Annotated in this window: 50 protein-coding genes (2 of these 50 only partly in view); 19 read left to right on the forward strand and 31 right to left on the reverse strand. The window is 71.7% G+C overall.

The annotated features are described in order from the left end of the window. From ACZ607_RS10765 to ACZ607_RS10780, 4 genes are all read left to right on the forward strand, one after another. On the forward strand, positions 1-539 hold the final stretch of the coding sequence (locus ACZ607_RS10765; protein ID WP_469733899.1) for a purine-cytosine permease family protein. 997 nt of this gene lie to the left of the window's left edge; only the last 539 of its 1,536 coding nucleotides appear in the window; its start codon lies beyond the left edge, outside the window; it ends in the stop codon at positions 537-539. Between the two features lie 104 nt (positions 540-643). After that, complete coding sequence (locus tag ACZ607_RS10770) at positions 644-2,068, forward strand: gamma-aminobutyraldehyde dehydrogenase (protein WP_469733901.1); 1,425 nt, start codon at positions 644-646, stop codon at positions 2,066-2,068. Positions 2,069-2,371: 303 nt separating this feature from the next. Beyond that, positions 2,372-3,028, forward strand: coding sequence for a maleylpyruvate isomerase N-terminal domain-containing protein (locus ACZ607_RS10775; protein ID WP_469733903.1), 657 nt, complete (start codon positions 2,372-2,374; stop codon positions 3,026-3,028). Positions 3,029-3,216: 188 nt separating this feature from the next. Next, positions 3,217-3,735 (forward strand): hypothetical protein, encoded by a 519-nt coding sequence (locus tag ACZ607_RS10780; protein ID WP_469733905.1) that lies wholly within the window; start codon positions 3,217-3,219, stop codon positions 3,733-3,735. Between the two features lie 32 nt (positions 3,736-3,767). Here the strand turns inward: ACZ607_RS10780 and ACZ607_RS10785 are convergent, their stop codons facing one another. Together ACZ607_RS10785 and malX are read right to left on the reverse strand one after the other, a co-directional pair. Further along, on the reverse strand, positions 3,768-5,009 hold the full coding sequence (locus tag ACZ607_RS10785) for a MalY/PatB family protein (protein ID WP_469733907.1): 1,242 nt from the start codon (positions 5,007-5,009) through the stop codon (positions 3,768-3,770). A gap of 2 nt (positions 5,010-5,011) precedes the next feature. After that, the gene (gene malX / locus ACZ607_RS10790; RefSeq protein WP_469733909.1) at positions 5,012-6,610 is read right to left on the reverse strand and encodes a maltose/glucose-specific PTS transporter subunit IIBC; all 1,599 of its coding nucleotides are present in this window, start codon (positions 6,608-6,610) and stop codon (positions 5,012-5,014) included. Between the two features lie 402 nt (positions 6,611-7,012). On the opposite strand from malX, the gene ACZ607_RS10795 reads away from it, so the two are divergent. Then, a complete protein-coding gene (locus tag ACZ607_RS10795; RefSeq protein WP_370443954.1) occupies positions 7,013-7,090 on the forward strand; it encodes a 50S ribosomal protein bL37 in 78 nt (25 codons plus the stop codon). 99 nt (positions 7,091-7,189) lie between these two features. Here ACZ607_RS10795 and ACZ607_RS10800 read toward each other — a convergent pair whose 3' ends face one another. From ACZ607_RS10800 to rpmG, 5 genes are all read right to left on the reverse strand, one after another. After that, a complete protein-coding gene (locus ACZ607_RS10800) occupies positions 7,190-7,897 on the reverse strand; it encodes a DUF2470 domain-containing protein (RefSeq protein WP_469733911.1) in 708 nt (235 codons plus the stop codon). Between the two features lie 233 nt (positions 7,898-8,130). After that, a complete protein-coding gene (gene rpsR, locus ACZ607_RS10805; RefSeq protein WP_469733913.1) occupies positions 8,131-8,373 on the reverse strand; it encodes a 30S ribosomal protein S18 in 243 nt (80 codons plus the stop codon). A gap of 28 nt (positions 8,374-8,401) precedes the next feature. Further along, positions 8,402-9,559 carry a CobW family GTP-binding protein gene (locus ACZ607_RS10810; RefSeq protein WP_469733915.1) on the reverse strand — a complete coding sequence of 386 codons (1,158 nt, stop codon included), beginning with the start codon at positions 9,557-9,559 and terminating at the stop codon, positions 8,402-8,404. Then, complete coding sequence (locus ACZ607_RS10815) at positions 9,556-9,810, reverse strand: type B 50S ribosomal protein L31 (RefSeq protein WP_319654062.1); 255 nt, start codon at positions 9,808-9,810, stop codon at positions 9,556-9,558. The genes ACZ607_RS10810 and ACZ607_RS10815 overlap by 4 nt, the downstream gene beginning before the upstream one ends. 43 nt (positions 9,811-9,853) lie before the next feature. Then, positions 9,854-10,018 (reverse strand): 50S ribosomal protein L33, encoded by a 165-nt coding sequence (rpmG, locus tag ACZ607_RS10820; protein ID WP_104790754.1) that lies wholly within the window; start codon positions 10,016-10,018, stop codon positions 9,854-9,856. A 72-nt stretch (positions 10,019-10,090) separates the two neighbouring features. On the opposite strand from rpmG, the gene rpmB reads away from it, so the two are divergent. The 3 genes from rpmB to ACZ607_RS10835 all read left to right on the forward strand — a co-directional run bounded on the left by rpmB (position 10,091) and on the right by ACZ607_RS10835 (position 11,476). Beyond that, positions 10,091-10,327: a 50S ribosomal protein L28 gene (gene rpmB, locus ACZ607_RS10825; protein WP_469733918.1), complete on the forward strand. Its 237-nt coding sequence runs from the start codon at positions 10,091-10,093 to the stop codon at positions 10,325-10,327. Continuing rightward, the gene (rpsN, locus tag ACZ607_RS10830; RefSeq protein WP_469733920.1) at positions 10,327-10,632 is read left to right on the forward strand and encodes a 30S ribosomal protein S14; all 306 of its coding nucleotides are present in this window, start codon (positions 10,327-10,329) and stop codon (positions 10,630-10,632) included. Before rpmB ends, rpsN begins: the two co-directional genes overlap by 1 nt. 106 nt (positions 10,633-10,738) lie before the next feature. Next, complete coding sequence (locus tag ACZ607_RS10835) at positions 10,739-11,476, forward strand: class I SAM-dependent methyltransferase (RefSeq protein WP_469733921.1); 738 nt, start codon at positions 10,739-10,741, stop codon at positions 11,474-11,476. A 16-nt stretch (positions 11,477-11,492) separates the two neighbouring features. Here ACZ607_RS10835 and ACZ607_RS10840 read toward each other — a convergent pair whose 3' ends face one another. Continuing rightward, on the reverse strand, positions 11,493-11,864 hold the full coding sequence (locus ACZ607_RS10840) for a winged helix-turn-helix transcriptional regulator (RefSeq protein ID WP_469733923.1): 372 nt from the start codon (positions 11,862-11,864) through the stop codon (positions 11,493-11,495). Between the two features lie 83 nt (positions 11,865-11,947). Between ACZ607_RS10840 and ACZ607_RS10845 the strand changes: the two genes are divergently transcribed. Together ACZ607_RS10845 and ACZ607_RS10850 are read left to right on the forward strand one after the other, a co-directional pair. Further along, on the forward strand, positions 11,948-12,853 hold the full coding sequence (locus ACZ607_RS10845; RefSeq protein WP_469733925.1) for an NAD(P)-dependent oxidoreductase: 906 nt from the start codon (positions 11,948-11,950) through the stop codon (positions 12,851-12,853). A 187-nt stretch (positions 12,854-13,040) separates the two neighbouring features. Beyond that, positions 13,041-13,172, forward strand: a complete 132-nt coding sequence (locus tag ACZ607_RS10850; protein ID WP_469733927.1) for a hypothetical protein — start codon at positions 13,041-13,043, stop codon at positions 13,170-13,172. Positions 13,173-13,206: 34 nt separating this feature from the next. On the opposite strand, the gene ACZ607_RS10855 is transcribed toward ACZ607_RS10850, so the two are convergent. The 5 genes from ACZ607_RS10855 to ACZ607_RS10875 form a co-directional block, all read right to left on the reverse strand. Further along, on the reverse strand, positions 13,207-13,818 hold the full coding sequence (locus ACZ607_RS10855) for a dihydrofolate reductase family protein (RefSeq protein WP_469733929.1): 612 nt from the start codon (positions 13,816-13,818) through the stop codon (positions 13,207-13,209). A 94-nt stretch (positions 13,819-13,912) separates the two neighbouring features. Further along, positions 13,913-15,862: an amylo-alpha-1,6-glucosidase gene (locus tag ACZ607_RS10860; protein ID WP_469733931.1), complete on the reverse strand. Its 1,950-nt coding sequence runs from the start codon at positions 15,860-15,862 to the stop codon at positions 13,913-13,915. Beyond that, on the reverse strand, positions 15,859-17,247 hold the full coding sequence (locus tag ACZ607_RS10865) for an MGH1-like glycoside hydrolase domain-containing protein (RefSeq protein WP_469733933.1): 1,389 nt from the start codon (positions 17,245-17,247) through the stop codon (positions 15,859-15,861). The genes ACZ607_RS10860 and ACZ607_RS10865 overlap by 4 nt, the downstream gene beginning before the upstream one ends. Further along, positions 17,244-18,044, reverse strand: coding sequence for a TIM barrel protein (locus ACZ607_RS10870; protein ID WP_469733935.1), 801 nt, complete (start codon positions 18,042-18,044; stop codon positions 17,244-17,246). Before ACZ607_RS10870 ends, ACZ607_RS10865 begins: the two co-directional genes overlap by 4 nt. Positions 18,045-18,112: 68 nt before the next feature. Beyond that, positions 18,113-19,159: a zinc-dependent alcohol dehydrogenase gene (locus tag ACZ607_RS10875; RefSeq protein WP_469733936.1), complete on the reverse strand. Its 1,047-nt coding sequence runs from the start codon at positions 19,157-19,159 to the stop codon at positions 18,113-18,115. 135 nt (positions 19,160-19,294) lie between these two features. On the opposite strand from ACZ607_RS10875, the gene ACZ607_RS10880 reads away from it, so the two are divergent. The 5 genes from ACZ607_RS10880 to ACZ607_RS10900 are packed head-to-tail and all read left to right on the forward strand — an operon-like array spanning position 19,295 to position 24,819. Beyond that, complete coding sequence (locus ACZ607_RS10880) at positions 19,295-20,698, forward strand: ABC transporter substrate-binding protein (RefSeq protein ID WP_469733938.1); 1,404 nt, start codon at positions 19,295-19,297, stop codon at positions 20,696-20,698. Between the two features lie 33 nt (positions 20,699-20,731). Beyond that, on the forward strand, positions 20,732-21,712 hold the full coding sequence (locus ACZ607_RS10885; protein WP_469733939.1) for a carbohydrate ABC transporter permease: 981 nt from the start codon (positions 20,732-20,734) through the stop codon (positions 21,710-21,712). A 14-nt stretch (positions 21,713-21,726) separates the two neighbouring features. Next, positions 21,727-22,653: a carbohydrate ABC transporter permease gene (locus ACZ607_RS10890; protein ID WP_469734911.1), complete on the forward strand. Its 927-nt coding sequence runs from the start codon at positions 21,727-21,729 to the stop codon at positions 22,651-22,653. 17 nt (positions 22,654-22,670) lie between these two features. Then, complete coding sequence (locus tag ACZ607_RS10895; protein WP_469733941.1) at positions 22,671-23,879, forward strand: ROK family transcriptional regulator; 1,209 nt, start codon at positions 22,671-22,673, stop codon at positions 23,877-23,879. Positions 23,880-23,913: 34 nt separating this feature from the next. After that, positions 23,914-24,819, forward strand: coding sequence for a Gfo/Idh/MocA family protein (locus tag ACZ607_RS10900; protein WP_469733943.1), 906 nt, complete (start codon positions 23,914-23,916; stop codon positions 24,817-24,819). A gap of 44 nt (positions 24,820-24,863) precedes the next feature. Here ACZ607_RS10900 and ACZ607_RS10905 read toward each other — a convergent pair whose 3' ends face one another. Then, positions 24,864-25,319 carry a VOC family protein gene (locus ACZ607_RS10905; protein ID WP_469733944.1) on the reverse strand — a complete coding sequence of 152 codons (456 nt, stop codon included), beginning with the start codon at positions 25,317-25,319 and terminating at the stop codon, positions 24,864-24,866. Positions 25,320-25,365: 46 nt separating this feature from the next. Further along, positions 25,366-26,538: an epoxide hydrolase family protein gene (locus ACZ607_RS10910; RefSeq protein ID WP_469733946.1), complete on the reverse strand. Its 1,173-nt coding sequence runs from the start codon at positions 26,536-26,538 to the stop codon at positions 25,366-25,368. 101 nt (positions 26,539-26,639) lie between these two features. On the opposite strand from ACZ607_RS10910, the gene ACZ607_RS10915 reads away from it, so the two are divergent. Further along, entirely contained in the window at positions 26,640-27,215 is a 576-nt protein-coding gene (locus ACZ607_RS10915; protein WP_469733947.1) for a CGNR zinc finger domain-containing protein, read from the forward strand. A 40-nt stretch (positions 27,216-27,255) separates the two neighbouring features. Here the strand turns inward: ACZ607_RS10915 and ACZ607_RS10920 are convergent, their stop codons facing one another. The 4 genes from ACZ607_RS10920 to ACZ607_RS10935 form a co-directional block, all read right to left on the reverse strand. Further along, positions 27,256-28,359 carry a serine hydrolase domain-containing protein gene (locus tag ACZ607_RS10920; protein ID WP_469733949.1) on the reverse strand — a complete coding sequence of 368 codons (1,104 nt, stop codon included), beginning with the start codon at positions 28,357-28,359 and terminating at the stop codon, positions 27,256-27,258. A 150-nt stretch (positions 28,360-28,509) separates the two neighbouring features. Then, the gene (locus ACZ607_RS10925) at positions 28,510-30,333 is read right to left on the reverse strand and encodes a SpoIIE family protein phosphatase (RefSeq protein WP_469733950.1); all 1,824 of its coding nucleotides are present in this window, start codon (positions 30,331-30,333) and stop codon (positions 28,510-28,512) included. 185 nt (positions 30,334-30,518) lie between these two features. Continuing rightward, positions 30,519-31,169: a CoA transferase subunit B gene (locus tag ACZ607_RS10930; protein ID WP_469733952.1), complete on the reverse strand. Its 651-nt coding sequence runs from the start codon at positions 31,167-31,169 to the stop codon at positions 30,519-30,521. Further along, positions 31,169-31,939, reverse strand: a complete 771-nt coding sequence (locus tag ACZ607_RS10935; RefSeq protein WP_469733954.1) for a CoA transferase subunit A — start codon at positions 31,937-31,939, stop codon at positions 31,169-31,171. Before ACZ607_RS10935 ends, ACZ607_RS10930 begins: the two co-directional genes overlap by 1 nt. A gap of 118 nt (positions 31,940-32,057) precedes the next feature. On the opposite strand from ACZ607_RS10935, the gene ACZ607_RS10940 reads away from it, so the two are divergent. Continuing rightward, positions 32,058-33,722, forward strand: coding sequence for an IclR family transcriptional regulator domain-containing protein (locus tag ACZ607_RS10940; protein WP_469733956.1), 1,665 nt, complete (start codon positions 32,058-32,060; stop codon positions 33,720-33,722). Positions 33,723-33,807: 85 nt separating this feature from the next. Here ACZ607_RS10940 and ACZ607_RS10945 read toward each other — a convergent pair whose 3' ends face one another. Further along, a complete protein-coding gene (locus ACZ607_RS10945; protein WP_469733957.1) occupies positions 33,808-34,947 on the reverse strand; it encodes an FAD-dependent oxidoreductase in 1,140 nt (379 codons plus the stop codon). 40 nt (positions 34,948-34,987) lie between these two features. Further along, complete coding sequence (locus ACZ607_RS10950) at positions 34,988-35,671, reverse strand: TetR/AcrR family transcriptional regulator (protein WP_469733958.1); 684 nt, start codon at positions 35,669-35,671, stop codon at positions 34,988-34,990. 287 nt (positions 35,672-35,958) lie between these two features. Here ACZ607_RS10950 and tkt point away from each other — a divergent pair, with 287 nt between their 5' ends. Continuing rightward, positions 35,959-38,139, forward strand: a complete 2,181-nt coding sequence (gene tkt, locus ACZ607_RS10955; protein ID WP_469733960.1) for a transketolase — start codon at positions 35,959-35,961, stop codon at positions 38,137-38,139. 73 nt (positions 38,140-38,212) lie between these two features. Here tkt and ACZ607_RS10960 read toward each other — a convergent pair whose 3' ends face one another. From ACZ607_RS10960 to ACZ607_RS10975, 4 genes are all read right to left on the reverse strand, one after another. Next, on the reverse strand, positions 38,213-41,071 hold the full coding sequence (locus ACZ607_RS10960) for an NHLP bacteriocin export ABC transporter permease/ATPase subunit (protein ID WP_469733962.1): 2,859 nt from the start codon (positions 41,069-41,071) through the stop codon (positions 38,213-38,215). Between the two features lies 1 nt (position 41,072). Then, positions 41,073-43,346, reverse strand: coding sequence for an NHLP family bacteriocin export ABC transporter peptidase/permease/ATPase subunit (locus ACZ607_RS10965; RefSeq protein ID WP_469733964.1), 2,274 nt, complete (start codon positions 43,344-43,346; stop codon positions 41,073-41,075). Continuing rightward, positions 43,343-44,149: a hypothetical protein gene (locus ACZ607_RS10970; protein WP_469733965.1), complete on the reverse strand. Its 807-nt coding sequence runs from the start codon at positions 44,147-44,149 to the stop codon at positions 43,343-43,345. The genes ACZ607_RS10965 and ACZ607_RS10970 overlap by 4 nt, the downstream gene beginning before the upstream one ends. An 83-nt stretch (positions 44,150-44,232) precedes the next feature. Beyond that, the gene (locus ACZ607_RS10975; protein WP_469733966.1) at positions 44,233-44,460 is read right to left on the reverse strand and encodes a type A2 lantipeptide; all 228 of its coding nucleotides are present in this window, start codon (positions 44,458-44,460) and stop codon (positions 44,233-44,235) included. 766 nt (positions 44,461-45,226) lie between these two features. On the opposite strand from ACZ607_RS10975, the gene ACZ607_RS10980 reads away from it, so the two are divergent. Beyond that, positions 45,227-47,941, forward strand: coding sequence for a cellulose binding domain-containing protein (locus tag ACZ607_RS10980; RefSeq protein WP_469733967.1), 2,715 nt, complete (start codon positions 45,227-45,229; stop codon positions 47,939-47,941). Between the two features lie 111 nt (positions 47,942-48,052). Here the strand turns inward: ACZ607_RS10980 and ACZ607_RS10985 are convergent, their stop codons facing one another. The 6 genes from ACZ607_RS10985 to ACZ607_RS11010 form a co-directional block, all read right to left on the reverse strand. Beyond that, positions 48,053-50,233 (reverse strand): discoidin domain-containing protein, encoded by a 2,181-nt coding sequence (locus ACZ607_RS10985; RefSeq protein ID WP_469733968.1) that lies wholly within the window; start codon positions 50,231-50,233, stop codon positions 48,053-48,055. 244 nt (positions 50,234-50,477) lie between these two features. Further along, positions 50,478-52,847 (reverse strand): glycoside hydrolase family 43 protein, encoded by a 2,370-nt coding sequence (locus tag ACZ607_RS10990; protein ID WP_469733970.1) that lies wholly within the window; start codon positions 52,845-52,847, stop codon positions 50,478-50,480. After that, positions 52,844-54,355, reverse strand: coding sequence for a sulfatase-like hydrolase/transferase (locus ACZ607_RS10995; protein WP_469733971.1), 1,512 nt, complete (start codon positions 54,353-54,355; stop codon positions 52,844-52,846). Before ACZ607_RS10995 ends, ACZ607_RS10990 begins: the two co-directional genes overlap by 4 nt. After that, positions 54,352-55,335, reverse strand: coding sequence for an aliphatic sulfonate ABC transporter substrate-binding protein (locus tag ACZ607_RS11000; RefSeq protein ID WP_469733972.1), 984 nt, complete (start codon positions 55,333-55,335; stop codon positions 54,352-54,354). Before ACZ607_RS11000 ends, ACZ607_RS10995 begins: the two co-directional genes overlap by 4 nt. A 51-nt stretch (positions 55,336-55,386) precedes the next feature. Further along, a complete protein-coding gene (locus ACZ607_RS11005; protein WP_469733974.1) occupies positions 55,387-56,169 on the reverse strand; it encodes an ABC transporter ATP-binding protein in 783 nt (260 codons plus the stop codon). Continuing rightward, a protein-coding gene (locus ACZ607_RS11010; protein ID WP_469733975.1) for an ABC transporter permease crosses the window boundary here: on the reverse strand, positions 56,166-56,847 show its 3' portion. It continues 152 nt past the right edge of the window; the window shows 682 of its 834 coding nt (coding positions 153-834); its start codon lies beyond the right edge, outside the window; the stop codon is at positions 56,166-56,168. Before ACZ607_RS11010 ends, ACZ607_RS11005 begins: the two co-directional genes overlap by 4 nt.

The following is a 56,847-nucleotide window of genomic DNA, read 5'->3' on the forward strand; positions in this document are numbered from 1 at the left end:
GCGTCCAGGCCACCTTCTTCATCGGCGTCCTGTCCATCGCGTTCATCTTCGTCGGCCGCTTCGCGCTCAACCTCGCGCAGTCCATCTCCACCTTCGCGACGCTGATCATCACCTGCACCGCGCCCTGGATGATCGTGATGGCGCTCGGCTACGTCACCCGGCGCGGCTGGTACGACGCGGAGGCCCTCCAGGTCTTCAACCGCCGGCAGCGCGGTGGCCGTTACTGGTTCACCCACGGCTGGAACTGGCGGGGCATGTCCACCTGGTCCGTCTCGGCCGTCGTGGCGCTGCTCTTCACCAACCTCCCCGGCCAGTTCGTGGGCCCGCTCGGCGGCCTCGCCAAGGGCGCGGACATCTCCCTGCCGGTGGGCCTCGTCCTCGCGACCGTTCTCCACCTCGCCCTGCTCACCCTCTTCCCCGAGCCGCGTGCCGTGTACGGCCCCGACGGCCCCCGCTTCGTCCGGGCCTCGGACGCCCCGGTGCCCCCGATCACGGGTGGCGACGGGGAGACCGTCGCGGAGCCCGCGGTCGCCCACTGACACCTCGCCGGCCGTTCACCGGACCGCCGTCCACGAGCACCCGTTCCCGCCGCACCATCGCCGTACCACCGCTGCACCGATCGCCTGACCAGGAGAGACGTTCCATGAGCACCACCTTCCGCAACTACATCGACGGTGCGTTCACCGACGCCTCGGACGGCCGTACGCTCGACGTGGTGGACCCCACCACGGGAGAGGTCTACGCGACCTCGCCGCTCTCCGGCCCGGCCGACGTCGACGCGGCGATGGCGGCGGCCGCCGCCGCCTTCCCGGGCTGGCGCGACACCACACCGTCCGAGCGCCAGCGTGCGCTGCTCAAGGTCGCCGACGCGATGGAGGCACGGGCGGACGAGCTCGTCGCCGCCGAGAGCCGTGACACCGGCAAGCCGCTCCACCTCCTCCGCAGCGACGAACTCGCCCCCGCCATCGACCAGGTGCGCTTCTTCGCGGGCGCGGCGCGGATGCTCGAAGGGCGCTCGGCCGGCGAGTACATGGAAGGGCTGACCTCCATCATCCGCCGGGAGCCGGTCGGTGTGTGCGCCCAGGTCGCGCCGTGGAACTACCCCCTGCTGATGGCGGTGTGGAAGTTCGCGCCCGCGCTCGCGGCGGGCAACGCCGTCGTCCTCAAGCCCTCGGACACCACACCGGCGTCCACGGTGCTCCTCGCCGAGATCATCGGGGAGATCGTGCCCAAGGGCGTCTTCAACGTCGTCTGCGGCGACCGGGAGACCGGCCGCGCGATGGTCGAGCACCCGGTCCCGGCGATGGCCTCCATCACCGGTTCGGTACGGGCCGGCATGCAGGTCGCCGAGTCCGCGGCCAAGGACGTCAAGCGGGTCCACCTGGAGCTCGGCGGCAAGGCCCCCGCGGTGGTCTTCGAGGACGCCGACCTCACGAAGGCGGTCGAGGACCTGGTGGTCGGCGGCTACTTCAACGCCGGGCAGGACTGCACGGCCGCGACCCGCGTCCTGGTCCACGAGTCGATCCACGACGCGTTCGTCTCCGCGCTCGCCGAGGCGGCGGCGGACACGAGGACCGGCCTCCCGGACGACGAGGACGTCCTCTACGGCCCGCTCAACAACGCCGGCCAGCTGAAGCAGGTCAGCGGCTTCATCGAGCGCCTCCCCGCGCACGCCACGGTGGAGGCGGGAGGCCACCGGGTGGGTGACAAGGGCTACTTCTACGCCCCGACCGTCGTCTCCGGACTCCGCCAGGACGACGAGATCATCCAGAACGAGGTCTTCGGGCCCGTCATCACCGTCCAGTCGTTCACCGACGAGGCCCAGGCCGTGGAGTACGCCAACGGCGTCGAGTACGCCCTGGCCTCCTCGGTGTGGACCAAGGACCACGCGCGGGCGATGCGGATGTCCAAGAAGCTCGACTTCGGCTGCGTGTGGATCAACACCCACATGGCACTCGTCGCCGAGATGCCGCACGGCGGGTTCAAGAAGTCCGGCTACGGCAAGGACCTCTCCGCGTACGGCTTCGAGGACTACACCCGGATCAAGCACGTCATGACGTCGCTCTGAGCCCGGCACCGTCACCCGGCCCGGTACACCCCGGCCGGGTGACGGACCCGCCACCCGGACCCGACGCCGCCGCACCCGCCATCTCCCGTACCCCGGCGGCGATATGGACCTACGATCCGGACCATGACGGCTCCCGACTGTTATGTGTGCGGCAGAGAAGCCCGGTTGGTCGAAGGGGACAGGGCGTATTCGGTCCGCTCGGCCGTCCGGAGGCCGAGCGGGTCACGGCCGGCCGCGCGGATCAGCTGGCACAGTCTCTCCGAGTCCACCTCGATGAGGGCCCGTTGCACTAGCGTTGCCGGTGTGGACCTCTTCTCACGCTCGTGGACGGCGTTGCGCACAGCCGTCGCCGAACTCCCGGACGCGGACTTCGCGAAGCCGTCCGGCTGCGCCGGATGGCTCGTACAGGACCTCGTGTGCCATCTGGTCATCGACGCCCAGGACGTCCTGATCACCCTCGCGACGCCCGCGGCGTCGGAGCCCACCTGCGACGCGGCGACCTACTGGGACGTCACCCGGACACCGCCGAGCGGTGACGACCCCCTCGACGCGCTGACGGTCCGGCTCGCCGCCGCGTATCAGGAGCCCGGCCTGCTGAAGTTCCACCTGGACGACGTGGGGTCCGCCGCGGGCCGCGCCGCCGCCCTCGCCGCACCGGACCTCCGGGTCGGCACCCGCGACGAGGTCCTGACCGTGGCCGACTACCTCACCGCGTACGTCCTGGAGTGGACGCTGCACCACCTCGACCTGATCGCCTGCCTCCCCGACGCCCCGGCACCTCCCGAGGAGACGCTCGCCCGGTCCCGCCGGCTGCTGGAGGAGATCGCCGGGACCGCGTTCCCCGCCTCGCTCCCCGACACGGACGTGCTCCTGGTCGGCACGGGACGGCGTCCCCCGACCGGCGCGGAGCGGGCCGAACTCGGCGAGCTGGCCGCGCGACTTCCGTACGTCCTCGGCTGACCCCGCCGGACGGTTCCGAGGGGCTCCGCAGGGTGACACCGGTGGCCGGCGGCCCCGTGGTTCAGGATTTCGGCCCCTCGGGAAGGCATGCTGGTGGCCGTGGACGGGGCGCTCTCCGTGGGCTCGCCGCGGCGCCCGGACCAGGGGCGAGCGACGTCCGCCGTCCCGTCACGGGCGAAGGGAACCAGATGGCGGACGACCGGCGGCCGGGGCCGCCGTCCGAAGCGGCCACGGGCACGCTGGCGGACCGGCTCAAGGAGCGTATCTACGCCACGATCACGATGATCGCCGTGGTGGTCGGCCTCTCCCTGAGCGAGGCCGGCACCACAGGCGCCCTGGCCACGGTCCTGACGACCGCGCTGGGACTGTGGCTCGCGGCACTGGTCGCCGACCAGCAGGCGCACCGCACGGTCCACGGCCACCTCGCCACCGGCCACGACCTGCGCCGCATGCTCTACGTCAGCAGTCCGCTGCTGTCCTGCGCGCTGGGCCCCGGCGTGATGATCGCCCTCGCCGCCCTGGACGTCCTGTCCCTGTCCACCGCCCTGACCACGGCGGCGTGCGTGGGTATCGCCTCGCTCTTCGTCTGGGGCTGCGCGGGAGGACTCCGCATGGGAGGCGGTGTCCTCCTCGCGGTGCTGGCCGGTCTCACCGACGCCGTGATCGGCGTCGCGGTCGCCCTGGTGAAGGCGGCCGCCGGACACTGACGCACGGCGGTCCCGGCGCCGACCCCGAGCGGTCAGGCGCCGCCCGTGCGACCACCCGGCCCGTGCCCTTCCCCCGTGAGCCGGCGCAGCGCGCGTACCAGCGCCTCGACGCCCGTCACCGCCTTGGACCGGGGGCACCCGACGTTGAGCCGGACCCGCCCCGGGGAGCCGTACGCCGCACCCGGCATGATGGCCACCTTCTCCACCTCGACGAGCTCGCGCTGCAACGCCTCGTCGTCGACGCCCAGCGGCCGCAGGTCGATCCAGGCGAGGTACCCCGCCTGCGGAGGTTCCCAGCCGAGCTCGGGGAACTCCTCGCGCAGCCGGCCGGCGACCATCGCGAGATTGGCCGCGAGGTACGTACGCAGGGCGTCCAGCCACGGCGCACCCTCCCGGTACGCCGCGATGTGCCCGACCAGCGACAGCACGGCGGGGGAGGAGAGACCGTCGGCCTCCTTGAGCTGCCTCAGATAGGCGTCCCGCGACGCGGGGTCACCGATGATCCCGTAACTGCCTGTGAGCGCGGGGATGTTGAACGACTTGGACGCCGAGGTGATCACCGCCCACCGCCCCTCGCCGCCGTGCAGGGCCCAAGGGCGGTGGACGTACGGGGCATGGGCCAGGTCCGAGTGGATCTCGTCGCTGATGACGGCCACCCGGTGTTTGGCGCAGAGCCGCGCCATCCGGTCCAGCCCGTCACCGGACCAGACCCTGCCCGTCGGGTTGTGCGGCGAGCACAGCAGCAGCACGGCGGTGTCGGGCAGCGCCAGGAGCCGCTCCAGCTCCGCCCAGTCGTCGAGCGGGCACTCCAGGAGCCTGCGCCCGTGGGCGGCCACGGTCTTCGGGAACGCGTCGTACATGGGGGTGTGGGCGACGACACCGTCGCCGGGCGCCGACCACAGCCGGAGCAGTTGCGACAACTGGTAGATCACGGACGGCGCGTAGACGACCGACCCGGGATCGACGGCCGTCGCGTGCCGGGTCGCGTACCAGTGGACGACCGCGGAGAGGAAGTCGTCCTGCCGCCACCGCGAGTAGCCGAGCACACCGTGGTCCAGCCGGCCTCGGAGCGCCGCGACGACCTCCGGGGCGGTCTCGAAGTCCATGTCGGAGATCGTGAACGGCAGCAGATCCGGCACGCCGAAGCGGTCCTCGACGTAGTCCCACTGCGTGCACCAGGTGCCGCGCCGGTCCACCACGGTGCCGAAGCCGTACGGATCCGGCGCCGCCGCCCCGGAGGCCCCGGGAACAGGGCCGGAGGAGAGGGGAGCCATGGTCAGCCCACCGGGATCATGGTGGCGATGGCGTCCTTCACCGACTGGACCTGCGGCCCGATGATGACCTGCACGGTGTGGCCGTCGAGCTTGATCACGCCCACGGCGCCGAGCTTCTTCAGCCGCGTCTCGTCCACCCGCGCCGCGTCCTCCACCGTCAGGCGCAGACGGGTGATGCAGTTGTCCAGGGTCCGGATGTTGTCCGCACCGCCGATCGCGTCGAGGATCGCGACGGCGTCGTACTTGCCCGCGACCAGCTCACGCGCGGGCTCCGCCGGGTCAGGGGCGGGGGACGCGTCGTCCGCCCCGTCCGGCTCCTCGTCGCGGCCCGGGGTCCTGAGGTCGAAGCGGGTGATCGCCCAGCGGAACAGGAAGTAGTACACCGCGAACCACACCGCGGCGATCACCGGCACCAGGTACCACTTGGTCGTCGACCCCTGGAGGACGCCGAAGACCAGCCAGTCGATGACGTTGCCGTCCGTGTTCCCGATGAAGACGCCGAGCACCGCCGCCGTCAGGAAGCCGAGCCCCACCAGGACCGCGTGGATGGCGTACAGCCACGGAGCGACGAAGAGGAACAGGAACTCCAGCGGCTCCGTGATGCCGCCGACCACGCAGGCCACGACACCGGAGACCAGCAGGGCCTTGATCTCGGGGCGCATCTCCCGCTTCGCGCAGTGGTACATCGCGAGGGCCGCGCCCGGCAGACCGCCCAGGTAGGACGCCATCTTGCCCTGGGACAGGAAGTGCGTCGCCCCGGTGACCTCGCCGTTCGGGGCGCCGGCGCAGTCCAGGTGCGCGTAGAACAGGTTCAGGGCGCCGGAGACATGGTCGCCGCACACGGCGCCCGAACCGCCGACGTCGGTGAACCGGAACATCGCCACCAGGATGTGGTGCAGCCCGATCGGCCGCAGCAGCACCTCTCCCATGCCGAAGAAGAACGGCCCGAAGACACCGGTGTGCCCGATGCCCCGGCCCACGGAGGTGATCCAGCCGTTGAAGGTCGGCCACACCAGCGGGATGAGCAGACCGAGCACGCTCAGGACGAGGGCGGAGATGATCGGGACGAAGCGGAGGCCCCCGAAGAACGCCAGCGCATCAGGCATCCGCTGGGTACGAAAGCGCTGGTGGAGCAGGCTGACAACGATGCCAACGGCCACGGCTCCGAGGAGTCCCGTATCGATGGACTGCACACCGAGCACGTCGGCTATGCCGTAATGCTCGATCGCGGCCTCGTCCTCGAGGTCCACGCCCTTCGCGGTGAGGAAGAAGTTGACCGCGAGGTTCATGGCGGCGAAGCCGACGAAACCCGAGAAGGCGGCCACCCCCTTGTCCTCGCGGGCGAGACCGAGCGGAATCGCCATCGCGAAGAGGACGGGCAGGAAGGTGAAGGCCACCAGCCCCGTGTTGGCCATCCAGGTGAAGACGAGGTGGAAGCCCTCGGCCTTCAGGAAGGGCAGGTTGTCGGTGACGGCCTCGCTGGAGAGCGACGAGCCGATGCCCAGCATGATGCCGCAGAACGCGAGCAGGGCCACCGGGAGCATGAACGTCTTGCCGAGCCCCTGGAGGAACTCCCAGAGTGCGGCTTTGGTCTTCTGCATGTGTACGGAACTTTCGAGCCTGGGGGGACGGACCCGGGCGCTCGCCGTGGCGATGCGGGGACCCACGGGTGATCGAGCGGCGGACGTACGACGCGGGGGCCGGGGCCGTCCTCGCGCGACGCACCCGGGGATCGCCCGGTGAGCAGCGCCAGGTGCGGCCGTTCCGCCGAACGGATCACATCACAGCAGGTCGACGACTGTCCATGGAGGCCCGGGCGCCGGCCCGTTCCGGGGGAGGGGTGGGCGCGCGGAGTGAAACGGCTGTCGCACGCTGTGACGTACGCCACCCTTCCTGGGTCCCGGGGGGTGTTTGCCGACGCCACGGTGGGTAAGGGGCTCTGTGGCCGCCGGGGCCGACAATCCGGTGGATAGTGTGCGAGAACTACCGACTCAGGAGGTTCGATGTCCTCGAAGCGACGTCGCAAGAAGAAGGCCCGCCGCAAGAACGGCGCGAACCACGGTAGCCGTCCGCAGAGCTGAGGGCGCACGCCGACAGGACCGGGGGACGGCACGTGTGCCGTCCCCCGGTCCTGTTTCCGGTACCGCCTTCCGCACCGTGGGCAGGGGCGGCCCCGCGCGTCAGGTGAGCAGGTGGTTGCGGTGGGAGGCGCGCCGGGCGGCGGCCAGCAGCGCGTGGATCTGGGGGCCGGCCTGGTCGAGCCGGGCCACGGGCTTCGCGAACGGCAGCCGCACATCGCGGTGGGCGCGGGGGTACTCCAGGCGCAGGGTCACCCCGTAGCGGTCCATCGCCAGCGGGAGGACGCGGGTCACGCCCTTCTCCGGCTGCGGGTGCACGAGGCGCAGCAGCAGCGGGACGAGCTCGCCGTGGTCGTCCACGAGATGGGTCAGCATCGACGCCTCGCTGGTGGCGATCGGGTCGGGGACGGTGTCCTGCAGCGTGTCCAGCGTGACGAACGCGCGGCCCCTGTGGTCCTCGAAGACCGCCTGGCCGAACTCCATGCAGGTGCTCTCGGCCGCGTCCGTGCTGTACGGCGCCGACAGCAGGCCCGTCACCGTGACGCGGGCGCGCGTACGGTCCCGTACGGGCGTGGGGGCGATGTCGGTGAACTCCAGCCGGACGGGGATGCGCGGTCCCGGCTGGGGCGAGCCGGCCTCGGACGGTTCGTGCAGGTGGATGTGGCCCATCGCGGCCGTGCCGTCGAGGCGGTGGACCTCGACCGGGTCGAGCCCATCGCTCACCACAGTCATCGAATGGGCTGCGGTCAGGATGGACAGCACGCGTTCGGCGGGGGTGGGCTGTGTGACGCGGGAGTGGAAAGGACGCATCCAAGTTCTCCAGAGGAGCGGGCGGGGAGACCTCATTGCAGTTACTTAGGTATGCCTAACCTAACCCATGCGGCGGAGATCGGGTAGCTCCGCGCACTCCCGACGGGCGTTCGAGTGCGCGGCAGGGGGAGTGAATCGGCCACCCGGGGGCGTGGACGCCCCCGGGCCGGTCCGCCCCCGAAGAGGTGGGCGCGCCGGACCGGGGGCCTCCCTGAGGAGCTTTCAGCAGGGCGTCACTTGCCTGAACCTGAGTACGGGAGCAACGCCATCTCCCGTGCGTTCTTCACCGCCGCGGCGACCTGGCGCTGCTGCCGCGCCGTGATGCGGGTGACCCGTCGGCTGCGGATCTTCCCGCGGTCGGAGATGAACTGCCGCAGCAGATCGGTGTCCTTGTAGTCGACGTACGTGATCCCCGCGGCGTCCAGCGGGTTCGGGCGGGGCTTCTGCGGTTTCCGGACTTCCTGGCGGCGTGCCATCGGTTCTCCTCCGAAGTCGTGGGGGTGGTCAGTGGATCGGGTCGAGGAGGGGCCCGAACGCGGCGGGCAGCCTCTTCCACGCCTCGCGGCCGGCCTCGTACTCGGCGGCGGTGAGCAGGCAGGACTCCAGCAGCGCGGTGAGGCCGTCGCGGTCCAGGCCGGGGGAGACGAACACCAGGTGCTGGCAGCGGTCGCCGACGTCGGGGTGCCAGTCGAGCGCGGCGGCGGCGCGGCGGAACGCGGGCACCAGGTCCCAGGCGGCATCCGGCAGGGACGCCAGCCAGGGGCCGCTGTTCTCGACGCAGAGCGCACCGCCCGCCGCGTCCCAGGACAGCAAGGTGTCGGGCCGGTCCGCGAGCCAGAAGCGGCCGCGGCTGCGGGCGGCCGCGCAGCTCAGGTCCTCCAGTGCCTCGAAGAGGCGCTCGGGGTGGAACGGGCGGTGCGCGTGCCACACCAGGGTGCTGACGCCGGCCTCCTCCGCCTCCTGCGGGAGGAGGGCGCATGCCGGGTGCTGGGCCGCGCCCGCCGCCTCCACGTCGAAGCCGGCGAGGGCGGACGCCACCAGGGCGTCCGACGCGGCGGGGACCTGGGGCGCCGTCGGGTGCAACTGCCCGATGAGAGCCCGGTCCTGGGCGTCCGCGTCCTGGCTGTCGACCAGGGCGATGACGGACGCGTACTCCAGCTGCCGGGCCCAGGTGTCGCCGACCGTGCGCTGATCGGCCGGCGCCGCCGCCAGCCCCGCCTCGGCCAGGTCGTCGCCGTCGGTCAGGCAGGGCAGGACGAGGGCGGGGTCGACCGCCGTGATCACGCCGGTCACCTCGGCCCACTCCCGCCCGTGCGCCGCGATGACCTCCGCCATCGTCCTCGGCTCGACGGAGTCCCATAGTTCGACGACGGCGAGCCCGGTGAGACCGAGGGAGGCCAGCCGCTCCAGCTCCGGGAGCAGGTCCTCCCTCAGGGCGCAGCAGGCGCAGTCGTTGACGAGGGGTGCCTCACCGTGCGACAGCTCGCCGGAGGCGTCGCGCACCGTCCGGAGGACCGAGCCGTTCCCCGCGCCGCTCAGGTCGTGGTGCAGGGCGACGCTGCGGGGCACCCGGCGGAGCAGCTCGTCCACCACCTCGCGCCGGGCGTCGGAATGCAGCCCGCCGACGAGGGCCACGGGCAGCTTCCGGCCGTCGCCCCTCACCGGTCCTCCCGTCGGCCGTACCGGCGTTCGAACCGCTCGACCCGTCCCGCCGTGTCCAGGACGCGCGCGGTGCCGGTGTAGAAGGGGTGGCTCGCCGAGGAGATCTCGACGTCCACCACCGGGTAGGTGTGGCCGTCCTCCCACTCGACGGTGCGCTCGCTGGTCAGGGTGGAGCGGGTGAGGAAGGCGTAGTCGGCCGCCTTGTCGCGGAACACGACGGGGCCGTACGCGGGGTGGATGCCCGGCTTCATGATGCGGTCCTCCGGATCGGGGTGGCGTGGGTGAGGTGTGCGGTCAGCGGTCTTCGCGGAAGTCGACATGCCGGCGTACGACCGGATCGAACTTGCGCAGCACCAGGCGGTCGGGGTCGTTCCGCCGGTTCTTGCGGGTGACGTAGGTGTAGCCCGTTCCCGCGGTGGAGCGGAGCTTGATGATCGGGCGTAGTTCGTTGCGAGCCATGGCGCTACTATATGGCAATGGTTTCCATTTTCAATATGGGGGCCCACGTCCACACGAGAGGCAGGTAGACCCATGTCCGCCCACTGCCAACTGACCGGCTCCCGGCCGGGGTTCGGCAACACCATCTCCCACTCGCACCGGCGCACCTCGCGCCGGTTCGACCCGAATGTCCAGCGCAAGCGGTACTGGCTGCCGAGCGAGGGCCGTCATGTGCGGCTGACGCTCAGCGCGAAGGCGATCCGGACGATCGACACCATCGGCATCGAGGCCGCGGTGGCCCGCATCAGGGCGCGGGGGGTGAAGGTCTGATGGCCAGGAAGAGCAAGATCGCCCAGAACGAGAAGCGCAAGGCGACCGTCGAGCGCTACGCGGCCCGCCGGGCCGAGCTGAAGGAGATCATCCGCGTCTCGGAACCGCGGGACCCGGCCCGCCGGGCGGCCGTCGAGGAACTGCGACGCCAGCCGCGCGACGCCAGCGCCACACGCGTCCGCAACAGGGACAGCGTGGACGGGCGCCCCCGGGGGCATCTGCGGAAGTTCGGGCTGTCCCGCGTACGGATGAGGGAGCAGGCCCACGCGGGCTTCCTCCCGGGGGTGACCAAGTCGTCCTGGTGACGCACTTCTTGGTCCGGGGCGGGCGTCACCCAGCAGGCCACGTGACGGCTGCCCCGTCCTGCCCGGGAACGGCGCGCTCGCGGCCGGTACTTGATGGACTGGCCGCATGAAGATGATGTCTCCCCGCGTTCTGCGTGCGCTCGAACGGTTCAACGCCACCTATCCGTGGGACCACAACGCCCACTACCACCGCTGGATCCTCCGGCAGCTGCCCGGCCGCTTCGGCAGTGCCCTGGACGTCGGCTCCGGAAGCGGTGAGCTGGCGAGGCTCCTCGCGGCTCGCGCGGCAGCCGTCACGGCCGTCGACTCCGATCCGGTGATCACCGCCCGGGCCCAGGAGCTGACTCCCGCCGCGCTTCCGGTGGCCTTCACCGTTGCGGACGTGCCGGCCGGGCTGCCTGACGGTTCGTACGACGTCATCACCTGCGTCGCCGCGATCCATCATCTGCCCTTCACCCAGGCGCTCGTCTCCCTCCGCCGACATCTGGCGCCCGGGGGCACCCTGGTGGTCCTCGGTCTGTTCCGCGCCCGGACCCCGGTGGACCATCTGCTCGGCTTCCTCGCCGTTCCTGCCAACGCGGCCATGGGCTGGCTCAGGAACAGAGGCCGCCCCTCGCGGCGGCCCGTCTCGATGACGGCCCGCACCCGCCCCGCCGGCATGACCTTCGACGAGATCGTCAGGGAGGCCGGGGGAATCCTCCCCGGCGTGCGGCTGCGGCGACGGCTGTTCTGGCGCTACTCGCTCGTGTGGCATCAGCCCCGGGCGGAACCGGCCAGGTGCGGCCCGGGTGACTCCGGCCGTTCGGGCGTATCGGGGAACGGGCGCCGTGGGGAGGGTCGTTGACCGGGTGGGCGGGCGCTCACGCGTGTGGGGTCTCCACGGCCTCGGTCCTCTCCGAGCCTTCGCGGCGCATGCGGTCGATCCCCCAGGCGCCGAGCGGTTCGAGCGCCTTGTTGAGCGTGCGCCCGTGCTCGGTGAGGGAGTACTCCACGCGGGGCGGCACCTCGGCGTAGACCTTCCGGTGCACGAGGCCGTCCGCCTCCATCTCGCGCAGGTGCTGGGTGAGCATCTTCTCGCTCACTCCCGGCAGCCCGCGGCGGAGTTCGGCGAACCGGCGTACGCCATGGGCGTCGAGCTCCCAGAGGATCAGCCCCTTCCACTTGCCGCTCACCACGTCGAACGCGGCGTCGATGCCGCAGATGTAGGGCCCGCGTCTCGGTGCCTTGGCCATCGATGGATCCCTTACTTGAAGGTAAGTACCGCAGTAAACAGTGGGTACTTCCGAGATTAGTGGTGCTCTCCCACGATGAAGGGGTGAACGAACAGACCCGTAGCAACGCGCAGGACGACGCTGTCACCGTGATCGGGCTCGGCCCGATGGGCCGGGCGATGACACGCACCCTTCTCACCGCAGGCCGCCCCGTCACCGTCTGGAACCGCACCGCCGCCCGTGCCGACGGCGTCGTCGCCGAGGGGGCGACGCGTGCGGCGACACCGCGCGAGGCCGTGGAGGCGAGTGGCCTCGTGATCCTCAGCCTCACGGACTACCGGGCGATGTACGACGTCCTCGACGGCGCCACCGGTTCGCTGGCCGGCCGGACGCTGGTGAACCTGAGCTCCGACACCCCCGACCGCACACGCGAGGCTGCCGCCTGGGCGGCGGACCACGGGGCCGCCTTCCTCGCCGGCGGGATCATGGTCCCGGCACCGATGGTCGGCACGGAGGCGTCCTACGTCTACTACAGCGGCCCCGGCGCGGTGATGGAGAGCCGGCGAGCGGCGCTGGCGCCGCTCGGGACGCCGAGGTACCTGGGCGAGGATCCGGGCCTCGCCCAGATGATGTACCAGGCCCAGCTCGCGGTGTTCCTCACCACCCTCTCCGCGTTGATGCACGCCACAGCGATGCTGGGTACCGCCGGGATGAAGGCCCGGGAGACGCTCCCGGAGCTGCTGGCCTCCGCCGACACGATCAGCGACATCCTGAGGGCCGGCGACGAGCGGCCCGGCGCCGCGCTCGATGCCGGCGAGCATCCCGGCGATCTCAGCACGGTCACCATGATGGGCGCGACGGCCGACCACATCGTCGAGACCAGCGCCTCACTCGGACTCGATCTCGCGCTCCCGCTGGCCGTGCAGGCCCACTACCGGCACGCGATCGAGGACGGGCACGGCAGCGACAACTGGACGCGCATCATCGACAGGATCCGGGCGCCACGCTGAGCTCACGCCCGCGCCGTTCCGCCTGTTCGCCGAGAGGTGACCTTCCGCACTTGCATTCGGTTTCGATCGGCGGGAAAAATTGGGGCAAGGTGGACGGGTATTGACTCTTCGGGGCCACCCGGCCGGCCGGGCGGACAAGGACCTGTCGAGCACAGGTCCGGCGGCACCGAGGTCGTGAGGTGATCTCATGGGCAGGATGGTCTCCGCGCTCCAGCAGCTGCGCGGGCGGAAGATGGAAGCGGACGGCAAGGCCCTGCAGGACCAGCGCCTGCGGGACGAGGGCCGACGCCTCCAGGACCAGGGGCGCGGGCAGCGGTAGCGGCCCGCCCCTCTTCCCTTTCACCCGGCCGGGTTCAGGCCCCGGCCCCGTACACGCCCTGTTCCGGCAGTCCCGTCGGTTCGAAGGTGTGGACCGAGAGCCCGCGTGCGGTCGTACGGTGGCCGACGAGCCGCAGGCCGGCGGGGGCGCCGCCGTCCGGGAAGAGCCTGCGGCCCCGGCCCACCACGACCGGGGCGATCACCAGGCGCAGCTCGTCGACCAGGCCCGCGGCCAGCAAGGAGCCGGCGAGCCGGGCGCTGCCGTGGATCTGCAGTTCCCGGCCGGGGCGGCTCTTCACCTCGGCGACCTGGGAGGGGACGTCCCCGTTCAGGACGGTCGTCGGATTCCAGGTGCCCGTGGTCAGGCTGTGGGAGGCGACGTACTTGGGCAGGCCGTTCATGACGGGCGCGAAAGGATGGTCGGTCATCGTCGGCCAGTCCCGGGCGAAGTTCTCATAGGTGCGGCGGCCGAACAGCAACGCGTCCGCCGCTCCGAGCCAGCCGGCGGCCATCTCCTCGAACTCCTCGTCCAGGTGGGGTACGAACCAGCCGCCCCCGTCGAAACCGTCGCTCCGGTCCTCGTCCGGGGACCCGGGGCCCTGGGAGACACCGTCCAGTGACAGGAACTCCTGTACGACCAGCCTCATCACGCACCACTCTCTTCCGCCGTCCGCCACGGTCCCCCCGGCCCATCGGACACGACTGTGCCACCCCTGGGGCACCGCGGCAGGTGAAGACGCGTCAACCGGCCTCGCCCAGCGCCGTGAGCACGGCCAAGGGGGTCGCCGCCGCCCAGGCCTGCGGGGAGCAGGAGTGGGGGTACGGTACCGGGCGCGGGTGCTGGTCGCGGGAGTAGCCCGCCATCACCTCGGGCAGCCGGTGACCGTGGTGGGCCGACGCCTCCAGCAGACCGAGGGCGACCCTTCGCGCCTCCTCCCGCAGACCGCACCGCGCCAGGCCGAGCAGGATCACCGCGTTGTCGTGCGGCCACGACGTGCCCCGGTGGTACGAGAGCGGGTGGTACCCGGGCCGGCCGGACGCCAGCGTGCGGATCGCCCAGCCCGAGAAGAAGTCGGGCTCCAGCAGGCGCCGGCCCACCCGTGCGGCGTGCCGGGCGTCGAGGATGCCGGACCACAGCAGATGTCCGGCGTCCGAGGCCAGCGAGTCGACCTGCCTGCCCCGGCCGTCCAGGGCGAGCGCCGGGAAGTCGGGGCCCGGCATCCAGAAGTCCCGCAGGAACCGCTCCCGCAGATCTGCGGCGGCGCCGTCGAGCCGGTCGGCGTACGCGGGGTCGTCCCACAGCGAGCGGGCCAGCCGCGCGGTGCGCACCAGCGCGTCGTAGGCGTACCCCTGGGCCTCCACGACGGCGATCGGGCCCTCGGCCTGGGAGCCGTCGAGGAAGCAGATGGCGCCCTCGGAGTCCTTCCAGTTCTGGTTCACCAGGCCCTGCGGGTCGGGCGAGTAGACCAGGTAGCCGCTGTCGTCCAGACCGCCGTCCCGGAACATCCACGCCACGGCGGCCCGCGCGTGGTGTTCGAGGCGGGTGGCGAGCGCGCGGTCACCGGTGGCCTCGGTGTAGCTCTCCAGGAGGACCAGGAAGAGCGGGGTGGCGTCCACCGAGCCGTAGTAGCGGCCGTACGGGACCTGGCGGAAGTGAGCCAGTTCGCCGTGCCGTATCTCGTGGACGATCCGCCCCGGCTGTTCGCCCCGGCCGGCGTCGTACTCCGTGCCCTGGGTCGCGGCGAGGGCGCGCAGGGTGCCGTCGGCCAGCTCGGGCCGGTACGGCAGCGCGAAGAGCGACGTGAACAGGGAGTCCCGGCCGAAGAGGGTGAGGAACCAGGGGATCCCCGCCGCCGGTACGCGGACGTGCTCGCCGTCCGGGCCGGTGGCCGGAACCCGCAGCGCCGCCAGGTCGCCCAGCCCCCGGGCGCACGCGGCGGCCAGACCCTCGGGCGCCTCCGGCGGCACGGGCAGCGGCGCGTCCGTGAAGGCCGAGGTGTCCGCCGCGCGCCCGGCCACGGCCTCGGCGGGCGTGCCGACGAGGGCCGGCGCGGGGGCGCCGTGCGCGTACGCGGTGGCCGTGAGCAGGAGTTCGGCGGTGCCGTGGGCGGGCAGCTCCAGGTGCCACTCCAGCCGGTGCGCCGTGTCCTGCGGGTCCACGGGCCGTACGGCGCCCGGGGCGGGGGAGGCGCACACCGCCGTACGGGACAGCCAGGCGCCGCGCTCGTAGGTGAAGGTGACGCCCTCCGTGTGGATGCTCGCCGTGCGCAGGGCACCGGGCTTCTCGTACCGGCGCTTGTCGGAGCGCAGTTCGAACTGGTCCGCGAAGTCGGCGTCCACGGTGAGCGAGAGGACGGCGGTGACCGGCGCGGGGCGGTTGTTGACCAGTCGCAGACACTCGGTCAGGACACCGGCGTCGACGGCCTGTTCGCGGAAGACGGTGTAGGCGGCGGGCTCGTCCCTCGTGCCCGGGGGCGTGAGGACGCACAGGGCTGACTCCTCGCCGTCCGACGGCACCAGCACGGCCGGCTCGGTGCCGTCGACGGTCAGGGTCCACCGGCTCAGGTGCCGGGCGTCGCGGTGGAAGAGACCGTCGGGGGAGGTGCCGCGCCGTCCGCTCACACCGCCGTCGGCCCCGAGGACGGCGAAGGTGCCCGCGCGGACCAGGGTGGTGTCCGCCGTGCCGTTCATGTACGTACTCCGATCGACGCGTCGGTGGTGCCGTCGTCGTCCGCGGGCCGGGACGCCGCCAGCAGGTCGAGGGTGAGGGCCGCCGTCCATCCGAAGGCGCCGGTCCCCCGGGCCTGCGCCGTGAACGGGTCCACGTACTCGGCGAAGGAACTGGCGCCCGCCGCGTCGAGCATCGCCGTGCGCAGGCCGTCGGCCGCACCGTCCTGCCCGTAGGCGCGCAGACCGCGTTCCAGCAGCCAGTTGGTGTTGAACCAGGCGGGACCGCGCCAGTAGCGGGAGGGGTCGAAGGCGTGCCCGGTGGTGTCGTACGACGGTGCCATGGGGACCTCGCCGAGGCGGAAACCGGGGCCGGTCACCGTGCCGAGCAGGGCGTCCACGACGTCCCGGGGGAGCCCGGGCACGACGAGCGGAACGAGCCCGGCGACGCTGCGCTCGGGGATCAGCTCGCCGCCGACCAGGTCACGGCTGAGGAACATGCCGTCGGCGGGCGACCAGAGCCGCTCCACCAGGGCCGAGGTGAGGCGTGCGGCCCGCGCCTCGTGGGGGGCGGGATCGGCGCCCGTCTCGGCGGCGATCCGGGCCAGCGCGTGCTCCGAGACGATCAGCAGCGCGTTGACACAGGGATCCTCGACCGCGAAGGCGTGCCCGCCCCGGACGTCCGCGTAGCCGCTGTCCCGGTAGTCGGCGGCGAGCCGCACATAACGGCCGTAGTCCAGGTCGGTCGGGCGTTCCGCGGCCTGCCCGTGGTCGAGGTCGGCGCGCCGGTACGAACCGGGGGCGGCCGGCTCGACACGCGCCAACGGGCCGTCCCAGCAAGGGCTGTTGTCCATGCCGGGCTCCCACGGGTGCACCATGGCCGCCAGCCCGCCGCCGCCGAGGTCGCGGGGGCCCGTGAGGTAGTCGTGCCAGGCCACCAGCCGGTCGTACACCCGGGGCAGGAAGCCGCGCTCGCGCGATGTCTCCGGGTCCGCCCGGTGGACGAGCCAGGCGGCGAGCGCGTGGACCGGGGGCTGCACGATGCCGGAGGTCTCGGTGCCCGCCGGGGCGCCCGCGGGGGCGCCGGCCGTGGAGGAGCGCCAGAAGTCGGGGCTGGGGAAGTACGCGTCGAGCGGCACCGAGGGGCTGAACACGATGTGGGGGACGCGCCCGTCGGCCCACTGCGCGCCCAGCAGGCTCTCCAGCTCGCGCTGTGCCCGGCGCACCGACAGATGGCGCAGCCCGATCGCGATGAAGGCCGAGTCCCAGCTCCACTGATGCGGATACAGGCCGTGCGACGGGACGGTGGAGAAACCGGTCCAGTTGGTGAGGAGTACCCGTGCCGCGCCGCGCCGAAGGGTCAGGTGATCGGCGGCGGCGGGCACGGGGGTCGTGAGCAGCGACGTCACGCGCCGGACCTCCGGAGGAACGCGGGGACGGAGCGCACGGCGGTGACGGGGTCGCCGGTCAGCCGGCATTCGGCGGCCAGGTAGCCGTCGTAGCCGATGCTGTGCAGCGCGCCGATCCAGGCCGGCCAGTCGAGGTGGCCGGCCCCCGGCTGGAACCGGTTGGAGTCGCTGACCTGGGCGTGGCCGATGTAGGGCGCCGCCGCGAGGATCGAGGCCGAGGGGTCGGCCTCCTCGATGTTCATGTGGTAGCTGTCGATGCCGATACGGACCGAGTCCAGGCCCACCGTGCGGATCAGGTCGACGGCCTGCTCCAGCCGGTTGACCATGTGGTCCTCGTACCGGTTGAGCGGCTCCAGGTAGAGGGTGACGCCCTCGGCGCGCGCGTGCTCGCCCAGTTCGGAGAGGCCGGACAGCAGCACCTCGCGGTCCTGCTCCTCGGTGCGCGGCGGCTCGAACGGGGGGAGCCTGCGCGAGAACATCCCGTACGACGCCGGGGTCTGCACGCCGAGCGCCCCGATCTCGGCGGCGACCGAGAGCTGCGACTTCATCTGCTCCAGCGCGTCACGGCGCAGGCCGTCGTCGAACGCGGCGAAGAAGTGCAGCATGTCGACGCAGACGGTCGGCATGACCACACCGTCGGCCACGGCCTGCTTGAGCTCCGGCAGACGGTCGCGGAAGTGGAAGTCGCCCTTGGACCGCAGCTCCACGGCGTCGTAGCCGGCGTCCTGGGCGAAGGCCCATTTCTCCTGGAGCGTGTCGCCGGGGAGGAGCTGTTCCTGGCAGGCGGTTTTCAGCATGGGGTGCCTTTCGGCGCCGGGGTACGGCGCTCGGGAGTTCTGGGGGTGGTCGGGCCGGGTCGCGGAGGTCAGAACTCCAGGACGACCTGGAGGGCGTCGGCGGGCGTCTCGTCGAGCAGCACATAGGCGTCGGCGGCCTCCGCCACCGGCACGACATGGCTGACCAGCGACTTCACGTCGACCTGGCCCTCGGCGACCAGGGAGAGGAAGGTCTGCTGGAGGCGTTCGACGGTCCAGCGTCCCGCCAGCTGCGGGGGCACCCCGCCGATCTGGGAGCAGATCAGCTGCACCCGGTTGTGGTGGAACTCGTCGCCCAGGCGGAGGCCCGCGCCGTCGCCCTGGTAGAAGCCGGACGCCACGACCCGGCCGCCGACGGTGACCGAGCGGACGGCCTCGTGCAGGGCCGGGTAGACCCCGCTGATCTCGATCGCGACATCGGCGCCGGCCCCCGCGGTGGCCTCCCGGATGCGTTCGGCGACGCTGTCCGTACGCGCGTTGAGGGTGTGCCGCGCCCCGTACTCACGGGCCGTCGCGAGCCGGCCGTCGAGGGCGTCGACCGCCGTGACACGGGCGCCGTTGAGCTGGGCGAGGCGGGTGGTGAGCAGGCCGATGACGCCCTGGCCGAAGACGGCGACGTCCTCGCCCAGGTGGATGTCGGCGGCCAGGATCGCGTTGTACGCGATGGCGCCGACCCGGGCGAAGGCCCCCGCGAGCGGTTCGAGACCGGCGGGCAGGGTGTGGCCGACCATGCGCTCCGCCGGGACGATGCCCTCGCTGCGGTGGCCCCAGATGCCCCAGACCAGATCGCCCGGGACGGGCATGCCGGGCGTGCCGACGAGCTCGGGGGAGACCTCGGTGACCTCGCCGACCTCGGAGTAGCCCCAGCCGGCCACCGGGTACTCGATCCCGGCCGCCCCGTCACGGAAGATCCGGGCCTCGGCGTCCCAGGTGCGCGTGAGGTACGGGTTCGTACCCCGGTAGGCGGTGAGTTCAGTTCCTGCCGAAATGCCCGAGTAGCGGGTCCGGACCCGCAGATGTCCGGCGGGCAGCGGAGCGCTCTCGTGCTCGGCGACTTCGACCTGACGGGGGCCGGTGAACTGGACGACGCGTTCCACGGGAGCTCCGGTAGCGCTTGAAGGGGTGTTGCTCGCTGACTTCAGTCGAAGATATCTCAGAGTTATGTCTTGTCAACAAGCAAAAGTGATGCTGAGATGCATCAGGAAAATGCGTAAGTGGCGTGAGGACGGAGCATGGTGATGAAGACCCGACGGTCGAGGGCGACCCTGTTCGGGCTCGCCGCGACCCTGGCCGGGGGCCTGCTGACCGGCTGCTCCGGCAGCCCGGACGCGGAGCGGCACGACAACAGGATCACGGTGTGGTCGCAGGAGAACCTGCCGCCGCGGATGGCGGCGACCGAGAAGGTCATCAGCCGCTTCGAGAAGGAGAGCGGGGTCAAGGTCGACCTCGTCGGCGTGGACGAGGCCCAGCTGCCGCAGCTGATCATGTCCGCGGCGGCGGCCGGCAAGCTCCCGGATGTGATCGGGGCGGTCCCGATGGGCCAGGTCTGGCAGATGTACGGCAACGGCCTGCTCGACACCGAGGTCGCCGAGCGCATCGTGAAGGACCTGGAGCCGGGCACGTTCAACAGCAACGCACTGGCGCTCACCTCCGACGGCGGCACCAGGCTCGGCGTCCCCTCCGACGCCTGGCTCCAGATCCTCGTCTACCGCAAGGACCTGTTCGCCAAGGCCGGACTCGACGCACCCGACGACTACCCGAGCGCCCTGAAGGCCGCCGCCGCGCTCGACAAGGGCGGCCGGGACGGCATCTCGCTGGCCACCGATCCCTCGGACGTCTTCACCCAGCAGAGCTTCGAGGACCTGGCGCTGGCCAACGGCTGCCAGCTCGTCGACGAGGCGGGCGAGCCGGCCCTCGACTCCCCGGCTTGCCGCACCGCCTTCAAGGCGTACGACACCCTCGCCCGCGAACACGGCGCGCCCGGCACCCAGAGCGTGGACACCACCCGCGCCACCTACTTCGCCGGCAAGTCGTCGATGATGGTCTGGTCGTCCTTCCTGCTGGACGAGCTGGCGGGCCTGCGCTCGGACGCGCTGCCCAGCTGCCCGGAGTGCAAGAAGGACCGCAAGTTCCTCGCCCGTAACACCGGTGTCGTCACCTCCCTGAAGGGCCCCGACGGCAAGGAACCCGCCCAGTTCGGCGAGATCACCTCCTGGGCCGTCACCAGGACCGCCGAGACGGACGCCTCCCGGAAGTTCATCGAATACATGATGGGCAAGGGGTACGCCGACTGGTTCGGCATGGCTCCGGAAGGCAAGATCCCCGTCCGCACCGGTACGGCGCAGAAGCCCGGCTCCTTCGAGCAGGAGTGGCGCGCCAGCGTCATGGGCGTCGACCACCGGGAGTCCATGCAGAGGGCGTATCCGTCCGGGCTCCTGGACCAGCTCGTCACCGGGGTCGGTGGCATGCAGCGATGGGGCCTCACCCAGGGGCAGGGCGCCCTCGTCGGCGCCACCAACGGCGAACTCCCCGTCGCCAAGGCCATCGGGGCGATGACCAGCGGCCAGCTCTCGCCCGACGAGGCCGCGAAGGAGGCCGACGACGAAGTCACCGCCCTCCAGAAGTCCCTCCAGTAGCCGCCCGCCGCCCCCTCACGAGGTATCCGACCGATGAGCACAATCACGAGCGGCGCGAAGAAGCGCCGCGTCCCACCGCAGAGTTCGAGCAGGCGGGAGAACCGCGCAGGGCTCGCCTTCGTGACCCCCACCTTCCTCGTGGTCCTGGTCGTGGTGATCCTGCCGATCCTGTGGACCGTCCTGCTCGCCTTCCAGAACGCCAAGCTGGTCGACATCCAGGAGAACGGCCTCTTCGGCCGCTGGACCGTGGACAACTTCTCCCAGGTGTTCGGCTCACCCGGCTTCTGGAGCAGCCTCGGCACCACGCTCCTCTACACCGTCGGCGCCACCGCCGGCTCCGTCGTCCTCGGACTGGTCGCCGCCCTCGCGCTGCGTAAGCCCTTCCGCGGCCGGGGCGCCCTGCGCGCCGCCATGCTGCTGCCGTACGTCGCCCCCGTGGTCGCCGTCTCCTTCGTCTGGGAGGTCGCGCTCAGCCCGCAGTACGGCATCGTCAACGAATGGGGACGCAAGCTCTTCGGGTGGGACGACCCCATCGCCTTCCTCTCCACCCGCTCCTACGAAGTCGGCCTGTTCGGCGTCCACTTCGACATCCCGCTGGCTCTGCTCACCGTCATCGCCTTCGAGACCTGGCGCTACTTCCCGTTCGCCTTCCTCTTCATGCTCGCCCGTCTCCAGGCGGTACCGGCCGGCCTGGAGGAGGCCGCCGAGGTCGACGGAGCCACGCTGTCCCAGCGTTTCCGGCACATCCTGCTGCCCCAGCTGATGCCGGTCATCGCCCTGCTGTCCGTCCTGCGCTTCATCATGACGTTCAACAAGTTCGACGACATCTATCTGCTCACCGGCGGCGGTTCCGGCACCGACGTGGTGGCCGTCCGCGTCTACGACTTCCTCACCTCGCGCTTCGACGTCGGGGCCGCCTCCGCCCAGGCGCTCGTCCTCGCCGTCGTACTCATGGCCCTCCTGGGCGTCTACTTCAAGTTCTTCGGCAGGAAGATGCAGGAGGAGTCGGCATGACCGCCACCCCGACGATGACCCGCGAACAGGCGGAGCGCACCGCCCGCCCGCTGCCGGCGCCCCGGCGGCCCCGGCTCACCCGCGCCCAGTTCGAGGAGCGGTTCTTCGGCGTCCTGCGCTGGGTGGTGATCGCCTTCCTCGCGGCGATCACGATCGTGCCCTTCTACTACATGCTGATGCTGTCGGTGAAGCCCATCGACTCCCTGCTCCTCGACCCGGGCAACCTCTGGGTCTCGGCGAAGGAGTTCACCCTCGGCACCTACGAGAGCGTCCTCAAGTCCTCCGAGGACGGCGGCCAGGGCTTCCTCGGCATGCTGCTCAACTCGGCGCTCGTCGCCGTCGCCACGGTCCTGCTCACCCTGGCCGCCGCGGTACCGGGTGCCTACGCCGTCAGCCGGCTGAAGTTCTTCGGCAACCGCCAGGTCAGCGCCCTCTTCCTGGCCGTCTACCTCTTCCCGGCCACCCTGCTGGCCGTGCCGCTCTTCGTCATGTTCGCGAAGATGGGGCTCTCGGGAAGTCTCGTCGGGCTCGCCATCGTCTACATCGCGCAGACCGTGCCCGTCTCCATCTACATGCTGAAGAACTACTTCGTCACCATCCCGTTCAGCATCGAGGAGGCCGCCGCGATCGACGGGGCGTCACGGCTCCAGACCGTACGCAGGATCATCCTGCCGCTCGCCCTGCCGACCCTCATGGCCACCGGGCTGTACGTGTTCATGATCGCCTGGAACGAGTTCCTGTTCGCCCTGCTCTTCCTGGCCGCCGACCCCGAACGGTGGACGGTCTCCCTGGGACTCCAGCAACTGGCCAACGGCATCGAGGTGTCCAAGACGGTGCTGATGGCCGGTTCGGTCGTGCTCACCATCCCTGTGGTACTCCTGTTCTTCTCCGCCGAACGGCTCCTCACCGAGGGCCTGACCAGCGGTGCGGACAAGGGCTGAGGGCGAGGACGGCGGGGATGGCAGGAAACCAGGCCAGCGCGGGGCATCTGCTGCGGCTCATCCGCAGCGGGGAGGCCACCACGCGTGGCGAGCTCCAGCAGGCGACCGGGCTCTCCCGCTCCACGGTGGGACACCGGCTCGACCAGCTCTTCGGGGCGGGCTGGCTGCGCGACGTCAGCGGCACCTCCACCGGCGGACGCCCCTCAGCCCGGCTGGAGTTCGACCCCGCGCACGCCGTGGTGCTCGTCGCGGACCTGGAGACCCGGCATGCCCGCGTCGCCGCGCTCGACCTCTCCGGCACCGTCCTCGCGGAACACACCGGCACCCTCGTCATCGCCGACGGCCCCGACCGCGCCCTGGACCAACTGGCGCGCTGGTTCGGGCCGCTGCTCGCCGAGGCGGGGGTGGGGGCCGAGCGGGTCTGCGGCATCGGCCTCTCCGTACCGGGGCCGGTGGACTGGGAGTCGGCCCGGATCGTGCAGCCGCCGATCATGCCCGGCTGGGACCGCTTCCCCGTACGGGAACGACTCCGCGAGGCCTGGACCGAGCACATCGGCCCCATGCCGGCAGCGGGGCCCCTGCCCGTGTTCGTCGACAACGACGCCAATCTGATGGCCCTGGCGGAACAGCGGGCCGGCCACCCGGACTGCAGCGCCTTCGTCCTGGTCAAGGCGTCCACGGGGATCGGCGCCGGCGTCGTCGTCGGCGGCGAGGTCTACCGGGGCATCGACGGAGGGGCGGGCGACATCGGCCACATCCGCCTGCACGACCGCCCCGACGCCCTGTGCATGTGCGGGTCCTACGGATGCCTCGCCGCCGTCGCCAGCGGCCGGTCCATCGCGGGCCAGCTCACCGCGGCCGGTGTGCCCACCGCGTCGGGATCCGACGTACGCGAGCACCTCGCCGCCGGCCAGCCGGACGCCGTGCGTCTCGCCCGTGAGGCGGGTCAGCGTGTCGGCGAGGTCCTGGTCACGGTCGTCACCCTGCTCAACCCCGGTGTCCTGATGCTGAGCGGCGACCTCGCGGGCACCCCCTTCCTCACCGGGGTCCGCGAACTCATCTACCAGCGCGCCATGCCCCGGACCACCGCCCACCTCCAGGTCGTCACCTCCGCCCTGGGCGACCGCGCGGCCCTGGCCGGCGCCGCCCGCATGGTCGTCGACCACCTGTACGCACCCGAACGCGCCGACGCCCGCCTCGCGGCCCTGGCCCGCACCGGCGCCTGAGCGCACCGCCCCCAGCAGAACGACGGAGAGCACCATGTCCACCGCCCCCCTCCCGGAAACCCGGCCCCACGAACCGGTCCGCGTCGGCCTCGTGGGCGCGGGCCCGTGGGCCCGCGCCATGCACGCCCGCATGCTCGCGGCCGGGCCCGAGACCTCACTGACCGCGGTCTGGGCACGCCGCCCGGAGGCCGCGGCCGAGGTCGCCGACGCCTACGGGGCCCCGGTCGCCGCCTCCTTCGAGGAACTCCTCGACCGGTGCGAGGCGGTCGCCTTCGCCGTGCCGCCCGCCGTGCAGGCCGCCCTCGCCCCACGTGCCGCGGCCGCCGGGCGCGCCCTCCTGCTGGAGAAGCCGCTCGGCTCAGGCCTCGACGAGGCGCGCGCCGTCGCCGACGCCGTCGCCGAACACGGGGTGGTCTCCCAGCTCGTCCTGACGAAGCGCTACCATCCGGCCACCCGCGCCTTCCTCGCCGAGGCGGCCGGCCGCGAGGTCACCGGAGCCCGCTCCTGCTATCTGCACGGGGCGTTCCTGGGCGGGGAGTTCGCCACGTCCTGGCGGCTGGAACACGGCGCCCTGCTCGACCTCGGCCCGCACCTCCTGGACATCCTGGACACCGCGGTCGCCCCCATCGTCTCCGTACGGGCGACCGGGGACCCGCGCCGCTGGACCGAGCTGACCTGCGAGCACGAGAACGGCGCGGTCAGCCAGGCGTCCCTCTCGGGCTGCGTCCAGCTCCCCAGGGCCAGGACCCGGGTGGAACTGTTCGGTCCCGGCGAGGAGTTGGTGTACGACACGGCGGGCATCGACCACGAGGAGTGCTGGCCGGTCCTCCGCCGCGAGTTCGCCGCCGCGGTCCGTACGGGGAAGGGCACCGGCATCGACGCCGCCCACGGCCTGCGCCTGCAGCGGCTGCTGGACATGGCCGCACGCACGGCCGGCTGAGCCGCCACTCGTCCACGGCTGTGACCGCACGGCCGCGACGGCCCTCAGACGACGTCGAACTCGTTGCCCTCCGGGTCCTGCAGGGCGGCGGCGTAGACCCCCGCGTACGGCTCGTCCTTGATCCGCACGACGGTGGCACCGGCCTCGACCAGCCGGTCCACCGCAGCGTCGACCCGCCGGGCGCGGACGTCCAGCGGGACGTCACGGCCCCCACCGACCTTGAGGTCGAAGTGCCACCGGTTCTTGGCGGACTTCGGCTCCGGGACCTGTTGGAACCACACCCTCGGTCCTCGCCCCGCGGGGTCGACGATCGACTCCGGTATGTCCCCGGCCCCGGCCGGCAACTCCGCCTCGGGCACGCCCATCGACGCCCAGTAGGCACGCCACGTGGCGTGTTCGCCCGGCGGAGGCTCAGGCACATAGCCCAGGGCCTCCGCCCAGAACGCCACCATCCTCTGCGGATCGGCGCAGTCGATGGTCAGTTGCAGCGTCATCTCCATGCCGAAAGCGTCTCAGACGGGTCTGACAGCCGGCGCTCCGTGACGGTCACCGGCGAGCGGCCAGCACTGCAGTGAGGCCCTCCCGCAGATCCTTGACGAAGTACTCGGGCACCTCCAGCGACGGGAAGTGCCCTCCGGCCGCCGGTGAGTTCCACCGGACGATCCGCCGGTACCGCTCCTGCGCCCAGGGACGCGGGCACTTCTCGACGTCGCGGGGATACATGGTGAGCGCCGCCGGGACGTCGACCCGGAGTCCGGGGTCCAGCGCGTTGTGGCTCTCGTGGTAGATGCGGGCCGCCGATGCGCCGGTCCGCGTCAGCCAGTACAGGGTGACATCGTCCAGGACGCGGTCCCGGGAGATCGTCTCGAACGGGCTGTCCTCGGTGTCCGACCACTCGGCGAACTTGTCGAGGATCCAGGCGAGAAGCCCGACGGGTGAGTCGACCAGCGAGTAGCCGATGGTCTGCGGCCGGGTCGCCTGCTGCTTCGCGTACGCCGCACGGTGGCGCCAGAAGTCGCTGGTCTCCTGCGCCCACTTGCGCTCGACCGCCGTCAGCCCGTCCGCCGTCAGCCCGGGCGGTCCCTCCGCGAACGTGGTGTGGATGCCGAGCACGTGCGCCGGGAACCTGCCGCCGAGAACCGTGGTGATGTTGCCGCCCCAGTCGCCGCCGTGAGCCACGAACCTGTCGTAGCCGAGCCTTCCCATCAGCTCCACCCAGGCGGCCGCGATCTTCTCGGTTCCCCACCCGGTGGTGGCCGGTCTGTCGCTGTGGCCGAAGCCCGGAAGCGAGGGGACCACGACGTGGAACGCCGGTGCGTCCGCGTCCTTCGGATCCGCCAGCTCGTCCACCACGTCGATGAACCGGACGACGCTGTCCGGCCAGCCGTGCGTCAGGATCAGAGGAACGGCGTCCGCGCGGGGGGACCGGCGGTGCAGGAAGTGGATTCCCAGACCGTCGATGGTCGTGCGGAACTGGCCGATCGCGTCCAGGCGTGCCTCGAACGACCGCCAGTCGTACCCGGTGCGCCAGTAGTCCACGACGTCGACGAGGTCGGCGAGAGGGACGCCCTGCTCCCATCGGCGAGGGCCGGGCGCGGCGTGACGGACCGTCTCGGCCTCCGGCAGCCGCGCCGCCGCCAGTCGCGCGCGCAGATCGTCCAGTTCGTCGTCATCGGCACGGGCTTCGAAGGCTTGCACGTCGCTGGTCGGTCGGGGCATGAGACCTCCTGGCCGTCGTGGAGCCGGCCACGCTCGTCGGAACCGGCAATGACGGTTCTAGCAGTTCTCCGAGCCCTGCTGCAACCGGCTATGGTGGTTCCATGTGTGCCGCGTACCCTGACTTCCGCCTCGGCAGTGTGCTGGCGACCAGCTTCACGGGGACCCTGTCGGAGCGTCAGGGGAGCCCCGTGGAACGCATTCCGGTGCCGGGCCGGCTCGTCGACTGGCTGGCGGTGTACGGCCTAGCCGTGGACTCCTGCACCACGGCCCAGCTCGATCTCGCCCGGGAGCTGAGGGAGTCGATCCACGCCGCCGCGACGGCGGCCGCGATCCAGGGCGCCCTCCCCGCAGCCGCCGTCCGCACCATCAACGACCGCAGCGCTCAGGGGCGGGCCGCGGCGATCCTGACGCCCGAGGGCGGACGGCGATGGCGGCTCGGCGCGGATTCCGGCGTGGAGGACGCCCTCGGTGTGATCGCCGCCGACGCGATCAGCGTCATCGCGGGCGAACGGGACGGCCGGTTGGCGCTGTGCGCGTCACCGACCTGCCGAGCCGCCTTCTTCGACACCAGCCGGAGCCGCACCCGCAGATGGTGTGACATGAACACATGCGGGAATCGTCAGAAGAAGGCGCGCTTCCATGCCGGCCGGCGCGAAAGCACCGGATCGGCGCCCTGATCGTCACCCGCGGTACGTCCGAGAGGGCTCACGGCCCAGCTCACCCCCGGCTCCCGCCGCACAGAGCGGCGTCCACCGCACCCTGGAGATGGGCCAGGGGCTCGCCCTCGGCCGCCCAGGTCGTGGTGTAGACGGTCACGGTCCCGCGACCGCCCGTGGCCCGGCCGCCGCCCACCGAGCCGCTGGGCAGGTCGCCGCCGTGCCCCCAGTAGGCCCCGCCGCAGCTGAGCGGGACCGAGGCGACGCCGTAGCCGTAGCGGCTGCCCGCCGGGTAGACGTCCCTGCCCCCGATGTCGGTGGTGTCCCCGGTCATCAGGCGCAGCGCCCAGCCCGGCAGCAGCCGGCCGCCGAACAGGCCGTCCCAGAAGGCGTTGAGGTCCTCTGGAGTGGAGACGAGCCCCCCGGACGCGCCGAACTCGTACCCGGGAAGCTCGGTCACGTCCACGACGCCCGCCTCCGGCCGCGCGGGGTGCACTCCGTAGTTGCGGGCGTGCGGTCCGCGCAGGGTCAGCTCGCCCGGTGCGGGCCAGTAGGTGCCGTCCAGGCGCAGCGGACGCAGGATCGTACGCTCGACATACGTACGGAAGCCGACGCCCGAGACCTCGTCGATCACCATGCCCAGCACCAGGTAGTTGGTGTTGGAGTAGCCCCAGTCCTCCCCGGGCTCGAACACGGGCCCCGCGTCCAGCGCGAGAGCCAGATACTCCTGCGGCGTACCCGCCCGGGACCAGTCGACCAGCGCGGAGTACTCCGGGAGCCCGCTGGTCTGCTTCAGCAACTGCCGTACGGTGACGGCGCTTCCGGCCAGCTGGGGCACGTAGGCCCCGGCGCGGTCGTCCAGGTCCAGCCGCCCGTCCGCCACCAGGCGCATGACGGCGGTCGCGGTGAACGCCTTGGTGTCGCTGGCCAGCCGGAACCGGCCCTGGGCGCCGGGCATCCGGCGGCCCGACACCAGATCGGCGACACCGGCGGTCCTCGTCACCTTTCCGTCGTACGCCAGGGCGCCGGGCACGCCGTCGTGGTCCACCAGCAGATCCAGCTGCCGCCGCACGGGGTCCGAGGGGCGGGCCGCCGCGACGGGAGCGAGTGCTCCGGTCAGGGTGGCGGCGAGCAGGACTGCTGCGGCGAGGCGCTTGCGGTGCATGGGTCTTCCCCCTGGGTCATGGCCCGGATCCCGTGGGCCGGTCGGTCGCTCACCGACGACCCTGCCAGGCTCCCCGCGGAAGATCAGTGCGGCCCGGACCCGTATCGGAGGTGTCGTCAACCCCCCTTGTGCCGTGGCCCGTCGTATGGTTCAGCCCGGTTCGGAGGTGTCCCTGACGGACGTGTCCTCGATGCGGGAGCCGGGCGCGCCACGGTTGGCGGCGGCCGGGCTGTGGGCGTGCTGCGCCGGCGCCTCACCCGTACCGGCGCCGACGCCGGCCGCCGGGGTGCGCAGGACCAGCAGGGCGACGTCGTCGCCGCTGGGGCCGATACGCCGCAGGAGCTCGTCGAGGAAGTCCTCGATGTCACGGCGGGCCAGGGCCGCCGCATGCCGGCGCAGCGTGTCGAGGCCGGCCTCGATGTCACGCGTCCGGCTCTCCACGAGCCCGTCCGTGTACAGCAGGAGCGTCGACCGGGGCGGCAGCTCCGCCTCGGCGTCGGGCCATCCCAGCCCCATGTGCAGGGCCGAACTGAGACCGAGCAGAGGGCCGTGGCCGGCTTCGAGGAAGCGGGTGCTCCCGTCCGCGGTGATCAGGAGGGGCGGCGGGTGCCCGGCGTTGACCCAGCGGAGCCGCCAGGGACCGCCCTCGGCACCCTCGATACGGGCGAAGACGCAGGTGGCCATCGGGGCGTCACTCGTATGGGTCATGGCCTCGTCCAGGCGGCGCATGATCAGGCTGGGTGGCTCCGTCCGGTCCCAGGCCAGGGCGCGCAGCATGTTGCGGACCTCCGCCATGTGGGCGGCGGCCTTGAGGTCGTGGCCGACGACGTCCCCGATGACCATCGTCAGGACGCCGTCACTGAGGAGGAACGCGTCGTACCAGTCCCCGCCGATCTCCGCGGCGCTCTCGGCGGGCAGGTAGCGCGCCGCCAGCTCCAGGTGGTCGACCTGCGGCAGGGGGGTGAGGAGCTGGCGCTGCATGGTCTCCGCGACATGGCGCTGCTGCTCGAACAGCTCGCCGGCCTCCATGACCAGGCCGGCCCGGCGCGCGATGTCGGCGAGCACGAAGAGCTCGGCCTCGGAGTACGAGGAGCCGGGCTCGACCCGGGCCACGGTCAGCGCGCCGAAGACCTGCCGCCGGGTGTACAGGGGCACCACGACGGCGCAACTGCCGCCCAGCCGGTCGAAGAGCTCCCGGTGGGCGGAGGCGAGCGGGCTGTCCGGCGCCTCCGCGAGGGCGGAGGCGTCCAGGGAGACGGGCTCGGCGCTCCGCAGCGCCTGGACCAGGGCCGAACGGGTGGACTCGGGCAGGGGCGGCAGGGGGCCCCTCAGAGCGTCCGCCGTACGGGGGTCGTGAGGGGCATGGACGGCGACGCGCCGCATCTCGCCCGAGTGCCCTCCGCTGCGTACGTCGACGGCGGCCCAGTCGCCCATGTCCGGCACGAGCATCCCCGCCAGCCGGTCCAGCATCTCCGGCGTCTCCAGGGTGGAGATGAGGACCGTCGACACCTCCGCCACCATCGTGAGCCGCGCGGTGAGCCCCTCCAGGGCGGCGAGGTGGGCCGCGGTCTGTTCGGCGGCGTCACGGTGCAGGCTGAAATCGTGGAAGACGACCACCGAGCCTTCCATCCGCCCCTCGTGCCGCAACGGGGTGGCCGCCCAGATGATCGGCACCAGAGTGCCGTCCCCGCGCAGGAACAGCTCCTCGCTGCCCTCGGCGGGCCGGCCGCTGTCGAGGACGGCCAGCATGCCGCACCCGCTCCGCGGGAGCGTGCCGCCGTCCGGCCCGCGGTGCAGCAGATCGTGCAGGTCGTGGCCGAGCATCGCCTTCTGCGGACGGCCCAGGAGCTGCTGCGCGCGAGGATTGCACGCGGTGAGCCGGCCGGTGAGGTCGGTGACGAACACCCCCGCGCCCAGACTGTCGAAGACCGTGCGCATGAAGCCGATCTCCAGCAGCCCCTCCGCGGACCTCATCGAGCGGCCCCCGCCGTCCCCGGGCGGACCGCTCCGCCCCCGCTCGCCGTCCTCCCGCACCACGGACCGCCCGGCGGCAGCCGCACGGGCGGCGTCGGGCGCGCCGCCGGAATCACGGTCTGGGAGGTCATGCCGTCCATCATTCATCCGGAGGGCGCGTTCCGCCGCTCGGGAGGGGCCCCTTCCTACCTCTCCGAGGTCCGCTCGGCCGTACGGACCGGAGCGGCCGTCCGCTCCAGGACCTCGGCTGCGGTCACCCCGGGGGCGGTCTCCACCAGGACCAGGCCGTCCGGGGTCACGTCGAGCACGGCGAGATCCGTGATGACGCGGTCGACGCACGCCCTGCCGGTCAGCGGCAGGGTGCACTCCTCGACGATCTTCGGGCTGCCGTCCTTGGCGGTGTGCGTCATGGTCACGATCACGCGCCGGGCGCCGTGCACGAGGTCCATCGCCCCGCCGATGCCGGTCACCATCTTCCCCGGCACCGCCCAGTTGGCGAGGTCGCCCCGGGCCGACACCTCCATGGCCCCGAGGACGGCGGCGTCGATGTGACCGCCGCGGATCATGCCGAAGGAGAGCGCCGAGTCGAAGAACGAGGCGCCCGGCCGTACGGTCACCGTCTCCTTGCCCGCGTTGATCAGATCGGGGTCGACATCCTCCTCGTACGGGAAGGGGCCGGTGCCCAGGATGCCGTTCTCGGACTCCAGGACGACGTGCACGCCCTCGGGCAGATGGTTGGGGATCAGCGTGGGCAGCCCGATCCCGAGGTTGACGTACTCGCCGTCGCGCAGCTCCGCGGCCGCCCTGGCCGCCATCCCGTTCCTCGTCCAGGCCATCAGTCCCGCGCCTCCCGCTCGGTGATCGTCCGCTTCTCGATCTTCTTGTCCACGGCCTGACCGGGGGTCAGCGCGACCACCCGCTGTACGAAGATGCCGGGCAGGTGGACGTGGTCCGGGTCGATCTCGCCCGGCTCCACCAGCTCCTCGACCTCCGCGACGGTGATGCGGCCGGCCATGGCGGCGAGCGGGTTGAAGTTGCGCGCGGACCGGTGGAAGACCAGGTTGCCGTGCCTGTCGCCCCGCGCCGCCCTGACGAGGGCGAAGTCCGTGCGGATGCCGTGCTCCAGGACGTACTCGGTGCCGTCGAAGTCGCGCACCTCCTTGGCGGGGGAGGCCAGGGACACCCCGCCCTCGCCGTCGTAACGCCAGGGGAGCCCGCCGTCGGCGACCTGTGTGCCGACCCCGGCGGGCGTGTAGAACGCGGGTATCCCCGCCCCGCCGGCCCGGAGGCGCTCGGCCAGGGTGCCCTGGGGGATGAGTTCGAGCTCCAGCTCACCGCCGAGGTACTGCCGGGCGAACTCCTTGTTCGCGCCGATGTACGAGCCGGTCACCCGGCTGATGCGGCCCGCGGAGAGCAGCACCGCGAGACCGGTGTCCATCGCTCCGCAGTTGTTGGACACGACCCCGAGCCCGCCGACCCCGCTCGCGTACAGCGCGTCGATCAACACGTTCGGCACACCGCTGAGGCCGAAGCCCCCCACCGCCACCGACGCGCCGTCCGGCACGTCGGCGACGGCCAGCGCCGCCGACGCGACCACCTTGTCCATGGGACCGTCCATCCAGTAGTGTTCGCATGGTGAAGTTTCCTTCACCATGATGCGAGGAGTCTGCCGCCCGGTCCGGAGCTCTGTCAACGGCCCGGGCGCCTGCCCGAGGGAGGAACGGATGCCGACGAGCCGGACCACCGGACGCGGCGCGGAGGTGCCCGCGGAGGCCGTCGCGCCCCTGATGCGCGGCATCGCCGTCCTGCGCCGGCTGACCGAGGCCGGCGGCTCCCTCGCCCTCGGCGACCTGGAGCGCGCCACCGGACTGGCCCGCTCGACCGTCGACCGGGTCACGCTCACGCTCGCCCGCACGGGATACGTCCGTATCGACGGAAGGACCGTCACCCTCGCACCGCGCCTGATGGAGCTGGGCAACGCCTATCTCTCGTCGGTCCACCTGCCCGGCCTCCTCGGCGACCGGGCCGACGCACTCGCGGACGAGCTCGACGAGACCGTGTCCCTCGCCGTGCCCGACGGCGACGGGATCCGCTTCGTGCACCAGGCCACCCGCCGGCGTGCGATGTCCCTGCGCTTCCGCATCGGCGACCTGCTCCCCGTCGAACGCACCGCCCCGGGCACGCTGTTCGCCACCCTCTGGGGGGCCGGGGAGTGGCAGGCCTGGCGGGAGCGGCGGGCCTCGGACCCGGAGGGCGAGGGCTTCCCGTCCCTGCCGAAGCGCCCCTGCCCGGCGGACGACCGGTTCGAGGAGCGGGTGGCGGCGGCGCGGGCCGACGGCTGGGCGGTGGACGACCAGCTGATCGAACCGGGCCTGCTCGCCCTCGCCGTCCCCGTACGGGATCCCGCCGGAGGCTTCGCGTGTGTGCTCAGCGTGGTCAGCCACACCAGCAGGCACACCGCGCGGGGGCTCCGCGAGGATCTCCTGCCCCGGCTGCGCGACGCGGCATCGGCGATGGAGCGCCGGCTGGAGGACCCACCGCCCGCCGGCACCTCGCCCTCCGGGGGAGCCCTCGCCTCCTGGACCACCGCCTCCAAGCAGGAGCTGGGCCGGGGGTTCGTCGAGTCCCTCGCCCGGGGCCTGACCGTCATCACCGCCTTCGGCGACGGCGGCCCGGCCCTGACGCTCAGCGCCGTCGCCCGCGCGACGGGCCTCTCCCGCGCCTCCGCGCGCCGCGCCCTGATCACCCTCGAACACCTCGGCTACGTCACGGCCGACGGCCGCGACCACCGGCTGACCCCCCGCGTCCTGGCGCTCGGATACCCCCCGCTCTCCCGCACCACCCTGGCGCGCATCGCCGGCCCGCACCTCTCCGCGCTCGCCGGCCGGATCCAGGACTCCGCGTCCCTCGCCGTCCTCACCGACGACTCCGTGCAGTACGTGGCGCGCGCCGCGACCCACCGCATCATGGACGTCGACATCACCGTCGGCACCCGCTTCCCCGCCTACGCCACCTCCCTGGGGCGCGTCCTGCTGGCCGACCTGCCCCCCGCCGAACTGGGACCCCTCCTCGACCACGCGGAGCTGCGCCCCCTGGCCCCGCACACCCTGACCCGGCGCACCGAGCTCGAAGCCGCGCTGGAGCGCGCGTGCGCCGAGGGGTACGCCCTGGTCGACGAGGAGCTCGAAGCGGGCCTGCGCTCGATCGCCGTACCCGTCCGGGACCGGGCCGGCTCGGCCGTCGCGTCCATCAATGTGGCCATGCACAGCAGCAGCCGGACGATCGACGCGTGCCGGGAGGAGGTGCTGCCCCAACTGCGCCTCACCGCAGGGAACATCGAGTCCGAACTGCACATCGCGGCCCGTTTCGCCCAGGTCCCGTTGATGTGAGCCGGCGCGGTCACGGCTCCGGCAGGCGCTCGGCCGGACCGGCCGGCGCGTGGGGTGTTTCCGTGGGTCACGATGTTCCCGGGGGTCACGCCTCGACGGAGGCGAACATGTCGAGAAGCGGCTGGGGCGCCCGGGCGTCGAACAGCATGTCCTGACTCCTGGCGGATTCGGCGGCGGTCCGCTCGCTCCGCGGGAACAGGGCCGACTCGTAGACGGACAGCGCGGTCCCGGTGTCCGAGGGGTGCGCGGCCAGGGCCTGGCCCAGCTCCGCGCCGTCGATCATCGCGAGGTTGGCGCCCTCCCCGGCGAACGGGGACATCAGGTGCGCGGCGTCACCGAGCAGGGTCACCCCGGGGACGCGCTGCCAGTGGTGGCCGACGGGTAGCGCGTGGATGAGCCGCGGGGTCAGCGGCCCGTCCGCCTCGGTGATCAGCGCGCGCAGCCCGGGCGCCCAGTCCGTGAAGTGCCCCAGCAGCGTGGCCTTGGCGGCCTCCGTGTCGGTGAAGTCGATCGTGGACAGCCAGTCCTCGGCCGCGCGCAGGGCGGTGTAGACGTGCAGGCTGCCGTCCGTCTCGCGGTGGGCCAGGAACCCCTTGCCGTCACCGAGGGCGAAGAACATCCCGCCGCCGATCAGATCGGCGGACCCGGGGTGGCGGTCGTCGGCGTCGAAGAGGTCCAGCTCGACGAAGGAGATGCCGGTGTAGGCGGGCCGCGCCGGCGAGAGCAGCGGGCGGATCCGCGACCAGGCGCCGTCCGCGCCGATGAGCAGACCCGTGGTGAACGTGGTGCCGTCCGCGAGGGTCACCGCGTGGCGCCCTCCGTCGAGCGGCACGGCGTCCGTGACCTTGCCGCCCCAGCGGACCGTGCCCTCGGGAAGGGCGTCGAGCAGCAGGTCGCGCAGATCGCCCCGGTCGATCTCGGGACGGGTGCCGTCGCCGTCGTCCTTCTGCTCCAGCAGGACGTCGGCCCGCTTGTCGAGTACGCGGAGGGCCTCGCCGCCGGGATGCACCCTGGCCCGGAACTCCTCGTACAGCCCCGCCGCGCGCAGCGCGGCCTGACCGGTCTCCTCGTGGATGTCGAGCATGCCGCCCTGGGTGCGCGCGTGCCGGTCGGCGTCGAGGTCGAACACGGCGGACCCGATGCCGTGCACATGGAGGACCCTGGCGAGGACCAGACCGCCGAGGCCGGCCCCGACGATGGTGACGGGGTGATGGGTGGTGTTCATGGTGGTGCCTTCGCTTTCTGCCGGGAGCCGGTGGCGGGGCTCAGCGGGGGGTGGTGGCCGTGCCGTTGACGACCGCCCGGAAGATCCAGGCCAGACGCTGGTGCGGGGAGCCGGAGACCAGGTCGCCGCCGAGCGCGGCGATACGCGGATGGGTGCGTGCCGACGCCTGGCCCAATGCCTCGACCAGCGCGTGGTGTTCGTCCTCGGCGTCGGGGGCGTCCGCGCGCGCGGACTGCTCGGCCGCGGTGGCGGTGGCCACCTGGAGGAGTACGTCGACCCCCCAGGCGGCCTGCCCGTCCGGGACACCGCCCTGGTGCAGGAGGTCGAGGACCGTCTCCACGAGCGCCAGGTAGTGCGGCCCGGAGGGCCGGGCCACCAGGGCGGAATGGGCGAGGCCCGGATGGTCGAACAGGACGCCGGTGTACGAGAGCAGCACCCGCGCCAGCCGGTCGCGCCAGTCGGCCTCGCCGGTCGCCGGTGAGAGGTCGACCGCGCCGAGCAGTTCCTCCAGGATCGCGGCGTGCAGTTCGGCGGTGCCGGCGACGTACACGTACAGCGAGGCGGGGCCCGTGTCGAGCTCCTGGGCGAGGCGGCGCATGGTGACGCGCTGGAGTCCCTCGTCGGCCATGACGCGGAGCGCCGCGTCGACGATGGCCTCGTGGGTGAGGGCGGGCTTGGCCGGCCGTTCGCGACGGCTGCGGGGGGCTGGGGTTCGCGGGGTCACCCTCCGACCATAACGAACATGTTCGTAACGAACAAGTTCGTCATGGTCCGGCCGGGCGCACACACGTCGGCGCGTGCCTGCCGGGCCGCGGGGTAGGCGACCGCTCGACGGGCCCACGGCACCGTCACCCGCGCCGGGCGCCGGACCGCCCGTCGCGCATCGCGGGCCTCACCGCACCGCCGGGCCCTCTCCGGGTGCGGAGGGGAGCGGGGGAACAGAGGATGCGAGGGGTGGCGAGCCGCACCGGCCCCGTCGTACCGAGAAGCGACGTCCGAGGAGACAACACCATGGCGCCCGAGCGATCCTCTTCCGGCAGCACAGCACCGCGGGACCCCGGCCTCGCCCGGCCGCTGGCCGAGCGGGCGGGTTGGAGCGACCTCGACGTGCGCGCGGTGGACACCGTACGGGTGCTCGCCGCCGACGCAGTCCAGAAGACGGGGAACGGCCATCCCGGCACGGCGATGAGCCTGGCCCCGCTCGCCTACCTGCTGTTCCAGCAGGTCATGCGGCACGACCCCGCCGACGACCAGTGGCTGGGCCGGGACCGCTTCGTCCTCTCCTGCGGCCACACCAGCCTCACCCTGTACATCCAGCTCTACCTCGCCGGCTACGGCCTGGAGATGGCGGACCTCGAGGCGCTGCGGACCTGGGGATCGGCGACCCCCGGCCACCCCGAGTACCGGCACACCCGCGGCGTCGAGATCACCACCGGCCCGCTGGGCCAGGGCATGGGCGCCTCCGTCGGGATGGCGATGGCCGGACGCCGGGAGCGGGGCCTGCTGGACCCGGACGCCGCGCCGGGCACCAGCCCCTTCGACCACCATGTGTACGTGCTGGCCTCCGACGGCGACATGATGGAGGGCGTCGCCTCCGAGGCCGCCTCACTCGCCGGCCACCAGCAGCTCGGCAACCTCATCACGTTCTACGACTCCAACCACATCTCCATCGAGGACGACACCGACATCTCGTTCAGCGAGGACGTCCCGGCCCGCTTCGCCGCGTACGGCTGGCACGTGCAGACCGTGGACTGGACCCGTACCGGTGACTACGTCGAGGACGTCGACGCCCTGCTCGCCGCGATCGAGTCGGCGAAGGCGGAGCGGTCCCGGCCCTCGCTGATCATGCTGCGGACGATCATCGGATGGCCCGCACCGACGAAGAAGAACACCGGCAAGGCGCACGGCGCGGCGCTGGGGGACGACGAGGTCGCCGGCACCAAGCGGCTCCTCGGCTTCGACCCCGACACGTACTTCCCCATCGAGGACGAGGTCCTCGCCCACACCCGCGCCGTGGGGGAGCGCGGCAGGGACGCCAGGAACCGCTGGCAGCGGGCCTACGAGGACTGGCGGGCCGCCGCCCCGGAGCGGGCGGCCCTGCTGGACCGGCTGCGCGGACAGGACCTGCCGGAGGGCTGGACAGACGCCCTGCCGGAGTTCCCGGCCGACGCCAAGGGCATGGCCACCCGCAAGGCGTCCGGCGAGGTGCTCACCGCTCTCGCACCGGTCCTGCCCGAGCTCTGGGGCGGCTCCGCCGACCTCGCCGGCAGCAACAACACCACCATGGAGGGCGAGCCGTCCTTCATCCCCGCCGACCGGCAGACGGCCGAGTTCTCGGGAGGCCCCTACGGGCGCACGCTGCACTTCGGCATCCGCGAGCACGCCATGGGCGCCGTGCTCAACGGCATCGCGCTGCAGAGCCTGACTCGCCCGTACGGCGGCACGTTCCTGACGTTCAGCGACTACATGCGCCCCGCGGTCCGCCTCGGCGCCCTGATGAAGCTCCCCGCCACCTATGTGTGGACCCACGACTCCATCGGCCTGGGCGAGGACGGTCCCACCCACCAGCCCGTCGAACACCTGGCGGCCCTGCGCGCCATCCCCGGGCTCGACGTCGTACGCCCCGGTGACGCCAACGAGACCACCGTCTGCTGGCGGACCATCCTGGAGCACACCGACCGCCCCGCCGGACTCGTCCTGACCCGCCAGAACCTCCCCGTGCTCGACCGTGCCGACGGGGTCCACGCCTCCGCCGAGGGCGCCGCGCGCGGCGCCTACATCCTGGTCGAGGACGCCGGGACCGTCCCCGACGTCATCCTCGTCGCCACCGGGTCGGAGGTGCAGATCGCCCTCGACGGCCGCAAGCTCCTGGTCGACGAGGGGCTGTCCGTACGCGTGGTCTCGATGCCCTGCCGCGAATGGTTCGCCGAGCAGCCGCTGTCCTACCAGGACGAGGTGCTGCCCCCGGACGTCCGCGCCCGGGTCAGCGTGGAGGCCGCCGTCGGCCAGGGCTGGCGCGAGGTGGTCGGCGACGCCGGCCACATCGTCAGCCTGGAGCACTACGGCGCCTCCGCCGACTACCAGCGGCTGTACGACGAGTTCGGCATCACCGCCGAGGCCGTCGCCGCGGCGGCCCGCGCCAGCATCCGCGACGCGGTGGAGCCCCCGGTACCGGGCGGGCGCCGGGCCTAGGGCGGGAGCCCTAGGGTCTTTCGTTTGGATCTGGCCGGACCCCGCGAGCCCGGCAAGATCCAAACGAGAGGCCCTAGCTCATCTGACGCCGGACCAGTTCATGGAGCTGCCCGCCCGTGTCCGCGAGGAGCTCGGCGGGCGGCCCCTGCTGGACGACACGCCCTTCCGCCATGACGATCACACGGTCGGCGTCCATGACCGTGGACAGCCGGTGCGCGATCACCACACGCGTGGCCCGCAGGGCCTTGGTGCTCTCGATCACGGTGCGCTGGGTCTCGTTGTCCAGCGCGCTGGTGGCCTCGTCGAAGAACAGGATGCGGGGGCGCCGTACGAGCGCCTGGGCGATCATCAGCCGCTGGCGCTGCCCCCCGGAGATCGAGCCGCCGCCGGAGATCATCGTGTGCAGCCCCATCGGCATCCGCTTGATGTCCTCGGCCAGCCCCGCCATCGCGGCGGCCTCCCACGCCTCCTCCTGCGTGAAGACCTCGGCCCCGCAGATGCAGTCCAGGATCGACCCGGACAGCGGCTGGGCGTTCTGCAGGACGACCCCGCACTGGCGGCGCACGGCCGCCGGGTCGAGCGCCGTCAGGTCCTGGCCGTCGTACAGGACGCCGCCCGAGACCGGTTTGTCGAAGCCGATGAGCAGCCTCAGCAGCGTCGACTTGCCGCACCCGCTGGGACCCACGATCGCCACGAACTCGCCCGGCCCGACCGTCAGCGACACATCGTCCAGGACGACGGGGCCGTCGTCGGAGTAGCGGAACGACACACCCCGGGCCTCGATCTCCCCGGACAGGGTGCCCGGCTGGGTGCTGGAGCCGCGCACCTCGGGCGCCTCGTCGAGCACCGGCTTGATCTGCTCGAACATCGGCAGCACGGCGGCGGCCGAGACGAACGCCCCGGTGAGCTGGGTGACGGCCGTCAGCAGCATCGTCACCGACGTGTTGAACGTCAGGAACTCACTGGCCGTGAGCGAGCCCTTCGCCGGGCCCGCCAGCAGCATGAAGATGATCAGCGAACAGAGCGGCAGATACACCGCGTTGAGGACCGTCGTCAGATTCTTGATCCGGCCGGCCCGCTTCTGCAGCTCACGGCTGCGCGCGAACTCCGCCGCCCACGCCCCGTACGCGAAGCTCTCCGCCGCCGCGACCCGCAGCTTGGGCAGTCCGCGCAGGGTCTGGAAGGCCTGGTTGTTCAGCTTGTTGCCCAGCACCACCAGCCGGCGCTGCCAGCGGAGCTCCCACATGCCCATGGTGAGGAACACCCCGGCGATGACCACCAGCATGGCCACGGCGGTGAGCGCGAGCGGAACGCTGAACCAGAGCAGCAGCCCCAGATTCATCGCCCCCAGCGTGCCCGCCTGCACCACGACGGGACCGGTGCCCGACAGCACCCGGCGGATCGCGCTCACCCCCATCGCCGCGCTCGCCAGCTCACCCGTGGACCGCCCGGAGAAGAACTTCGTCGGCAGCCGCAGCAGCCGGTCCCAGACCGCGGGCTGGAGCGTGCTCTCGATCCGGCCCTCCATCCGCAGGATCGTGAGGTTCTGCAGCAGCATGAAGGCCGCCGAGACGACCCCGGAGATGATGACGGCCAGCGACGCCTGCACGATGAGCGCGTTCTGGGCGTTGGGCACGTACACGCCCAGCACCTTGCCGGTCGCGATCGGCACCAGCGAGCCCAGCGCCACCGTCACCAGGCCCGCGGGCACCAGCCTCCGCAGATCGCCCCGGGTCCCGAACAGGCCAAAGCGCAGCAGCTGCCACTTTCCCAGCGGGCGTTCCGGCAGCGGCCGGTAGAACATCACGGCGCGCTCGTCGAACTCCTGCGCGGAGGAGCTGTCGACACGGCTGCGCCGTCCGGTCAGCGGATTGACCGCCTCGTAGCGGCCACGGCGCCACAGCAGGGCCACCGGTGCTCCGGACGCGGCGCGGTGGCCCACCAGCGGGCCGGAGTTCTCCCTCCACCAGCGCCCCGCGAGGCGCACCGGGCGGGTGCGGACGCGCGAGGCGACCGCGACCCGCTCGACGGGGTCGATCCGGTCGCTCACCGCCCCGCCCGCGGCAGGTTCGGCGAGGACGATCCCGGAGTCCCTGGCCACCAGGAGACAGGCCGCGTACACCGCGTCGTCCGAGGCCCCGGACGACGGCGAAGCGCCTCTGCCGGACCGGCCGATCGAGGTCAGCAGCGCCTGGTCGGCCTCCTTGCGGACGGCCTCGCCCGCCTTCATGCCCGCGGCGGTGCGGTCCTCGTGGGCGCGCTCCAGCTGCTCGATCCAGCGGTCCAGCGCGGAGAGCAGGCGGTACTGCTGATTGACCATCCCCTGCCACATCGCCGGGTCGACGAGCAGGTCGCCCGCCGCCTCGGCGCTGAACGCGGCGCCGTACTGCACACTGCCCGGCGAGACCGGCAGCCACAGGATGTCGTCGTCGCCCACCGTCTCGTCGAAGGTGGTCCGCCCGTCCAGCGGGGCCTCGAACAGCACCCGCTGGCTGCGGCCCACACCGAGCGAGAAGGCGTGCTCCAGCAGGCTCAGCGTGGCGTCCCCGGTGTCGTAATGGCTGCGGTACTGGCCCTCGTACGTCCCCTGGCCGGCGTACTCCGGACGGTAGAGCTCACGCAGCGGGATCCGGCGCAGCACGCACTCCTGGAGGGGGCGCCCGACCAGGGTGTGCTGCGGGCCCTCGACCGGGCCGAGGACGAGCGTCCCCGGTTCGAGCCGGCCCAGGAAGTGCCAGTGCCCCTGCTCCACCGCGTCCACCGCGAACAGGTCGAGGGCGCCGCCCACGACGAGCCACAGCACCTGGGGGCCCTCCAGCGACAGGCTCCGCAGACCGGTGCAGTCGACGGGCTCGCCGAGGGCTCCCAGCGCCCCGATGACGGGGTCCTGCCCGGGCGCCTCCGTGCCCGCGAGGGGATGTACGGATGCCACGTCAGTGCTCCCTGACCAGATCGGCGTACGCGCCCCCGGCGGCCACCAGGTTCTCGTGCCGGCCGCGCTCCACGACCGTCCCGTGGTCCAGGACCACGATCTCGTCGCTGTCGCGCACCGTGCTCAGCCGGTGCGCGATCACCACGCAGGCGCAGCCGCGCCGCCGCAGGTTGTCGATGATGATCCGCTCCGTCTCGGCGTCCAGCGCGCTGGTGACCTCGTCCAGGACCAGGATGCTGGGGCGGCGTACGAGCGCGCGGGCGATCTCCAGGCGCTGGCGCTGCCCGCCGGAGAAGTTGCGGCCGTCCTGCTCCACCCTGCTGTGGATGCCGCGGGGGCGGCGGGCGACGACGTCGTACAGGGCGGCGTCCCGCAGGGCCTCGGTCACCGCCTCGTCCGGTACCGAGGGGTCCCAGAGCGCCACGTTGTCGCGGACCGTCCCCTCGAAGAGGAAGACGTCCTGGTCGACGAAGGACACGGACGCGGCCAGCGCGCCCCGGGGTATGTCCTCCAGACGCTGTCCGTCGATGCGGATCGTGCCCTCCCACGGGCTGTAGAGCCCCGAGATGAGCCGGGAGACCGTCGACTTGCCGCTGCCCGAACCGCCGACGAGCGCCACCTGCTGCCCCGGGCCCACCGACAGCGAGAAGCCGGTCAGCAGCGGCTTGTCGAGCGGGCTGTAGCCGAAGGTGATGTCCTCCAGCGTCACATGGCCCTTGAGCCGCCGGGTGCTCGCGGCCGGTTCACGGCGCGAGTAGAGCGGGTCGACCGGGAAGGCCTCGACATCCTTGAGGCGGGCCACGTCGGCCGCGAAGTCCTGCACCCGGCCCGCCACCCCGTTGAGCCGGGTCAGCGGCGCGGTGAAGCGGGTCACCAGGGCCTGGAAGGCGACGAGCAGACCGATCGAGATGTGCCCCTCGACGGCCCGCAGCCCGCCGATCCACAGGATCAGGGCGCTGTTGAGCGTCGCCAGGGCGGGGGCGACGATGCCCAGCCAGGCGCTCGGCACCCCGAGGCGCTGCTGTTCGTCCAGCGTCGTCGCGTGCTGCCCGGCCCACCGCCGGAAGTAGCCGTTCTCGCCCCCGGTGGCCTTCATCGTCTCGATCAGCTGGAGACCGGTGTACGAGGTGTTCGTCAGCCGCGCGCTGTCGGCGCGCAGCTTCTGGGTGCCGGTGGCCCGCAGCCGTACGACGATGCGCATCGCGACGACGTTGAGCAGCGCGATGCCGACCCCGATGACGGTCAGCTGCGGATCGTAGGTCCACAGCAGGAAGGCGTAGAGGAGGACGACGATGCCGTCCACACCGGCCGCGGTGAGGTCCCGGGCGAGTGTCTCGGCGACCGCGTCGTTGGACTGGAGGCGCTGGACGAGGTCGGCGGGGCTGCGCTGCGAGAAGAAGGTGACGGGAAGCCGGAGCAGATGCCGGAAGAAGCGCGCGCTGCCGAGCGTGGACGAGATGATCCGGCCGCGCAGCAGATTCGCCTGCTGAAGCCATGTCAGGACGACCGTGAGGGCGACCATCGTGCCCATCGCGGCGAAGAGCACGCCCAGCAGCGAGGTCTGCTCGCCAATCATGAACATGTCGATGTAGGTGCGGCTGAGTGCCGGGAGCGTCGCCCCGACGGCCACCAGCAGCAGGCTGGCGAGCAGCGCGACCAGCATCGTGCCCGTGGTGCCGCGCAGCCGGGCCGGCAGCGCCGACATGACACCCGGCTTCCGGCCGCCGCGCTCGAAGTCCTCGCCGGGTTCGAGGACCAGGACGACCCCGGTGAAGCTGGTGTCGAAGTCCTCGGCGGGCACGAACCTGCGCCCCTTGTCGGGGTCGTTGATGTGCACCCCCCGCCGCCCGAGGCGGCGCCCCACGCCGTCGTACACGACGTAGTGGTTGAACTCCCAGAACAGGATCGCGGGCGCCTGGACCTCCGCGAGGGCCGCGGGCTCCATCTGCATGCCCTTGGCCTGGAGACCGTAACCGCGCGCCGCCTTGAGCACGTTGCTGGCCCGTGAGCCGTCGCGCGAGACACCGCAGGCGATCCGCAGCTCCTCCAGCGGCACATGGCGGCCGTAGTGGCCGAGCACCATCGCCAGCGAGGCCGCACCGCACTCCAGGGCCTCCATCTGGAGCACGGTGGGGGTGTGCACGGTCCTCGTCCGCCCGGGCTTCGGCGCCGGCCGCGACCGCCGCCTGTTGCCCGGGGCGCCCTCCGGGCGGTGCCGGCCGCGGCCGGGCGGCGGCAACTGCTGGGCGGCGGGGGACGGGTGCGGTGCGGTCACGGGAGCAGCCAATCGATCGGGCGCTGGTCGGCGAGACGGACGGAGCCGGTGGCCAGGGTCATGGAGCCGATCGCGTACGGGGGGCCGTCGGCGGACGACCAGCGGTAGCCCGACTCCGTGGAGGACGAGCGTTCGATCTTCACCAGGACCGCCAGCGGCCGTCCGTGCTTGGAGAACTGCTGGCCGAGCTGGGCGTCGCCGAGGAAGCGGGTGATCTGCTGCTGGGTCTGCGCGGCCCGGCCGACGGCGGCCACCTTGCCGCGCAGCACCCCGTACTGCTGGGCGGGCACGGACTGGACGGTGAGGTCGACGGAGGCGCCCACCGGCACCGAGGCGGCGCTGCCGCCGGACACGTACAGCATGACGACCAGCGGGTCCTCGGCGCCGTCGATCCGTTCGACGCTCGCCACGTCCGCGCCGGTGGTGACCACGGCGCCGATCGTGGCGGTCACCGACGTGAGCCGGCCCGCGTCGATGGTGCGGACGACGCGTTCGCCCTGCTCCGTACGGACCTTGAGCAGGGGGGCGTTCCGGGGCAGGGTCCGGCCCTCCTCGGCGAGCACCTCGGTGATCTGGCCGGACACCGGGCTCTGCAGGATGTAACTGCCGCGCGCGTGCGTGAGGATGCCGGGGGCGTCCAGGGTGCTGGCGACGGAACCCGTCACGGCCCAGACGCAGGCGGCGGCCATCACGGCGACGGTGACGACGAGCACGAGCAGGCCCTGCGGGCGGGCGAAGCGCACCGGCAGATCGAGCTGTTCGGGCGACTGCAGCTTGGAAAGGGCCTGCTGGCGGAACTGCACGGAAGTCTTGCCTCACCTGTCAGCGGTCGGCACCGAGCCCCGGAACCGTCGGGTTCCGGGGCTCGGTGGGGTCCTGCCGTGTCTCAGAGACCGGCGGTCAGGCCGGAGGCCAGGCCGGTGACCGCGCCCGTGTTCACGCCGGTGGCGGACTCGACGAGACCGGTGACCGAGCCGACGACGCCGGAGACCGGGACGATGCCCTCGACGGTGCCCGTGACGTTGCCCACGAGGCCGCCCACGAGGCCGCCCGAGACGTTGTCGAGGTCGCTGTCGGAGATCTCGGCGGTCTCGACCTGGGGGGTGTAGTTCATGATGAGCGCTGCCCTTCGTATGGAAATTGCCTATATACGGAAACCCGTGGTGCGACCTCCGTATGGGCCAGGATCAAAGCACGCCTGCGCCTCGTACAGCCAATCGAACTGAGGCGGATCTGTGGTTATCGGGCCGCTGGAACCGACGTACGTGCAGAAGCGTTCATTTCGTGGCGGCAGATCCTTCACGAGCTTCACCGGATGAATTCCGTGTCGGCGCAACTTCACGCCCCGCAAGTAGGGCACTCCTGCCCCAATCGACCCACGGGGCGGTCTGGACCTGGTCTTCTGTCCCGAGTCGCGTGATCGGTGTGCGCACGCCGTGTGCAGGTTTCTTCGATACGGAAGGACCGGTGCAATTCTGCGCCCGGGTGCTGCGGATCATCGCGGGATGTTCGGCGGGTATCGGTATTCACGCTACCGTGAAAGATGAACACGTCTCTCTTTTCTCCGTGTTCCGTCCGCGAATGGACGGCGCATTTATGAAGCACTTTCCGGGTGCGCGTGTTCCTCGTGTCACGCGGTCTCCCGGTATATGGAGAAGGTGTGCCGTCCTTCGTGGCTCCCGTGGACGGTGTGGGCGTTCGTGCGGCCGGTCGGCCGTCGAGGGGCGACGCTCGGGCCGATTCATCCGATGAAACGACTGCACCGCCCTTCTGTCGAGGGTCGGGCGGCGCTACCATCGGGGTGCCTTTTGGGAGCGCTCCCACCCCTGTCGGCCCCGCACCGCCCCTCAGAGGCGGACCAGCTCGGAGAGGACGTTTCCGTGCGCCTGAGCGCCAGACCGATCGCCGCCCTCGTGGCGGCACTTGCCCTCACCGCCGGGTTATCGATCACCGGAACCCCGGCCGTGGCACGCACCGACGACAGGCCCGCCGCGGCCGAGGCATCGGATGTGTCCATCGCCGCGGACACGTACACATGGAAGAACGCCCGGATCGACGGCGGCGGCTTCGTGCCGGGCATCGTCTTCAACCGGTCGGAGAAGAACCTGGCCTACGCGCGTACCGACATCGGCGGCGCCTACCGCTGGGACCAGTCGGGCAAGCGGTGGACACCGCTGCTGGACTGGGTGGACTGGGACCGGTGGGGCTGGTCCGGGGTGGTGAGCCTCGCCTCCGACACCGCCGATCCCGACAACGTGTACGCCGCCGTCGGCACGTACACCAACAGCTGGGACCCGACGAACGGCGCGGTCCTGCGCTCCTCGGACCGCGGCGCCTCCTGGAAGGCGGCCACGCTGCCCTTCAAGCTCGGCGGCAACATGCCGGGACGCGGGATGGGCGAGCGGCTCGCCGTCGACCCCAACAAGAACTCCGTGCTGTACCTCGGCGCCCCCAGCGGCAACGGGCTGTGGCGGTCGACCGACTCCGGGGTCACCTGGTCGGAGGTGACCGCCTTCCCCAACCCGGGGAACTACGCGCAGGATCCGTCCGACACCAGCGGCTACGGCAACGACAACCAGGGCATCGTGTGGGTCACCTTCGACGAACGCTCCGGCAGCGCGGGCAGTGCCACGCAGGACATCTACGTCGGGGTCGCCGACAAGGAGAACACCGTCTACCGCTCCACGGACGGCGGCTCCACCTGGTCGAGGATCGCCGGCCAGCCGACCGGATACCTCGCGCACAAGGGCGTACTCGACTCCTCGACGGGCCACCTCTATCTGACGCTGAGTGACACGGGCGGCCCCTACGACGGCGCCAAGGGGCGAATCTGGCGCTACGACACGGAGTCCGGCGCCTGGACGGACGTCAGCCCCGTCGCGGAGGCCGACACCTACTACGGCTTCAGCGGTCTCTCCGTCGACCGGCAGAAGCCCGGCACCCTGATGGCGACCGCCTACAGCTCGTGGTGGCCCGACACCCAGATCTTCCGATCCACCGACAGCGGCGCCACCTGGACCCAGGCGTGGGACTACACCAGTTACCCCAACCGCTCGAACCGGTACACGCTGGACGTCTCCTCCGTGCCCTGGCTCAGCTGGGGCGCGAACCCGTCCCCGCCGGAGACCGCGCCCAAGCTGGGCTGGATGACGGAGTCCCTGGAGATCGACCCGTTCGACTCGGACCGGATGATGTACGGCACGGGAGCCACGGTCTACGGCACCGAGGGCCTCACATCCTGGGACTCCGGCAAACCCTTCACCATCACCCCCATGGTGAAGGGACTGGAGGAGACCGCCGTCAACGACCTGGCGAGCCCGCCCTCCGGCGCGCCCCTGCTGAGCGCCCTCGGCGACATCGGAGGCTTCCGGCACACCGACCTCGACGCGGTGCCCGCCATGATGTTCACCTCGCCGAACCTGGACTCGGCCACCAGCCTGGACTTCGCGGAGGCGTCCCCCGGCACGGTCGTACGGGTCGGCAACGCGGACGCCGCTCCGCACATCGGCTTCTCCACCGACAACGGCGCCAACTGGTTCCAGGGCTCCGAGCCCTCCGGTGTCACGGGAGGAGGCACGGTCGCCGCAGCGGCGGACGGCAGCGGATTCGTCTGGAGCCCCGAAGGTACGGGCGTCCACCACACCACCGGTTACGGCACCTCCTGGACCGCCTCCACCGGCATCCCCGCCGGGGCGACGGTCGAGTCGGACCGTGAGAACCCCGACAAGTTCTACGGGTTCAGCGCCGGCACCTTCTACGTGTCGACGGACGGCGGCGCCACCTTCACCGCCAGGGCGACCGGGCTCCCGGCCGAGGGCAACGTCCGCTTCAAGGCACTGCCCGGCGCCGAGGGCGACATCTGGCTCGCGGGCGGCGCCGCGACGGGCGCGTACGGACTCTGGCGCTCCACCGACTCCGGTGCGAGCTTCACCAGGTTCTCCGGGGTGGAGCAGGCCGACAGCGTCGGCTTCGGCAAGGCGGCCTCCGGAGCCTCGTACCAGACAGTCTTCGTCAGCGCGAAGATCGGCGGGGTGCGCGGCATCTTCCGGTCCACGGACGCCGGAGCCCACTGGACACGGATCAACGACGACGCGCACCAGTGGGCGTGGACCGGTGCGGCGATCACCGGCGACCCACGGGTCTACGGGCGGGTGTACGTCTCCACCAACGGCCGGGGGATCCAGGTCGGCGAGTCCTCGGACACCGACGGGCCGGGCACGGACCCGGACCCCGGCACCGACCCGGGTACCGACCCGGGGGAGCCGCCGGCGGACGCCGGGTGCGCGGTGACGTACACGGTCACCAACCGGTGGTCGGGCGGCTTCCAGGCCGAGGTCAAGATCACCAACAGCGGCGACACGGCCTGGGACGGCTGGAAGCTCGGCTGGACCTTCCCCGGTGACCAGAAGATCGGCCAGATCTGGAACGCCTCCCACCAGCAGACCGGCGCGAAGGTGACCGTCACGGACGCCGGCTGGAACGGAAAGGTGGCGGCCGGCTCCTCGGCCGGCTTCGGCTTCACCGGCACGACGACGGGTGACGGCGCCGCACCCGTCGCCTTCACGCTGGGCGGTGAGGCCTGCGCCGTCGGCTGAGCCCAGCCCTGCCCGGGACATGCTTCCCGGGACGTGACGCGGGGCCCGGCAGGGAGTGACCGCCGGGCCCCGCGCCGTCCGATGAGCCGACTCCGCTCATCTCATCCCGACTCAGGGAAAGGACACCACCTGGGACGGGATGGTCGACGTACCGGACGTCGGTGACCCGGTGTTGTTGATGACGTGTTCGTACTGTCCCTGGCCGCCGAGGGAGACGACGAGCAGGTCGTGGAACTTCACCCCGGGCTTGACCGGGGCCTGGAAGCCGTGCTGCTGGCGGATGGTGGGGTCGACGTTGAAGTAGCAGTAGCTGCCCATGCCCCAGCCCTCGTGGGTGGTGACGTTGTCCGCGACCTTGTAGGCGGCGTAGCCCTTGATGTCGCCGTTCTGGATGGCGGCCTGGTTGGGAGCGTCGTACGCCTTCTCGTTCTGGAAGAAGATCGTCTTCCCGTTCTCGCCGTTCCACTGGACGTCGTACTTGTTGAAGTGTTCGACGAACAGTCCGGTGGCGAGCACGTCGTCACCGTTGACCGTGAGCCCGTAGTCGGACCGGTTGGTCTCCCAGCCGACGCCGTCGCCGTGGTCGGCGCGCCAGAGCCAGGTGTGGTCGATGATCGTGTCGTCGCTGTTGACCACCATGCCGGTCGTCGCCTTGCCGGCACCCGCGCCGCCGACCCGCACGAACACGTCCTGGAGGCTGGTGGGGTTGGCCGAGTGATCGGCCGACGCGCCCTGGGGGCCCACCTGGACGAGCACCGAGGAGTTCTGCGTACCGGCGTCCACGAGGAGTCCGGCGAGCTTGACGCCGTCCACGTCACCGACCTTGATCGCGGTGACCCCGTTGTCCGGGATGATCGTGGCGAGGCCGAGACCGAGGGCGACGGTGTTCGCGCGGTTGATCTCGATGGGCTCGTTCACGTGGTAGACGCCCGGGGTGAACAGCAGGTGCAGGCCCTGGCGGACCGCCGCGTTGATGGTCTGCGCGGTCGCGCCCGGCTTCACCACGTAGAACTGGCTGAGCGGGATGGACTCGCCCTGCGGGGTCCCGTTCCAGGACACACCGCGTGCGTTGGTGCGCTTGGCCGGGACGAAGACCTTGTAGTCGTTGCCGTCGAGGTAGAGGAACGGCTTCTCGCGGGAGACCGGGGTGTTGTTCAGGGTCGTGTAGGGCGGCTCGGGGAAGCTCTGCGCGGGTGCGCCCTCGACGCCGGAGAAGGTCATGTTCCAGACGCCGTTGCCCCAGCTGCCGATGGAGCTGTCGCGGGTGTACCACTGCTGCTGCGAGTACGGGCCGACCTGGCCGTCGATCTTGCTGTCGGCGATGTAGCCGCCGCTGGCCCAGCCGTAGCCGTTCGGGGCGAGGTTGAGTCCGCCCTTGACGTGCATGCGGCGGAACGGGGCGGCCTGGGAGACCGCCCAGCGGTTGGTGCCGTTCACCGGGTTGAGGGCGAGGTTCTCGGCCGAACGCCAGAAGTTCTGGGTGGCGTTGCCGTTGAACCAGCCGGCGTCCACGGTGACGTCACCGTTGAAGGTGGTGTCGTCGGGCTTGAGCCCGAGCCCGGCGATGGAGGTGTAGAAGCCGATCTGCGCGTTGATGTTGTTGTACGTGCCCGGCTTGAACATCAGCGCGTAGCGGCCCGTGCCGAACTGCGCGGACTCCTGCTTCTTGAAGATCTCGTCGACCTTGCCCTGGATGTTCGGGGTCGACGGGTCGAAGACGAGGACGTTCGGGCCGAGGTCACCGCCGCCGGGGATCTGCGGGTCGCTTCCGCCGGTCGTGCCGTACACCTGGAACTCCCAGAGTGAGTGGCCGTATCCGGTGGCGCGTGCGGTGCCGGTCAGCCGGACGTAGCGGGCGGTGCCGGAGACGTTGAGGGTCTCCGTGCCGCCGGGGCCGGTCGTGGTCGAGTAGGCGGTGCTCCAGCTGCTGTTGTCCGAGGAGAACTCGATCCGGTAGCCGGTGGAGTAGGCCGCCTCCCAGCGCAGCACGATCTGGCTGACCGAGGCGGCGGCGCCGAGGTCGACCTTGATCCACTGGGGGTCGGAGAAGGCGCTGGCCCAGCGCGTTCCGTTGTTCCCGTCCACCGCGGCGGCGGCGGGGGTGCCGTCGTTCTCCTGGCTGGAGGCGGTGACCGTCTTCCCCTGCGAGAGCAGCGTGGGTGCGGCGCTCGCGGGGACCTGGGGGACGAAGGCCAGGAGCGAGAGGACGAGACCGGCGATGACGGCCAGCACGGCGCCGCGTCTTCCGGTCGGGGCGGCAAGGGGTCTGTGGAGGTTCGGAGGTGCGTACAAGGGGATCTCCTGAGTCGTGGGGCGGGTACACGACGCGCACAGCCGGAGAGCGCTCTCTCCGGCTGTGCGAGATACTCCACCCTTGTTACGAACGCGTCAAGAGATGTGCAACAACAGATGCATCAGGGCCTGTTGGCGACAAGAACTGATGACGGCGACGTGGTGATGACCCCTCCGGGGCGCCCTCCTCGGTGACGGAGCGTGAGATCTGACGGGCCATGGGTTCAGGAAGTGGCGACCGGTTTCAGGGGGCGGCGTACGTCCGTACGTAGTCGAACACCGCCGTCGCCCCCGACCGGTTGTGGGAGACGAGGCCGATCTTCAGATCGCCCCGGACCGGCAGGGTCCACACGCCGCTGACGGACCAGTGGACACCGTCGCGGCTGGTGGACGCGCGTACCTCGTGCTCCCCGTGCGCGGAGTCGCGGTGGTACGCCATCCGCAGCCACATCGAGTCGGCCGGCGGCCCTCCGAACATCGGGGCGTTGGCCACCGCCGTCGGGGGAGTGGTCGTGGGTCGCTCACCCTCCTTGCCGAACTCGCTGACGTCGAGCACCGCGCCGTCGCCGTTGGTGAGCGGCAGCACCGAGTGGACGAGCTTGAACCACCGGTCGTCGTTCTCGTACAGGACGAGACCGGCCTGTTGTGCGGCCTGGCCGGGAGCGAACCGCATCTTCGTCTCGACCGTGTAGTCGCCCTTCGGCGCGTCCCGCAGCAGTACGGACGCGGTGTTGGTGCCCAGATGGAGCTCGGCGTCCTGCGTCGGCCAGGAGAGCGCCCCGCCGGACATGGTGACCCCCGCGGCCGGCCCGCGTACCCACCGCCAGGAGGAGGTGGTGCCCGTGCCCGGGACCGTCGCGGTGTCGAACTCGTCGCTGTGAGCGGTCAGCAGGCGCCCGCGCCGGGGGTCGGCCACCCGCTCGGTGACCGGCCGGTACAGGGCGGCCGCGCCCACGTTGTCCGCCGCGGCGCCCCCGCCCCGTGCGGCGGCACCCACCGCGCCCTTGCGCACGGCGGCGGCCGGCAGGACCCGTGACTGCGAGGCCACCGGGTCGCGGAGCCGGTCGCCCGTCACCTCGGCGGTCAGCCGGGTGCCGCGCAGCTCCACGGACACGTTGTTCCAGGTGCTCCAGGAGAACCCGGACGGCAGCGCGGTCACCTGCTCACCACGGCTCCTGCCGCCCACGCGTACGTCGGTGACGAGCGCGCCGCGCGCCCGGTCGAGCCAGGCCACGATCCGGTTGCCGGGGTCCCGGTAGGCGACGGTGAGCCCCGCCGCGCCACCCGCCTCCGTGACCCGCAGGTCGGCCTCGGCCCGCAGGTCCGCCGGGGCGCGCCCCTCGGCGACGAGATACGCGGTGCCCGTCCCGGAGGCTCCGGAGGTGTGCACGGCGTGGCCGCGCGCGTCCGGGTCGGTCGCGGTGGACCAGCCGGAGGTGGCCTCGCCCTCCGCATGCCAGCCCGTCAGGCCCCCGTCGTCGAAGGTCCCGCCGGCCGCCCACGAGGTCACCGGCGCCGCGGTCGGCCCGTCCGACGGTCCCGCGCCGGCCCGGACGACCGGCCAGCCGTCGATCCAGTCGAGCCGGTCGATGAGCATCGGGCGCCGGGTCAGCTTCAGCGTGCCGTTCGACGCCGGGGCGAGATCGGGCGACTCGGCGGGGATGCCGTGGTAGACCAGCCAGTCCTGGCCCGCGAGGTCGGTCTGGAGGGAGTTGTGGCCCGGGCCGATCCACCGGTTGCCGTTCGCCCCGACGACCACGCCGGCCTTGCTGGTGAGGGCCATCAGATCGGTGCCCTCGTCGTCGGTGAAGGGGCCGGTGGGGCTGGTGGACCGCCCCACCTTCACCTGGTAGCCGCTGTACGCGCCGTCGCAGCAGCCGGCGTCGGAGTAGAACAGGTAGTAGAAGTCGTCGCGCCGCACGACGAAGCCGCCCTCGACGCGCCGGCCACGGGCCACCTGCGTGACCTCGCCCTCGGTCCTGGACAGGTCGGCGTTCAGCTTCGCCACACAGATCGTGTCGTAACTGCCCCAGTACAAATAGGGCGTTCCGTCCGTGTCCGTGAACTGCGCCTGGTCGATGTTGCCCGCCGGGCAGCCGCTCGGCGAGGGCAGCACGGCCCCCCGGTCGGTCCACGGGCCCGTGGGGGTGGCGGACGTGGCCAGGCCGACGGTGTTGCGTCCGGGGACGGAGTAGTAGAGGAGGTAACGCCCGTCGGCGTAGCGCACATCCGGCGCCCACAGCCGTGAACCCTCGTGCCAGGCGGGCTTGTTCTCCGGGGTGAAGACCTCGCCCGCGTACTCCCACGTCACCATGTCGGCCGAGCGCAGGATGGGCAGCATGCGCTCCCCGTCCTCACCCTTGCTCTGCATGACCGGGTTCTGGGTGCCGTAGGCGTACCAGAAGCCGTCCTTGCCCCGGATCATCGCGGGATCGGGGAAGGTGTCGACGGCCCCGGTGGAGACCGGGTTGGTGTACGTCCTCGGGGCATCCGGACGGCTCGGCGCGCCCTGCGAGGGCGCTGAGGCGAGGGTGACGAGCCAGACCAGGGCGGCGAATCCGGCCGCCCACCGGGGAAGGAAACGGGAGGGCGACGTCCTTCGGGTGCGTCTCATGGGGTCTCCGCGAGTGTTCCGCCCGGATCCGCGGGCGCGGTCCAGGTCGTGTCATCGTTCTCGAAGGCGCTGAGGCTCGGGTCGTGGTCGGAGGCGCCGATGTCGTACATCGACGTCATCCAGTGGTAGAAGTTGTCGCCCCTGTCCCGCAGCAGTACGTACAGGCGCCGCATCAGCCGGGCCCGCACCGCCTCGAACTCGGGGTGCGTGTAGCGGTTGCTGAGCTCGTGCGGGTCCGCCTCCAGGTCGTACAGCTCGTTCACCGACTCCGGGTTGACGACGAGCTTGTAGCGGTCGTCACGGATCATCCGCTGCGGATAGGGGAAGTGGTGGCCGTGGAACTCGGCGACCAGCTCATCCGGCCAGTCCGGGGTCTCGCCCCTGACCAGCGGGACCAGACTGCGGCTGTCCACCGCCGGGGACGGGTCGCAGCCCGCCAGTTCGAGCAGCGTGGCGGTGCAGTCGGTGAGGCTGACCAGCTCGTTTCTGACCTGCGGGGCGGCACCGGGGATCCGGACGATGCCGGGGATGCGGTAGATGTCCTCGTACATCGCCGGACCCTTGTCGTGGAGCCGGTGGGCGCCGGTGAACTCGCCGTGGTCCGCGGTGAAGAACACGGAGGTGTCCTCGCTGAGCCCCAGCTCGTCGAGGCGGGTGAGGATGCGCCCGATCTGCTCGTCGATCAGGGTGACATAGCCCCAGTAGACGGCGATCAGCTTGCGCGTCGTCTCGATCGGGATGGTGTCGAACGCCCAGTGCGCGCTGTAGTTGCGCTGCACCGGCGGTTTGCCCTCGAAGGTCTCGGCGACGGACGGGGGCAGCTCGACGAGCTCCGGATCGTAGAGGTCGAAATAGGCGTCCGGGAGCAGATAGGGCAGATGCGGGCCGAAGAAGTGCGTGGCCAGGAAGAACGGCTCCTCGCCGGCCGCGTACCGCTCCAGGTGCTCGATGGCGCGGGTGGCGAGGTAGTGCTCGAACGTGGCCTCCACCGGCTGGTGCAGCCGGGCGGCCAGCAGGTTCCCCGGGTTCCCGCCCGGCGCCGTGCCCCTGATCGGCTCGGAGATGCGGTACGGGGGCAGGCCCCGCTCCTCCAGGTACGCCAGGTAGTCCGGGTGGTCCACGGGGTTGTGCCAGCCCGGCAGGTCCGGCCCCTCGAAACCGTAACTGGCCGCGTTGCGGTGGGTCCCGCCGTGCCACTTGCCGATGAGCCCCAGCCGGTAGTCGCGCTCCGCCAGGGCCGCCGGGAAGGTGAAGGCGTCCTCGCGCAGGTCCTCCAGATACCCCACGTTGCGCTCGTAGTTGGCGAGCAGCCGGTGCCGGAAGGGAGCCTGCCCGGTGAGGAGGCTCGCCCGCGCCGGGGTGCAGATCGCGGTGGGCGTGTAGAAGCGGTCGAAGCGGGTGCCGGTGGCCGCCAGCCGGTCCAGGTGGGGCGTGGCGACATGCGGGTTGCCGTAACAGCCGAGGGTGTCCACCCGGTGCTGATCGGTCATCAGGAACAGCAGGTTCACTTCTTGTACGCCTTCGTGTAGAGGTCGCCCTCGTAGTACGTGTCCGCGGCCGGCGCCTTCTTGAGCTGGCCCGTGCCCACGAAGAACTCGCCGAGCCCGTCCAGCCAGCCGTCCACGGTGCCGTCCTCCGTCCTGGCGACCAGGTCGGCCGTCGACATCGTCTCCACGTTGGCCGCGTCCGCCGCCACCTTGTCGCGGTCGACCTTCAGCAGCGCGGCGGCCACGTCGATGGACTCCTCCGGGTGCGCGGCGCGCCAGTCGTTGGCCTTCTGGAGGACCTTGACGACCTTGGCGTTCAGCTTCCCGTCGCCGCCGGCGGGCGCCACGAACGCGGTGGGGAACGCGCGGTCCTTGAAGTCCGCCGTACTGGCGACCTCGTTGAGCTTCGGTTTCCTCGCCTTGATGTTGTCGATCAGCGGATACCAGAGGCCCGCCCCGTCGATCTGCCCGGCGACGAACGCCGAGACGACCGTGGACGGGTCCATCGGCACCTTCTCGATGTCCTTCTCCGACATCCCCGCCTTCTGCAGGGCGAGATCGAGCGCCATCGCGCCGGAGGTGCCCTCCGGCACGCCGACCTTCTTGCCCTTGAGGTCCTTGATCGAGGTGATGCCGGGCTGGGCTATGACCCGGTCGGCGCGGGCGAGCGTGTTGATCGCGACGACCTTCGCCTTGCCCGACGCGGGCAGCCACATGGCGCCGGGGCCGATGTAGCCGAAGTCGAGGTTGCCCGATCCGAGCGCCTGGATCTGGAGCGGGCCGTTGGTGAACGTCGAGTACTCCGACTTCAGGCCCTGCTCCTTCCACAGCCCCTGCTCGTCCGCGATGGCCAGCAGGCTCGCGCCGTTGTAGTCGCTGATGTAACCGAAGTGGACGGTGGAGCCGCCGCCGGACGACGAGCCGTCCGAGCATCCGGTGACCGAGAGTGCCAGGGCGGACACGGCGACGGCCGCCGTCAGGGCGCGTTGAGGTAGACGCATGGCGCGGGGTTCCTTACGGGAGTTCGGGGGAGAGGGCGAAAGGACGGGGTCTCAGGCGGCCGTGGTGGCGGCCGGGGTCTGGTGGTAGACGGCGGTCCACACGGCGTTGCGGATCCGCGCGAACTCGGGGGAGAGCCGGATGGCCTCGGTACGCGGGTAGGGCAGGTCCACCTCGACGACGGACTGGATCCGCCCCGGCCGCGCCGCCATCACCACGACGCGCCGGGCGAGATAGACGGCCTCGTCCACATCGTGCGTGACGAACAGGACCGTGCGCCGGTCCCGGCTCCAGGTGTCCAGGAGCTGGTCCTGCAACTGGACCCGGGTCAGCGCGTCCAGCGCGCCGAACGGCTCGTCCATCAGCAGCACCTGCGGATCGACGGCGTACGCGCGGGCGATGGCGCAGCGCTGCTTCATCCCGCCCGACAGCGTCCTGGGCAGCGCGTCGGCGAAGTCGGTGAGGCCGACCAGCCCGATGGCGTGCTCAGCCCGGCGCCGGCGCTCGGCCGCCGGTACCGACGCCAGCTTCAGCCCGAACTCGACGTTGCCGCGCACGGTCAGCCAGGGGAACAGCGCGTACTGCTGGAAGATCACCCCCCGGTCCGGCCCGGGCCCGGTGACCGGCTTCCCGTCGACGAGGACCTCGCCCGAGGTGGGGACGGCGAGCCCGGCGGCCAGGTTGAGCAGGGTGCTCTTGCCGCACCCGGACGGACCGACGACGGTGACGAACTCCTCGTCACCGATGTCCAGCGACACCTCGTCCAGGGCGGTGAAGGTGCTCTTCTTCAGCGGAAAGGTCCGTGAGACGTTCCGGAAGGAGATCTTGGCGTTCATCGGGTCTCCTGCCAACGGGTGAGACGTCGTTCGGCGAGCAGCAGCAGCCGGTCCATCAGCAGGCCCAGCAGACCGATGGTGATGAGGCCGACGAAGATGGTGGGGAGGTCGTAGTAGAGCTGGGCCTTCTGCATCTGGTAGCCGAGGCCCTCCTGCGCCGCGATCAGCTCCGCCGCGACGAGGGTGCCCCAGGCGGAGCCGAGCCCGATCCGCATCCCGACGAGGATGAACGGCGCGGAGGCGGGCACGACCACCTTGAGGAAGATGGTCCCGTCACGGGCACCCAGCACCCGCGCCGCGTCGATGAGCGTCCTCTCGACGCCCACGACACCCTGGAAGGCCGCCACGACGCTCGACAGGAACGCCGCCAGGAAGATCACGAAGATCTTCGGCACCTCGCCGATGCCCAGCAGCACGATGGCCAGGGGGATCATGGCCAGCGGCGGCACCGTGCGGAAGAACTGGACGTACGGCTCCAGCAGCCCGCGCGCCACCGGGTACCAGCCCATCAGGAACCCCACGGGTACGGCGAGCAGGGTGCCCAGCGCGAAACCGGTCAGGACCCGTCGCAGGCTGGCCAGCGCGTCGTCGGCCAGTGTGCCGTCGGCGATCAGCTCACCCGCCCTCTCCGCCACGGCGGCGGGGCCCGGGAGCGCCTGGATCCCGAGCGAGGCCAGC

Source organism: Streptomyces sp. NPDC104381 (assembly GCF_055583745.1).

Coding starts and splice junctions, on each gene's coding strand:
- ACZ607_RS10770 (WP_469733901.1), top strand. CDS start 644: ATGAGCACCACCTTCCGCAACTACATCGACGGTGCGTTCACCGACGCC.
- ACZ607_RS10780 (WP_469733905.1), top strand. CDS start 3,217: ATGGCGGACGACCGGCGGCCGGGGCCGCCGTCCGAAGCGGCCACGGGC.
- ACZ607_RS10785 (WP_469733907.1), bottom strand. CDS start 5,009: ATGGCTCCCCTCTCCTCCGGCCCTGTTCCCGGGGCCTCCGGGGCGGCG.
- malX (WP_469733909.1), bottom strand. CDS start 6,610: ATGCAGAAGACCAAAGCCGCACTCTGGGAGTTCCTCCAGGGGCTCGGC.
- ACZ607_RS10795 (WP_370443954.1), top strand. CDS start 7,013: ATGTCCTCGAAGCGACGTCGCAAGAAGAAGGCCCGCCGCAAGAACGGC.
- ACZ607_RS10800 (WP_469733911.1), bottom strand. CDS start 7,897: ATGCGTCCTTTCCACTCCCGCGTCACACAGCCCACCCCCGCCGAACGC.
- rpsR (WP_469733913.1), bottom strand. CDS start 8,373: ATGGCACGCCGCCAGGAAGTCCGGAAACCGCAGAAGCCCCGCCCGAAC.
- ACZ607_RS10815 (WP_319654062.1), bottom strand. CDS start 9,810: ATGAAGCCGGGCATCCACCCCGCGTACGGCCCCGTCGTGTTCCGCGAC.
- rpmG (WP_104790754.1), bottom strand. CDS start 10,018: ATGGCTCGCAACGAACTACGCCCGATCATCAAGCTCCGCTCCACCGCG.
- rpmB (WP_469733918.1), top strand. CDS start 10,091: ATGTCCGCCCACTGCCAACTGACCGGCTCCCGGCCGGGGTTCGGCAAC.
- rpsN (WP_469733920.1), top strand. CDS start 10,327: ATGGCCAGGAAGAGCAAGATCGCCCAGAACGAGAAGCGCAAGGCGACC.
- ACZ607_RS10835 (WP_469733921.1), top strand. CDS start 10,739: ATGAAGATGATGTCTCCCCGCGTTCTGCGTGCGCTCGAACGGTTCAAC.
- ACZ607_RS10840 (WP_469733923.1), bottom strand. CDS start 11,864: ATGGCCAAGGCACCGAGACGCGGGCCCTACATCTGCGGCATCGACGCC.
- ACZ607_RS10850 (WP_469733927.1), top strand. CDS start 13,041: ATGGGCAGGATGGTCTCCGCGCTCCAGCAGCTGCGCGGGCGGAAGATG.
- ACZ607_RS10855 (WP_469733929.1), bottom strand. CDS start 13,818: ATGAGGCTGGTCGTACAGGAGTTCCTGTCACTGGACGGTGTCTCCCAG.
- ACZ607_RS10860 (WP_469733931.1), bottom strand. CDS start 15,862: ATGAACGGCACGGCGGACACCACCCTGGTCCGCGCGGGCACCTTCGCC.
- ACZ607_RS10870 (WP_469733935.1), bottom strand. CDS start 18,044: ATGCTGAAAACCGCCTGCCAGGAACAGCTCCTCCCCGGCGACACGCTC.
- ACZ607_RS10880 (WP_469733938.1), top strand. CDS start 19,295: ATGGTGATGAAGACCCGACGGTCGAGGGCGACCCTGTTCGGGCTCGCC.
- ACZ607_RS10885 (WP_469733939.1), top strand. CDS start 20,732: ATGAGCACAATCACGAGCGGCGCGAAGAAGCGCCGCGTCCCACCGCAG.
- ACZ607_RS10890 (WP_469734911.1), top strand. CDS start 21,727: ATGACCCGCGAACAGGCGGAGCGCACCGCCCGCCCGCTGCCGGCGCCC.
- ACZ607_RS10895 (WP_469733941.1), top strand. CDS start 22,671: ATGGCAGGAAACCAGGCCAGCGCGGGGCATCTGCTGCGGCTCATCCGC.
- ACZ607_RS10900 (WP_469733943.1), top strand. CDS start 23,914: ATGTCCACCGCCCCCCTCCCGGAAACCCGGCCCCACGAACCGGTCCGC.
- ACZ607_RS10905 (WP_469733944.1), bottom strand. CDS start 25,319: ATGGAGATGACGCTGCAACTGACCATCGACTGCGCCGATCCGCAGAGG.
- ACZ607_RS10910 (WP_469733946.1), bottom strand. CDS start 26,538: ATGCCCCGACCGACCAGCGACGTGCAAGCCTTCGAAGCCCGTGCCGAT.
- ACZ607_RS10915 (WP_469733947.1), top strand. CDS start 26,640: ATGTGTGCCGCGTACCCTGACTTCCGCCTCGGCAGTGTGCTGGCGACC.
- ACZ607_RS10920 (WP_469733949.1), bottom strand. CDS start 28,359: ATGCACCGCAAGCGCCTCGCCGCAGCAGTCCTGCTCGCCGCCACCCTG.
- ACZ607_RS10925 (WP_469733950.1), bottom strand. CDS start 30,333: ATGAGGTCCGCGGAGGGGCTGCTGGAGATCGGCTTCATGCGCACGGTC.
- ACZ607_RS10930 (WP_469733952.1), bottom strand. CDS start 31,169: ATGGCCTGGACGAGGAACGGGATGGCGGCCAGGGCGGCCGCGGAGCTG.
- ACZ607_RS10935 (WP_469733954.1), bottom strand. CDS start 31,939: ATGGACAAGGTGGTCGCGTCGGCGGCGCTGGCCGTCGCCGACGTGCCG.
- ACZ607_RS10940 (WP_469733956.1), top strand. CDS start 32,058: ATGCCGACGAGCCGGACCACCGGACGCGGCGCGGAGGTGCCCGCGGAG.
- ACZ607_RS10945 (WP_469733957.1), bottom strand. CDS start 34,947: ATGAACACCACCCATCACCCCGTCACCATCGTCGGGGCCGGCCTCGGC.
- tkt (WP_469733960.1), top strand. CDS start 35,959: ATGGCGCCCGAGCGATCCTCTTCCGGCAGCACAGCACCGCGGGACCCC.
- ACZ607_RS10975 (WP_469733966.1), bottom strand. CDS start 44,460: ATGAACTACACCCCCCAGGTCGAGACCGCCGAGATCTCCGACAGCGAC.
- ACZ607_RS10990 (WP_469733970.1), bottom strand. CDS start 52,847: ATGAGACGCACCCGAAGGACGTCGCCCTCCCGTTTCCTTCCCCGGTGG.
- ACZ607_RS11000 (WP_469733972.1), bottom strand. CDS start 55,335: ATGCGTCTACCTCAACGCGCCCTGACGGCGGCCGTCGCCGTGTCCGCC.
- ACZ607_RS11005 (WP_469733974.1), bottom strand. CDS start 56,169: ATGAACGCCAAGATCTCCTTCCGGAACGTCTCACGGACCTTTCCGCTG.